The sequence below is a fragment of the Pectobacterium artocarpous genome (assembly GCF_046159765.1).
Lineage (GTDB): Bacteria > Pseudomonadota > Gammaproteobacteria > Enterobacterales > Enterobacteriaceae > Pectobacterium.
Genome location: NZ_JBJXVK010000003.1, coordinates 1 through 57,671, shown reverse-complemented (window position 1 = coordinate 57,671; position 57,671 = coordinate 1). Strand labels below are relative to the sequence as shown.

The following is a 57,671-nucleotide window of genomic DNA, read 5'->3' as shown; positions in this document are numbered from 1 at the left end:
ATCCGTGCATCTTAGCGAACTGCATTGTCCTGACTCCCCCGCTGATTTAACCGGGCGCGATAAACCTCTACGTGACCGATTATCTATTGTTGTCGTCACACATTAAGGATGCATTGACGCTTTCTTTTGCGGCGGTTGGCTCTCGTTTTGCTGAGTCGTTGACGCACCGGATTTGCCATCGGCAGGCATATACAGCGGACCTTTCAGGCCACAACCGAATAAACTCACTACTGCTAACACCAGAAAAAGCTGGCGAAATACGTTCTTCATCACGTTAAGACCTGTCATTCATACTCGTATGCTCTCTATAATCGCAGGTGGATCATGAAAATCAATAGGAATCGAAAATGAACGATAGCGAGTTCCACCAATTAGCCGACGAACTCATGCTTCAGTTGGAAGAAACGCTTGATCGGTTTGAGGGGGATGCCGACATTGATTACGAAACCAACGGTGGCGTGATGACGTTGAGTTTTGAGAACGGCAGCAAAATCGTGATTAATCGGCAGGAACCGCTGCACCAAATCTGGCTGGCAACCAAGGTTGGCGGTTACCACTTCAACCATCAGGAAACACGCTGGATATGCGATCGCAGCGGTGAGGATTTTATCACGCTGCTGTCATCAGCCTGTTCGGCTCAGGCCGGAGAAGCCGTTCGCTTCGAGTGACGACCACGTTTTCAATCGTATCACGGCACGCTGTACCTCAGCGTCGCCCTGATAATACCAGAGCCAGCACCAGCAACAACAGCATGCCGATACCCATCATATTCACCAGCGGCCAGCCGCTGGTCAGCGCCATCAGGCTCCCGGCAGATAGCGAGGTCAGCAGCGGGACAGACGTCATTGATACGCCAACCAGCGTAGAACACAGCGTCATCAGGGAAATAATGCTGCCGGTCAGCCCTTGCCCGAGCGCCAGCAGTATCAGATTTCGGCGTTGCAACGAATCCATCAATGCATCCTTTTCTGAATACGCTGAAAGCCGAGTATAGATAGAATGGTTATAAAATCTGTAGCCGCTGCTTCGTTGTCATCACCTTATCATCCAGCACGGGTGTAATACACAGATGAGAAAGTGCGCTGCTGCGGAACGGGATCACCTGCGTGCGGCCGTCCAACTGCACGATTTGGTAGAACTGCGGCAGGTTGAAATTGATAAAACTGGAACCATAAGTAAAGCGATCGTGCGACGACGAATAGAAGCGGCTGACATCGCGCACCAGTTCTTCTTTACTGCCTTCACAGTGGTGATAGACCTCAACGCGATTCGATTCATCCAGAATATAGATATTAAAACCCTGATTTTCAGTCAGATCTTCGAAGAAGAACTGGATGATCCCTTCGCTGGCGACGCCATCGACCACCGGCGGTAAATGGACATGGTTGGTTTCAACCTGAACCGTCTGACCTTGCAGTTTGTTGTTGGAAATGGCGCCATAAAACTCGACCGCATTTTCCAGCCTCTGCACCGACACGCTCAGCCGCTCAAAGAACAGCCCCCAGGTTTGACCCGCGACTTTCACCGCTTTGAAGCGACCCGGCTCCTGACGCGTACTGGACAAGCGCAGTTCAATGCACTCGGATACTAATTGCTGCACACGAGTACGAATCAACCCACGCAGGTGCTGGCTGTAGCAGAACACTTCCAGCGATTCCGGCAGCGCCGCATCCTGATGCATTTTGCCCAAAATGGTTTTCAGCGCTTCCAGCACCGCTTGCTCGCCGCTGAAATGCAGTGTACGCACTTCATTCCACGAGTTGCGATACAGTAGATCGATACTGCCAACCAGACACTGCTGCTGCTGGCCGAAGCTGAACACATCCAAATGGCGGAAATCGAAATGCACGACCTGATTGCGGAAAGCTGCGGTAGGGTCGTGTTCCAGATTGACGATAATCGCCAGATGGCGAATTTCACACGGGCTGTACAGCGCCTTCGGCGTTGGCGCAGGCAAGCGCAGCGGGAAGTGGCTGGACACATCGTCTACCAGCGCTTGCAGGCGCGTGATATCGCACAGCTCGTTGCCTTTAATGTACAGGCGCGTGCTCGGCGTCAGCAGGCCATTAAAATAGGCCCACGCCACTAGCTTGTTCAGATAGCGGTTATATTCCAGCGGCTGATGGCTGATGATCGCATCCATTGACGGTGCCTGATTGTACAGGTACCAGCCAGAGCGGTTCGCACGACCCGGCGGAACATAGATAAAGGTTAAATTCGGCTCCGACAAATCGGGCGAAATTTGTGGGTTCAGTAGCGTGACTTTGCCCGGCAGCGCTTCAAATGCTGCATACAGTTTACGGGTCAACACACCGATATCCTGCGGGCTGGCGCTGACGCTCAGATTATTACGGCGGGCGAAGCGGATCAGATTGCGATAGGTCTGCATCATCGCGTCCAGCAGTTCATTATGCGCTTCACGTACCTGTTCGATTTTCCAGTTAGCGCGGTTATCCAGCATGGCCAGATGTTCGTCGCTCCATCTCCATTCTTGCACCAGTTGGCTCAGAATCTGGCGACGCCAGCCAACGCAGGCTTTTTCTCTGGAGAGCTTTTCACAGACTTTTAAGTAGAAACATCGACGCGCCAGATCGAGACGTGTGGGATCGTTGATCGCCGTCAGGTAGTGCGTCACGCGATCCAGCATCATGCAGTAAGGATCAAGGCCGAACGAGACGATCTCACCATCATGCAAGCGTTTTTTAATTTCGGTCGACAGCAGGCTGGTATCTGGATATTCCCAGGAATAGGCTTCCAGCAGCAGCGTTTTCAATACGGCTTTATAAGGAGAATCGATACTTTTATAGAGCTGCCAGAGGCTCGCGCCGAAGTATTCTTCCGCCGATAGCGTACTTAAGCCGCCTAAATCCATCCACTCGTTAGGTGCCAGCGCGCCCTGTGAGTACAGCGACAGCACATATTCGTCGTAGTGAGATTCTTCTTCGACCGGCACCATGTTCCACAGAATGCGTTTGCCCGCCATACGCACAGCGGTACGGTAGAATTCGTCGAGTAACAAGATATGCTGCGTGGTGCCGCAGTCTTCACCGCTCAGGCTACCGCTTTCATTGTGGCGGAAGCGGCTTTCATCCATCAGGAAGAAACTGACCTCTGCGCCCTGCGCTGCGGCCCACTGCTCCAGCAGCGAACACTTCTTCTGTAGAAGCTGGCGCTCTTCGCTATCCAGCCAGGATTGGTGGCACACCCAGATATCGAGATCGGAGCTACAACTCTGCCCGATAGATGAGGTACTTCCCATGGAATAAATGCCCGTGATCGGCAGTTCGCCCTGCGGATGAGAAGCCTCAAACTGACCCCAACGCAGCGCAAGGCTATCAAGATACTGTTGTTGTTTTTCATCGGGCGTGTGAGTGCAGATACCGTGAGGCACCTTGCCTTCAAGGTAGCCGGGCATCAACGGGTGATGATGATGTAATAAAATGGGCAGAAGACTGTAAACCTGCTGAAAAGCGGGCCTCATTGCTCCCAGAGCACGGTCAACACGCAGTTGGTTGATCGCATCCAGTCTTTGCTTCAAAGTCTCGATGTAGAAGTACAAGACGTTTCGCCTGATTTATCCCAGTGCCTAGAAAAACCCCGTGTTCCAAATCCGCCATGATGAAATTAGAAGAATGTTTAGCGAATTATTGCTAGAAACGTGATCAATTTAACACCTTGCTGAATGGGCGTAAAGAAAGTAAAGAAAGTTAGACTTATCTATCTTGCCTTATTACGCATTTCTCTACCCAACTGCATCAGCACGGTCTTCTATCTCTATGTGCGGCACCCGAATTTCAGACCGTTTTAAAAGGCGCGCCGCTCATGCCCACAACCTGACACCAACGCACCATCAATGATACGATGGCGGAAAATGATAAAAACGGTATCAAGCATGTTAGCCAATATTATTAGAATTGCCACCCGACAAAGCCCACTAGCCCTGTGGCAAGCACGATATGTTCAGCAGAGTCTGAATCACCTCTACCCGGATTTACCCGTAGAACTGGTGCCAATGGTAACCCGCGGCGACATCATCCTGGATACGCCACTGGCTAAGGTCGGCGGTAAGGGATTGTTTGTTAAAGAGCTGGAATTGGCGCTGCTTGAAGGGCGCGCCGATATTGCCGTCCACTCCATGAAAGATGTGCCTGTCGAATTCCCTGATGGCCTCGGCCTGACCACGATTTGCGAACGCGACGACCCGCGTGACGCGTTTGTTTCCAACCACTACGATAGCCTCGAACAGTTACCGGAAGGCAGTTGCGTCGGCACTTCCAGCCTGCGCCGCCAGTGTCAACTGCGCGCCCGACGTCCCGATCTGGTGATTCGTGATTTACGCGGCAACGTCGGAACACGTCTGTCAAAACTGGATAGCGGCGACTATGACGCCATTATTCTTGCCGTCGCCGGCCTGAAACGCCTCGGCCTTGAAGCACGCATCCGCTGTGCGTTGAGCCCGGAAGAATCTTTGCCCGCCGTCGGACAAGGCGCGATAGGTATCGAATGCCGTTTAAATGACGAGCGTACTCGCCAACTCCTTGACCCACTCAATCACCCGGCTACCGCTGCCCGCGTCCTGGCTGAACGTGCCATGAATGTGCGCCTTGAAGGTGGCTGTCAGGTGCCGATTGGCAGCTATGCCGAACTGGAAGGCGATACGCTGTGGCTGCGAGCGCTGGTTGGCGCTCCGGACGGAAGCCACATGATCGTCGGTGAACGTAGAGGCAGCGTCTCCGACGCCGAAAAAATCGGTATTGCGCTGGCTGAAGATCTGCTCGCCAAAGGAGCCAGCGCTATCCTTCAGGCCGTTTATCACAAATCGAGCTCATCATGACGATTCTGGTTACCCGTCCGTCACCAACTGGCGAACAACTGGTGACCCGTTTAAGGAAGCTTGGCTATCACGCCTGGCACAGCCCGCTGATCGAATTTTCTCCTGGACGAGAACTCGCCCGCCTGCCAGCCTTGTTACAGGCACTGCGCGCCGACGACCTGGTGTTCGCACTCTCACAACACGCGATTCATTACGCCGATCCGATGCTGGCACGAGAGGGCATCAGTTGGCCCACCCATCTCGCTTATTATGCGATTGGCCGCACCACGGCGCTGGCGCTGCATAAAACCAGCGCCCACCCGGTAACTTATCCTCCTGAACGCGAAACCAGCGAAACACTCCTGCAACTGCCTGACCTGCAAAATGTTTCCGGCAAACGCGCGCTATTGCTGCGCGGCAACGGCGGCAGAGAACTGCTGAGAGAAACGCTAACCGAACGCGGCGCACAGGTGACCTACTGTGAATGTTATCAGCGCAGAGACGTTCATTATGATGGGCCAGAGCAAAGCCGCCACTGGCAACAAATAGGCATCGACAAACTGGTGATCACTAGCGGAGAAATGCTACAACGGATCTATACTTTAGTACCTGATTACTATCGGGCTTCATGGTTACTCGGCTGCCAGTTGATCGTCGTCAGCGAACGACTGGCAGAACAAGCCCGTCAGCTTGGCTGGCACGACATCCGGGTCGCCGATAACGCCGATAACGATGCGCTTGTGCGCGCACTACAATAAACCTGATCATGGGATGTACCATTATGACGGAACACAATACCCCCACAGCTCCATCCGACGAGGTTGCTGAACGGGTTGAACCCGCGCATCAGCAACAGGATCCCGCACCGCAACCCAAACGCAGTGGTGCCGTGCTGGGGGCAATCGCGATTGTCATTGCGCTGGCGATAGGCGCGGGGCTGTATTACCACGGCCACCAGCAGGCGCAGCGGGAAACCGCTACGCTTCAACGTCTGGAAGCACAGTTAAACGCCTTGCAGCAGCAACACAAGCAAGAGCAACAGCAGTGGCAGGACGCTCAGCAGCAGCAAAGCAAAGTGCAGGACTCGGCCGCACAGCGTCTTGAGGCGCTAACGCGTCAGTCAGATGAACTGCGCGATAAGCTGGCGGCACTTTCCAGCCATGACACTAATACCTGGCTGATCGCTCAGGCCGATTTTCTGGTGAAACTGGCAGGACGTAAGCTGTGGAGCGACAAAGACGTCACCACCGCAGGCGCGTTGCTGAAAAGCGCGGACGCGAGTCTGGCGGAAATGAACGATCCCAGCCTGATTGAAATCCGCCACGCACTGACCAGCGACATCGGCGCACTGGCAGGCGTGAGTCAGGTGGATTTCGACGGTATCATCCTGAAAGTGAACCAGCTCACCGACCAGTTAGACAACTTGCAGCTCGCCGATAACAACACCGATGAAGCGCCGATGGACGCCAACAGCACTGAGCTGTCGGCCTCCTTGAGCGAATGGCGACAAAATCTCAGCAAGAGCTGGCATAATTTCATGGCGGATTTTATCACCATTCGTCGCCGCGACAGTGCAGCCGAACCGCTGCTGGCACCGAATCAGGACGTGTACCTGCGCGAAAACATCCGTTCACGTCTGCTGGTTGCCGCCCAGGCCATTCCTCGTCACCAGAATGAAGTGTACAAACAGTCTCTGGAAACGGCCGCAACCTGGGTTCGCGCCTACTTCGATACCACCGATCCCACAACGCAGGCCTTTTTGGATCAGCTCGATGCCTTAAGCCAGCAGTCAGTTTCACTGGATGTGCCCACGGAGCTACAAAGTCAGCCGCTGTTGGAAAAACTGATGCAAACGCGCGTTCGTAACCTGCTGGCTCAGGCGCCAGCCATGCAGCAGGGGGAATGAACATGCTAAAAGTCTTATTGCTGTTCCTGATCCTGATCGCGGGCGTTGTCGTCGGCCCAATGATCGCAGGCCATCAGGGCTATGTCCTGATCCAAACGGATAACTATGATATTCAAACCAGTGTGACCGGTCTGGTCATCATGCTGGTGCTGTTTTTCCTCGCCTTTCTGGCGGTGGAATGGGTGCTCCGCCGGATCTTTCGTACCGGCGCCCGCACGCGTGGCTGGTTCCTCGGCCGCAAACGCACTCGCGCCAGAAAGCAAACCAAAGCCGCGCTTCTCAAGCTGGCCGAAGGGGATTATTTACAGGTAGAGAAGCTGCTGACTCGCAATGCCGATCATGCCGAGCAGCCCGTAGTGAACTATTTGTTGGCTGCCGAAGCCGCCCAACAGCGCGGTGACGAATTCCGTACCAAGCAATACCTGGAACGTGCAGCGGAGATTGCGGATACCGATCAGCTCCCGGTAGACATTACGCGCGTGCGCATTCAGCTCGCGCGTAATGAAGATCATGCCGCGCGGCACGGCGTGGACAAACTGCTGGAAGTTGCGCCCCGTCATCCAGAGGTGCTGCGTTTAGCGGAACAGGCTTTTCTGCGAACCCACGCCTATAGCGCACTGCTAGATATTCTGCCTGCGATGCGCAAGATCAATCTGTTTCCTGAAGCGCGTTGGCTGGATCTGCAACAACAGGCCTATATCGGCCTGATGAATCAGGCGATGGCAGATGGCGGCAGCGAAGGGCTGAAATCGTGGTGGAGTAATCAGAGCCGCAAAGTACGCCACGAGATCCCGCTTCAGGTCGCGATGGCTGAGCATTTGATCGAGTGTGACGATCATGATACCGCTCAGAAAATCATTCTCGACGGCCTTAAACGTCAATATGATGAGCGCTTGATCCTGTTGATGCCCCGCCTCAAAGCCGGAAATCCAGAGCAGTTGGAAAAAATGCTTCACCAGTACATCAAGCAGCAGGGAGCAACGCCGCTGTTGAACAGCACGTTAGGTCAATTGCTGATGAAACACGGTGAGTGGCAGCAGGCCAGCGATGCCTTCCGCACTGCACTGGAACTCCGCCCAGACGCTTATGATTATGCCTGGCGCGCCGACGCTCTCGATCGGTTGCGTCTGCCGGATGAAGCCGCGCAAATGCGGCGCGAAGGACTACTGCTCACGTTACAGCAACCTGTCGACTGATCGCTACGCCATCCCTTGCATAAGGCTCCTTTTTGGAGCCTTTCTCTTTTATGGATTGTTTTTTATAGACTGTTTCATCTAACCCGACGCAGACACGGCTACCGAACATTTCCATCAGACGAAAAAAAACGCTTACCGATAAACGGTAAGCGTTGAAAATATCAGGTCTGTCAGACAACAGAATGGTGCCTCACTCAACGTTATGTCCGGAAAGCCCGATGGAGATTTGCATCTTCATCTGGAGTTGGACGATAGGCACCTCAAATTGGCTCTGCGTCATTCCCAGGATTATGAAGCCGAAGCAAACATAGAAGGTGGAATGAGCATCTACACATATATTTAAGCACAAATTATGCCAATATACATAATTTTATTACCATCGCCCTATGAATTCATGATAACCCGCTAATAATAAATACTATTTTCATTTCCTCACTCGAAGAAAAGCAAACGTGTAATGGGCGATGAAAACGAGACCGGTCTCACAAAAAATGTCGCTATTCAGAGACGGATTTATCAAGAAAAATATTAACTATTATTAATCAATGGATTGAATGTCTCTCTTTTGCGACAGCAGATCCCCCCAAGTGTCGTGTTTTTCCGACAGTCCTATCAAAGCTGCTGATTTAACATGCTTAGTCGGGCACGATAGCCGTTACGAATATGCTGGCAAGCAGCCTCTTGTGCCGCGTTCTTATCACGCCGCACCAGCGCTTCCACAATGGCCTGATGTTCACGCCGCGCTTCTTCGGTACGTTCCGCCGATTCATAGGTGGTTCCGCGCAGTAGCGACAGATGAATACGCAGGTTTTCCAGCATCTCGTTCAAATACGGATTATGGGTCGCCCGATAAATCTGTCGATGAAAAAGCCGGTTATGATCGTGCAGTTGCCTGCTATCAGTGAGCGTCTTCTCCACATCAACCATATCCTGCAACAATTCCAGTTCTTCTGCCGAAGCAGAAGCTACAGCAAGCTCCATCGCCAGCCGTTCTAACCCTTCACGCACGGCGAAAAGCTGACGTAGCCGCTCATAGCTGATCTGCGCGATCATCAGTCCACGCTGTGGGCCCGGCTCCACCAGTCCCAACGCTTCAAGGCGGTGCAGCGCCTCACGAATCGGCGTGCGACTTAGTCCGAACTGCTTCGCCAGCCGCGTTTCCTGTAAACGTTCACCGGGCAGTAACTCACCTTTCTCGATCGCGTTAATCAGTATCTCGAACGGCGAGAGCGCCAGCGCTTTGTCGTTAAGTGTTAAATTCATAGTCCCTTGATATATCGTGTGACGGTCAGAATAAGGCCACGTGCAGACGGGCAAAACACCTCACCTTTCGTGGTGGTTCGCACATTCATGCTGCACTACGGATCGTCATGCATTGAGAAAAATTCAAGTTTGCCCGACGCCCTGCCTTTAGCAAGATATCGCATCGCATATTTTGTACTTAGCTTAGCGAAAAAGCGTCTTTGTCACTGAATGGGCGATTGCATATGCTTTTCACCACACACTGTATACAAATGCATTCAACAAGACAAAACGTGAATTCCAGAACCGTTCGGCTGTCCTGACAATATCATCGCGTTTTCGTTTAAGGAGCTCTTACGATGTCTGCCACCCCGACGTTTCCTCGCGGCGATGCGCTCACCCAGTTCATTCACACCGCGCCGACGATGGCGATTCCCGATGCCGTCTGGCACGAAGCCAAGCGAGCGCTCATTGACTATCTGGGCGTCGCCATTGGCGCAGTAGGCGATGACGCCGCCAGCGCGGTTCAACGCGTGGCACAACGCTGGCAGGCACGAGGCACTGCGCAAGTCATTCTCGGTGCGCAAACCACACCAGCGCTGGCCGCGCTGATCAACGGCACGCTTTCTCACGCGGCTGATTATGATGATACGCATCCGGCTGGCGCGGGGCACCCCAGCGGCCCTTGCTGGTCTACCGCACTGGCAATGGCACAGCACTATGGAGCGGACGAGCGCACAACGCTTATCGCGTTCATCACCGGATTTGAAGTCATGGCCCGGCTCGGAGGCGGCTGGGTGCCCGGCGTGGGACGCAGCCTGCAACGTCGGGGCTTTCATCCGACGTCAATTGTCGGGCGCGCGGGGGCGGCTGCCGTCGCTGCGTCTATCCTGCACCTGCAACCCAATGCCATTGCCAATGCGCTGGGCGCTGCCGCCACCATGATGGGAGGATTGCAGAAATCATCCGGTACGCACGGTAAGCCGTTTCATGCAGGCAAAGCGGCAATGGACGGCATCACAGCAGCAGAATTGGCTGACGAGGGCTTTATTGCCGCCCACCATTTTTATGAAACCGATGGCTGGGTGAAAACGTTCGTGCAGGACGGCAGCGCCGTTATCCCACCGCTCGATTTTGGCGATAGCTGGGAACTGCTGGGCAATGGCTACAAGCTGTATGCCAGTTGTCGGGGAACCCACGCGTCAATTGAAACCGCGCTTAAGCTCTATCCACAGTTAGAAGGCCGCGCAATCACCCGCATTCATGCCAAAGTCCACCCGATGGGCATGGTGAACGCGGGAATCGCCAACCCGCAAACCCCACTGGAGAGCAAATTCAGCATTCCACACTGTATTGCGTTGGCGCTGAGCGGCTACCGCCTCACCGATACAGACTTTACGCAGCAGACCGTTGACGATCCGGCACCACGCCAGCTGCTGTCGCACCTACAGCTTGACACTGTCGAGGGGCAACCAGCCAGCTCTGCGTTTATCGATATCGAACTGGAAGACGGCGAAATCTTGCATGCGGAAACCGAGGTTTATCGCGGCCACCCGCAAAACCCGCTGACCGACACAGAGCTGCGCGCCAAGTTTGACGCGCTAACCCTCCCCGTATTAGGGGAAGCCCGTAGCAATCGACTCTATCAGGCGGCTTTCCACTTTGAGCAGCCGGGTGCGCTCGCGACGCTCACTGAACTGCTGGCGGGCTAATACGTTGTCGTTAGACATAAGCAATTCGGCATAAATAACTCGACATAAAACAATGTGGCATAAAACATTTCACGATAACGACAGGATACTTTCATGACCATTGCCCGCCAGCTTGCCCATAATCTGCTGGAGTTCTCTCGCCAGACGTTTCCTGCCGACGTATTGGCACACGCCCGTACCGCCCTCATTGACACGCTGGGCGTCACGCTCGCAGGGGGAATTCAGGATGGGGCGCACAAACTCAGGGCGGTGATCGTTCCCTCCGCCGCCGTGGGAAAGAGCCGCATTTTCGGCACCGACCTCTCACTGAACGCGCTGGACGCAGCGTTATTAAACGGCACATCCGCGCATTTGCTCGACTTCGACGATTCCAACTCCTGGCTGCATGGGCATATTTCCGTTGCCGTGCTTCCCGCACTGCTGGCATTGGCCGACGAGCAGGAAGCTGATGGCGAAGCGATCCTACACGCCTACCTGTGCGGCTATGAAACGGCGGTACGCATGGGCAAAGCCGTCAGCCCTTTTCAATATCGTAACGGCTGGCACCCGACAACGTCCGTCGGCATTTTCGCGGGTGTCGCCGCCTGCGCAGTGCTGTTGAAGCTTAGTGAAGAAGAAACCGCCACGGCTTTTGCAATGACCGCATCGCTGGCCTCTGGCATAAAGTCCAACTTTGGCAGCCAGACGAAATCGCTGGCGGTCGGTCATGCTAACCGCAGTGCCGTCATGGCGGTATTATTAGCGCGTCAGGGATACAGCGCGGGGGACACCGCATTTGAACATCACCACGGCTATTTCAACGTCTATAATCGTGCCGCCGAAAACGTCGAGACTACGCCGTTAACCGAGCCTTGGTCCGCGTCGTCTCATATTCTGGATCCCATAAAAGGGAATAACTTTAAATATTTCCCCTGCTGCTACGCCATTCTGGCACCGTTGGACGGGCTACTGGCGCTGCGCGAGGAAACCGGGCTGTCTCCCGCGTCGCTGGAACGTATTCAGATTGCCATCCACCCCATCCGTTTCCCGCATATCAACATTCCCGCACCGGAGACACCGCTGGCAGGGAAATTCAGCCTGCATTACTGCATTGCCCGCGCCTGGGTGCAAGGGAAGCTGACGCTGGATGATTTTATTGACGATGCGGCGCTGCATGACCCGACCACACAGTCGCTGATGGCACGCGTTGAGCTGATCTGCCATGACGAAAGCACCACGCATACAGCACACGTCACGTTAGTGACCCGCGACGGCCACGCCTACCATCGTCGCGTAGCGGGTGCACGGGGTTCCAGCGCGGATAACCCGCTGCCTGATAACCTGATCGTGGAAAAATTTATCGACTGCGCCAGTCAGGCTTTGCCACGCACTGAGGCGCTGGCACTCTACCAACGTCTGCTACATGACAATTATCGTTAACCGCAGGAAGGATGCTTGATACGTTTCGATCGCATCAGGCATTATCATTTGTTCTACCACGCGATGGGTTCCACCATGCTAGATCTTGTTCCACCCGATATCTCACCGCTCTTTGCCGGTATCCTGATTTTTTGCAGTTTCCTGACATCGGCGCTAACGGCGGCGTTGGGTTTGGGCGGCGGCGTCACCTTGCTTGCCATCATGGGGCTGGGTATGCCGGTCAGTAGCCTGCTTCCTGTTCACGGTATCGTACAGCTTGGCTCCAACCTGAGCCGTAGCCTGATCCAGCGTCTCTATATCGTTTGGCCGCTGGCGCTGTGGTTTTTTATCGGTAGCGTTATTGGCATCGCCATGGGTGCGCCTGTTGCGGTGTGGATCCCGGACAATGTGGCAAAAATCGCGCTGGCTCTTTTCATTTTGTGGTCCGTTTTTCGTAAACGCACCGCGCCAAAACCAATTAACCGACTGTTCTTCATTCTGGGCGGCGCGCTCACCAGCCTCGGCACCATGATCGTCGGCGCAACAGGCCCAATGGTTGCTGGACTTATCAGCTCTCAGGGGATGACCAAACAGCCGCTTATCGCCACTCATGCATTCTGCATGGTGCTACAACACGGCCTGAAGATATTGGCATTCGGAATGATGGGGTTTGCCTATCACGACTGGCTGCCGATGCTGGCAGCGATGATTATCAGCGGCGTATTGGGCACCTGGTTGGGCACACGCCTGCTGGATAATCTGCCCGAAAAGCTCTTTCGTACCACCTTTCGCCTCACCATGTTGATTCTCAGCGCCCAGCTGATTTGGCAAGGCGTACAAGGCCTGCTCGCTCACTAATTCTTCCACTCTGTGCCTTGTCGACAGCGCAAGGCACGGCTCTCCTTTCCCTTCAAATCCTCCCCACGATAGCTATATCTACTATTCAGCTTTAGATAGAGAAATATGCTATTTGCCATTTGAAGGCAACACTGAGAACATTTGTATACAAAAGAACGCATCACAATAAAAACAATTAATTACAAGATGTTAAAACAACACCGATCATTCTGAGGATACTTATGCTGAGAAAACTACTCTCATTGACGACCGCCACAGCGCTGACTTTAGCGGGTCTTCTGCTGCCCGTCGCCCACGCCAATGCCGCTGATGCTGGAAATGGCGAAACGCTCAAAAAGATCAAAGCACGCGGTGAACTGGTTTGCGGCGTGCACCCGGCGCGCCACGGCTTTTCCGCGATTGATAGCAAAGGACAGTGGACTGGGCTGGACGTCGATTATTGCCGCGCAGTAGCCGCCGCTATTTTTGGCGATGCGAGCAAAGTGCGTTTTGCCGCTCTGTCTACCGCGCAACGTTTCCCGGCAATTCAGTCTGGTGAAGTAGACGTGCTGTCACGCAACATTACCGCTGATTTGTCGCGCGATACGTCGCTGGGGCTGAACTTCGCCCCGCCAACCTTCTATACCGGTACAGGCTTTATGGTGCGAGCCAGCGCCAATGTGAAGAAAGTGGAAGATCTGGATGGCGCGACCGTCTGCATCACACCGGGCAGCAGCACCGAGCGCAACGTCGCGCAGATTTTCGCGTCGCGCAACCTGCATTACACCCCAGTAGTTATTGAGAACAACAAAGAATATGTCGCGGCCTATCTGTCAGGGCGCTGCGACGTCATTGCCCGTGACAAAGTGGCGTTGCCCGGTGTGCGTACCTTTGATGCAGAAAAACCTGCTGATCACGTGATTCTGCCGGGGATTTATTCCAAAGAGCCGCTGGCGATGGCGGTTCGTCAGGGTGACGATCAGTGGTACGACATTGTGAAATGGGTGGTGTACGCCACGTTCAACGCGGAAGAGATGGACATTGGCCAAAAGAACGTGGACAGCAAACTCAAATCAACAGATCCGGATGAACAGGCGCTGCTTGGGGTCACCGGTGATTATGGTCAGAAACTGGGGCTGAATAATCAGTGGGCTTACAACCTGATTAAGCAGGTAGGGAATTACGGCGATATTTATAACCGTCATTTCGGGCCAGACACCCCGGCCCCGCTGGAGCGCGACCTGAATAATCTCTGGACGAAAGGCGGACTGCTCTACGGCTTGCCTATTCGTTAAGTCACCACGCTACTGGCGTCAGCGCGGAAATCGTCGGCTGACGCCATAACACCGCATTCACGCATCGCTGTCATCGGGGGCGTGTTCCACTCGGTAATGACCACAAGAAAAGACCGCCGGTAATGAAATCACCAAACAAGACGCTGTCGTCAGTCTCTGCACCGCTGTGGCCAGGAACGCTATCTTATTCGCGCCGTCTGTTGAACGCGTTTGACAGCAAAGCGCTACGCGCCTGGATTTATCAGTGCCTGCTCGGCCTCCTGATTGTCGCTTTCAGCTATTGGCTGTACGCCAATGTGGTCGAGAACCTGCGTTCGCAGAATATTGCGACAGGCTTTGGCTTCCTCGACCACGCAGCACAGTTTGAAATTGGTGAAAAGCGCATCGCGTTTACGCCACGCGACAGTTATCTGCGTGCGCTTGGTGTTGGTTTACTCAATACCCTGTACGTCACGCTATGTGGCATCGTGCTCGCCACACTGCTGGGTTTTTCCCTCGGCATCGCCCGCGTCTCCCGCAACTGGCTACTGGCACGGCTCGCCGGAGGCTACATCGAGCTAATGCGCAATATTCCGGTGATCTTGCAGGTGATTTTCTGGTCGGTGGTGATCCGTAACCTACCTTCGCCACGGGATGCTATCGAACTGGGCAACCTGGGCTTTCTGACCAATCGCGGCCTGTCTTTTGCCGTTCCTGCCGCACACCACGGCTGGCTGTGGACCGGAGTCGCCCTGCTTATCGCGGTACTGATTAGCCTGATCCTGAATCGCGTCGCACGCGATGTTCGGGAAAGTCGAGGACGCGTGCTGCCGACAGGTCGCCTGACGCTGGCTGCGCTCATCGGGTTACCGCTGCTGGTCTGGTGGCTTTCCGGCGCACCAGCGGAACTTGACCGCCCAATCCTACGCGGCTTTAACTTTCGCGGCGGTTTTACCGTCAGCCCTGAATTTACCGCCCTGCTGCTCGGCATTGCGCTCTATTCCTCTGCGTTTATTGCAGAAATCGTGCGTGCGGGGATTCAGTCTATCCCCAAAGGTCAACTGGAAGCGGCACGTGCGCTGTCCTTTTCGCCGTGGCACATGATGCGCCACATCATCATTCCACAGGCCATGCGCGTCATCGTTCCGCCGCTGACCAGTCAGTATGTCAGCCTGTCAAAAAACAGCTCGATCGCGGTCGTGGTGGGTTACCCAGAGCTGGCGAACATCAGTAACACGCTGATGAATCAGACCGGTCAGGCACTCGAAGTGATTGCCATCATGATGGTGGTTTACCTGACGGTCAGCATCGTGACATCGCTGTTGATGAACCTGTTTAACCGCATCGTCGCCATCAAAGAGCGCTGAGGAGCACCGTATGTTATTTCCGCCCCTGTCACTCTCCACCGTTCCCAGCCGCCTGCGTACGCCGCTGCTGTGGCTGCGCCGTCATCTGTTCAGCAGCGTGCCGCAAACCGCGCTCACCCTGCTACTGGCGGTGCTGATGTGGAATGTCGGCAATACGTTGCTGCACTGGGGGATTATTAATGCCGTGTGGTACACCGCTGACCCGGAAATCTGTCGTGCCGCCGCCAGCGCCTGCTGGGCGGTGATCGTGGAAAAACATCGGCCTATTCTGTTTGGCCTCTATCCTTACGATGAACACTGGCGTCTGGTGCTGGCGATGGGAATCTGGTTTCTGGCTCTCGGCCTGTCGCTGATGCCGCGCTTCTGGCATTCACGCATCCTCTTACCGCTGTGGATCGTCGCTATCGTCGGCATCGCCATCCTGATGTCCGGCGGCGTGTTGGGATTATCTTATGTACCTTCCAGCGAATGGGGCGGACTACCGCTGACGATTCTGCTGTTTAGCGGCACCGTCGTCATCGGGATGCCGGTTTCGGTTCTGCTGGCGCTGGGGCGGCGATCGCCGTTGCCCTTTCTGCGCGGCCTGTCGGTTATTTTTATCGAAAGCCTGCGCGGCGTGCCGCTCATCACGATTCTGTTTGTCGCCGTTAACGTTTTCCCGCTATTCCTGCCCGCTGGCATGGAAATCAACAAGCTACTGCGCATCATCATCGGTATCGCGCTGTTTTTCGCCTGTTATCAGGCCGAGGTGATTCGCGGTGGTTTACAGTCCGTTCCACGCGGGCAATACGAAGCGGCGATGGCGCTCAACCTCAGCTATTGGCACACGACAAGCAAAATCGTCCTACCGCAGGCGCTGCGCATCTGCCTGCCCGCCATGACCAACCATATTATCGCCGCCATGAAGAACACCTCGTTCGTCATCATTATCGGGCTGTTCGACATCCTCACCGCCACCAGTTCAGTGATGCAGGATCCGCTATGGCGGCGCTATTACATTGAAACGTACCTTTTCATCTCGGCTATCTACCTGCTGTTTGGCTTCTTGCTCTCACGCTACGCGCTGTGGGTGGAAAAACGCATTGATGCCAGCCGTAACCCAGAAACGTATCACGGTTAAGCGATAGCCGTTGATGAAAACACCGACAGGAGCTTTGTTATCATGAGCTTAGCTGCAGACACTATAGCTACAAATAATGTAGCTACAAATAATGTAGTTACAGACAATGCAATTACAAACAGTATCGTTACAAACAACGACGTCATTATTGAGATCGACGCCGTCAGCAAATGGTACGGTGCGTTTCAGGCGCTGAATAACGTGACGCTGAACGTGGAGAAAGGCGAGCGTGTAGTGATTTGCGGCCCTTCCGGCTCCGGCAAATCCACGCTCATCCGCTGCATTAATCGACTGGAAGAACACCACGACGGACACATCCGCGTGAAGGGTATTGAGGTCAATGACAACATCAAGAACATCAATCGCGTGCGCGCCGGCATCGGTATGCTGTTCCAGCAGTTCAACCTGTTTCCCCACCTGAGCGTACTGGATAACCTGACGATTGGCCCGACGTTGGTCAAACAGCGTAAGAAGCAGGAAGCCATTGATTTAGCGATGTACTATCTGGAAAAGGTGCATATTGCCAATCAGGCGCATAAATTCCCGCTCCAGCTCTCTGGCGGCCAGCAGCAGCGCGTGGCCATTGCCCGGGCGCTGTGTATGCAGCCGGAAATCATGCTGTTCGACGAGCCCACTTCTGCACTGGATCCAGAGATGATTAAAGAGGTGCTGGATGTGATGCTCGATTTGGCTGAATCGGGTATGACGATGATCGTCGTCACCCATGAGATGGGGTTTGCCAAGACGGTCGCGGACAAGGTGATTCTGATGGCAGACGGCAGCATCGTTGAGTCCGCCCCGCCGCAGGCGTTCTTCAACACGCCATCACATCCGCGCACGCGCCAGTTTTTGGATCAGATCCTGAGCCATTAAGAGGCAAAAAATATCCGCGCCGGAAAACCGACGCGGATACATTAACAAAATCAGGAGATCTTAGCGGGAGGAGAGCTGTTCAAGACTTTGCTTCGCCATCTGATACAGATAGTGCGCGGTCGGGAACAGCGCGCGATCGTCAACGCGGAATTTCGGGTGGTGCAGCGCATACGGTCCGCCGGAGCCGACCATCATGAACGTACCCGGCAGTTTCTGCTGATAGAACGCAAAATCTTCACCAATCGGGCTGGCTTCCACGCGGCGAGCTTCAAACCCTTCGTCACTCGCCACATTCAGCGCAAACTCGACCCACTCCGGCGTATTGACCACCGACGGCGGCCCTGCGTGCCACAGGAACTCGATTTCCGCGCCAAAGGTGCTGGCGATACCCGCCACGATCTGACGGAAACGCTGTTCAATCAAATCACGCGCGTCCTGATTGAACGTTCTGACCGTGCCTTCAACGTAGGCAGTATCCGGGATAACGTTCCAGGTGCTGCCGCTATGGACCTGAGTAATCGACACCACCGCGTTGTTGTCAGAAGACACCGTGCGGCTAATGATGGTCTGTACGGCAGATATCAACTGACCCAGAATGATAATCGGATCGTTGCCTTCATGCGGCTTCGCAGCGTGACAGCCTTTCGCCGCAATTTTGATCTCAAAGCGGTCAACACCCGCCGTCAACGCGCCATCTTTCCCACCGATGACGCCAACAGGCAGCGTCGGATCGTTGTGGATACCGAAAATCGCTACCGCATTGTCCAACGCACCGACCGCAATGACTTCCGGCGCGCCCAGCCCAGTTTCTTCGGCAGCCTGGAATAAAATTCGCACCGTGCCTTTCAGCTCCGGCTCGATTTTCTTCAGCAGAATCGCCGCGCCCAGCGCCGCTGAGGAGTGAAAATCATGGCCGCAGGCGTGCATCACGCCTTTATTAAGCGAGGTGAATTCTACGCCAGACTCTTCTTCAATCGGCAGGGCGTCGATGTCAGAACGCACCACGACCAGTGGACCATCCTGAAGGCCGCCCACTTCCGCAACCAGACCGGTTTTCAGCGGCAGATCGAGGATACGAATCCCCTCTTTTTCCAATACCGCCCGAATCTTCTTCGTGGTCTCGAACTCCTGATTCGACAGTTCAGGATTGCGGTGTAAATCGTGGCGAAACGCCTGAATAAACTGAGCCAACGGCTCGTGCTGAGGTGCTGTTCTCATGAATACTTGCTCCACATTATCGTGCCTTGTCTCACAGAGCTGCCTTGTTCAGGCGTGCAGGTGTATCTACGTATGCGTTAAATATCGTACTCAAGCGGCTCAGGCAGCTTGGTCAACTGACGCAGGAAGCGCTGAGTTTGCGGGTTGTCCGAAAAACTAATGACCTGCTCCGCCGGGCCTTCTTCAACGATGTGGCCGTCCGCCATGAAGATTACACGGTCAGCCACTTCTTTCGCAAACTGCATTTCATGGGTAACGATCACCATCGTGGTGTCGTTCTTCGCCAGCTTCTGAATCACCTGAAGCACTTCGTGTACCCTTTCCGGGTCCAGCGCCGAGGTCGGTTCATCAAACAAAATCGCCTTAGGATCCACTGCCAGCGCACGCGCAATACTCACGCGCTGCTGCTGCCCGCCGGATAACGTCACCGGATACTGCGCCGCCTGCGGCAGCAGACCGACTTGCTCCAGCAGCGCCAGACCAATTTCATCCGCCTGCTTCTTCGGCATTTTTTTCACGACAATCAGCGCTTCCGTTACATTCTCCAGCGCCGTCTTGTTCTTAAACAGGTTATAGCTCTGGAACACCATCGCCGTCTGGCGGCGCAGCGCGTAGGCTTCTTTAGAGGTGAAACGACGCGTATCCAGCGTTTGGTCGCCAATTTGAATTGTGCCCGACTCTGGCGTTTCCAGCAGATTCAGACAGCGCAACAGCGTGGATTTACCCGAACCGGATGGACCGATAATCGCGACCACTTCGCCTTTCGCGATATCCAAACTGATGTTGTCCAACACCACCTGATCGCCAAAGCGTTTAGAAAGATTCTTTACACTGATCATGTCAGCCCCTTATCGCTGTAGCGAGTGATTCAGTTTCTTCTCCAACTGCTTTTGCAGCCAGGAGTAAACAATAATCACCAACCAGTAAATCAGACCCACAACCAGGAAGGTCTCAAAGAAACGCAGAGATTCGGCGGCAATCATTTTGCCTTCCGCGAACAGTTCGGAGACACCCAGCGCAAAAGCCACCGAGGTATCTTTAATCAGGGAAATGAACGTGTTCCCCGTCGCTGGCAACGCGTTCAGCATGGCCTGAGGCAATACGATGCGGCGATAGACCTGCGCTTTACTCATGCCAATAGATAGACCCGCTTCCGTCTGACCGAAATCCACGGAGGCCAGACCCGCACGGAAAATTTCTGCCATATAGGCGGACGTTTTCAGGCTAAAGCCGATAATCGCCGCCGTCATGGCATCCAGATTGGATAAGCCAGGGAACAGCTGCGGCAGGCCGAAGTAGATGATAAACAGTTGAACCAGTGACGGAATGCCGCGGAACAGCGAGATATACAGTTCGACGATTTTTACGACCACGACGATCTTGCTTTCACGGACTAACGCGAGGATAAGGCCGAGAACCATAGCAAAAAACATCGAAACCACGGCAAGAAACAGCGTGGTCGGCAAATACATTAATACCTGGGGAAAGACCTTTAACAGGTAGGCAAGATCGATATTCATGAGTAATACCATTAATGCTTCCACCGGCCATATTGCGCCGGTGGAACAGGGTTATGACTAGGCTATATAACGAATCATCTGGCTGGCTACATCACGAATCATCAGTCTACGTAACGACTCGGCCAGAATAACGGCGTGAGGTTATTTAGCCGGTGATACCGTGATGTCTTCACCAAAATATTTTTCGGAGATCGCTTTCAGGCGTCCATCTTCACGCATTTTCGTTAACTCTGCATCGAACTGCTTACGCAACGCATCGCCTTTCTCGTCCTTGTGGAACGGGAAGCTCACTTCTTCAATCACCAGCGGTTCACCAACCAGTTTGAACGGCAGGTTACGCTTATTGATTTCCGCCAGCAGGATAGGACGTGAATTCACATAGCCTTCAACACGTTTAGATAACGCGTCGTTCATTGCACCATCGCGCGTTTCATAAGTACGAATATTCACGCTGCCATCGGCAAACGCTTTTTTCAGGTTGTTGACGTGGTTAGAACCCAGCACACCAGCCACCGTCTTCCCTTTCAGGTCAGCCAGCGTATTAATGTCCGTGTTATCTTTGTGCGTCACAATCTGGCTGCCGTAGAAGCTGTACGGCTGGGCGAAATTGTATTTTTCCTGACGCGCAGGCGTAATTGCCACCACATTCGCCACGGTATCCAGTTTTTTCGCTTCCAGTTGCCCCATCAGGCCGCTGAAATCGGCGGTAACCCACTCAACTTTGTAGTTCAGATCTTTCGCAATGGCTTCCGTCACTTCAACGTCAAAGCCGACCAGCTTATTATCTTGCTTGAAGCCGCTTGGATAGCTTTGGCCGGTTGAACCCACTTTCAGAACTTTTTCCTGCTCAGCGCTGTTTTTCCCAGAATCACAGCCGGCAACAAGAAAGGCGGTCGTCAGCGCCAGAACAGACAACGTTACTTTTTTCATCATTTTACTGCCTCTCTTTTTGAGTTTTTATCTTTCCACTGCTCATACAATTGGTTATCAAGGATTTTCTCCATCCAGATTGTCAGGTGTCCTTTTCCCAGATTCGTCTGCCCGACTTCCCTGAAACCATAATTTCTATACATCTCAATCAGCCACGGGTGGTTTTGCGCCGTGCCAAGCGACACCGCAGGCGCTTTAAGCTGATTAATCAGAATGTCTTCTTCCAGCCAGCCCATCATTTGCTTACCCAGCCCCTGTTTTTTATAGCCAGGGTGCGTTGCAAACCAGCCCAAATGGGGTAAACCGAACGGGCCCGGCTCCGGCCCCCACGGATAGCGGATGGTAAATGACGACACCATCTCACCGTCTTTCTCCATCACATAAACGCCGTGTGAGGCAATATGCGTGCGCACCATGTCGATATCCGCATGGGCAGCAGAGAAGTTAATACCTAACTGACGAATCGGCTCAAACGCCGCCAGCGCCAGCGCCAAAAAAGTTTCATCATCCGCAAGCGTAGCCTGACGAAATACGATACCCATGGTGTCACCTTATGCTGGCAGCAGGCCGGAGTCGTCCGCATAACGAATCACGTCATCCACTTTCTGCGGCGCACTACCAACATAGTTAGCCGGATTCAGCCATTCGTCCAGATCGGCGGCGGTCACCTGCTCAGAAAGCACCGGGTGGGTCAAGAGCACCGATTTAAACGATTGATTCTGCTCGAATGCCTGCATAGAGCATTCGTAAACCAGATGGTGAGCGGTCTGCTTGCCGAGACGTTTACCAATTTCAAACATCACTTTTTCAGACAGCAGCAGGCCATTTTGCAGATCGAGGTTCGCCAGCATTTGCTTCTCGTTGACGGACATCCCACGCAGGATGCCAAGCGCATTCTGAAGCTGAGCGGACAGATAGATATTGATTTCTGGCAGCGCGATCCATTCTGCACGCCAGCTCATCGCATCACGCTCGTGCTCAACTTTCATGGATTCATGAATCAGCGCGGCGCTCTTGAACAGTGGAGCAGTCAAGCTCGCCAGCCCTTCCAGTGCGGCAGGGTTACGTTTATGCGGCATGGTGGTAGAACCGATTTTCCCTTCAGAGAACGGCTCTTCGATTTCGTTAATCTCGGTACGCATCAGGTTGTACAGCTCGTTGCCGATTTTACCCAGCGTACCGCTGATCAGCACCGCAACAGAGGCGTATTCGGAGAAACGATCGCGGGCAGACTGCCAGCCGATATTCGGCGTATTCAGCCCCAGTTTATCCAGCGTCAGACGCTCGATTTCCGGCCCCTGTTCGCCAAAAGAAGCGTAAGTACAAATGGCACCATTGATGTTGCCGACCAGAACACGTTCTTTGATTTCACTCAAGCGTTCAAGGTGGCGGATAAATTCATCCAGCCACACAGCCAGTTTGAAGCCAAACGTGGTAGGTAGCGCCTGCATACCGTGGGTACGGCCAGCCATCAGCGTGTATTGATATTGCTTCGCCAGACGTTTCAGCTCAACGGCCAGCAATTGTGTATCTCTGACGACAATATCAAAAGATTGTTTCAGTTGTAACACGGTTGCGGTATCAACAATGTCCTGCGTGGTCACGCCGTAGTGAATAAACTCACCTGCCGCGCCGCATTGTTTCTGAATCGCGGCAATCGTCGGCATCAAGGAGTGCTTCATGCGCGCTGCATCTTTTGCAATCTCTTCAACGTTAAGCGCGCTTGCGTCAGCGTTTTCTGCAATGGTTTTTGCCGCATCCAGCGGAATGACACCCAGTTCACCCTCAGCAAGCGCTAGGGCAACTTCAACTTCAACCTGTTTAGTCAGGCGATTATGCTCGGACCAGACGCCGCGCATTTCAGGCGTGCCAAAATTATTCCCTATAAGAAGAAAATCAATAAGATGTGATGCCATAATTAACTCGTTAGTGTTGGATTTATCAGGCGGGATTTATGTCGTCTTTTTAATTTTTAAAAATATAACATGCGGAAATTATGCGATTTATACCTTTGGGATCTATCTTAGATCAAAAAGTTTGATTGCAAACTATGCATGCAGAAATGTTCGCTAACACTCTCTTCCAGGCAGAAAAGCGCATTTGTCACTTTCCTCTTCCTATAAGGAAATTCCTTATCCGTATGACTACTGACGAGGGATTATCATGCTTTCCCACACGACATTACGCATTCCACGCCCCCTATTGATTATCATGATCATTATTTCCTTCATTCTCTACTCAGGCTCAGGAGCGCTACCAGTTGGAAAAGTCAGTCGTCATGGCGTACGCCCTCCGACAGAATCCAACACGACGGCGTTAGAGTCCGGCACGGCACGAGAGTGGCCGCAGTGGGTCACACGCGAGGGTGAATTAACTGGCCACGGCTATGCCGCCACCGTGCTAAAAAGACACTATGAGGGCGAGTATTATCGTCAACAGCATCTGTTCGCTGACACTGTTGAGCGATCAAAAGCCGTTATTGAAAGAGGAATTGAACTCTCAGAGCTGCCAGCATACGGAAAAAGGCGCGCTGTGCCCTTTCGATACCACAATGAAACCCATGCGAAAAAATATCGATAGCAGCGCACTGGCACCAGTGCACTATACGCCGTAACGCGCTATCCCATAGAGAAGCAACCTCTTGTCGGGTTGACGAATCCGACAAGACCATCTAAGTCATCGCTTAGCGTATTTTCTCCACAGCCAGAATGGCCTTTTCTATCGCCTCAGGAGAGAGGGAAAACGGTAATAGAGCGGCACTGGTAGCAGGAAATTTAAAACTCGTAGCGATGTCTTTCACCACTTCACGATATTGCCCACCCAGCACCGCGAGTGAAAGAGGCATATCATACTGACGTAGTTGCGCTAACAACGCCTCATCTGGATCCGTTCCTTGCTGCGCCAGAAGCGATTGGACGATTAACCCAAATCCCACTTTTTCGCCATGAAGCCAGTCGTGCAGAGCAGGAATATGTGTCAGGCGGTTATGAATAGCATGGGCCACGCCTGGTGACGGATCTTCATCACGCATGCTGTTCGCCAGACCCGCTCCAGCAATCGCAGCATCAATCACTTTTTGCAACGCGGGTGTCACCTCATGGTTTTTGTTATCGCGTATTGCCTGTACCCCCCAACGAGCAAAGGTCTCTCGGGCAAAAGCCGCAGCCTGAATTTTAAGACTTAATGCCAGACTCGCTCCATTCTTTTCTTCATAGGGCTGAAACTCGTACCATTTCGCTAACGCATCGACAATACCCGCTTTCAGATAACGTACATCACTGTTAGCGATCACAGTGCTATCTACCATCACCATAACGGGCATATTCTTTAAGACTAATGTCCCCTGATGTGCACCGTGTTCATCATAGAGAATACTAATGGGTGACCAGGCTGCACAGGTTGCAGCAATCGTCGGTAACGTAGCCACCTGACCATCACTCAACCCATCCGCAACCGCTTTCGCACAATCTAATACCCGTCCCCCACCAATCCCTAAAACGAATTGTATCTTATGCTGAGCGATTTTCTCTTGGTGGTATGCTACAGCTTCTCGTGTGCACTCGCCGCTCAAAAAATGGACATGAAAATCAATCCCACTGTTATTTAAGCTCTCTATCACCGCAGCCTCTACCGCTTTCCAGGCCCGCCGACTCGTTAAGATCGCAATATTCCGGGAAAAAGGCGTAATGAAATCACCGACACGACGGCACAAGTTAATCTGGTGGTAATAGGTGAGCGGGGATTTTATTGATAACACGAAGGTATTCCTTTTTTATGAGAGTCTCTATTACGTCGTCGTGGTCTAAATCATCTGAGCCGATTAACACTAGTGTATGGACTCGGCTAAATCTTGTAACAGAAACAAAGGAAATAAATTATAACCCAATGATATAAAAATCATTTTTTACGCAATGTTATAGTATCCCACTGTATTCTGATATCTATGTATATCAATCGCCTTATGTTCATTAAAACGGCCTTATTGCCAGATAAATCAGGGATTCTGTCATGCTAAAAATATCGTTTACTGGACTAAAACCACTCTTACTTCTTGCGGGCGTCACGATGACTATCGCAGGGTGTGACAACCACTCGTCAGCAGAACAACAGCTTACTTTACGCCTTGGAACCACTGGCCAAAGTTTTCCTGGGTCCTACAAGGAAAATGGGAAATTAGTTGGATATGACGTTGAAGTAGCAGAAAAAATAGCACAAAAGTTAGGGTATAAAATCGAGTGGACAACCTCTGATTTCAGCGGATTGTTAGGCCAACTCGAAGCTGGGAAGTTGTACACCGTTGCGAATAACTTCGTTAAAACAACAGAACGAGCCAAAAAGTATAACTTTTCCAATACTTATCTAACTTATTCCTCACAGATTGTGACCAGCATAAAAAATACGAATATTGAAACGCTGGCGGATTTACACGGCAAGGTTGTTGCTGGCGTGCTTGGTTCAACCCACGTAACCAACCTGCGTAATGCTTTTCCTGAAAACAGCATTACCATCCGAACTTATGAAACCCGAGATGGTGCAGTCAATGACGTGACCACTGGCCGAGTGCAGGGCTATGTCAATTCACGGCCTATTCTGTTAGCTGAAATCAATAAACATCAGTTGCCACTTAAATTGGTTGGAGAACCGTTGTCACGCGAAACCGTTAACTTTCCTTTTGCAAAAAACCCTGCTGGGGATGCTCTCCTCGTTAGTTTCAACCAAAAACTAGACGAATTACGCAAGGATGGGCAATTAAACGCGTTAGCTGAAAAATACTTTGGCAGTGCGGATGTTGCAGGACAAGATATCAAATAAATAATTGAGCACTATAACGCGGGTACCACTGACGACTCACCGTGTGATCCCCCTCATTTCATTACCCTCTTTCCCAAGAGATGGAATGAATTATCAATAATATTTGCAAAATATTAGACGAAAAAAAAGCACATCTTTCGATGTGCTTTTTTTTTGTAATTGGTCGGCGAGAGAGGATTCGAACCTCCGACCCACTGGTCCCAAACCAGTTGCGCTACCAAGCTGCGCTACTCGCCGAATGTATTGCTTTGTGAACATCACTGATGTTCTCAGTTTGTGTGGTGCGAAGAGAGGGACTTGAACCCTCACGTCCGTAAGAACACTAACACCTGAAGCTAGCGCGTCTACCAATTCCGCCACCTTCGCATAACTCACAAACGATTTTATTAACGAAAGAACGTTAATCAACAACTCATCAACTACAAAATCTGGGGTGGCTAATGGGACTCGAACCCACGACAACTGGAATCACAATCCAGGGCTCTACCAACTGAGCTATAGCCACCATAACCACACTTTACATCAATGACTTATTACGCGGTACTTCCTTTTTACGGGATACTTTCTTTACGAAAAAAAGTGTACCACCGCAGCTCTTGCACACAACATACTTCATAAAAATATAATGGTGCGCCCGACAGGATTCGAACCTGAGACCTCTGCCTCCGGAGGGCAGCGCTCTATCCAGCTGAGCTACGGGCGCTTAGCGCCGTTGCGGGGCGGGATATTACGGGCTTAGTGACTGGCTGTCTAGTGCTTTTTTATCGAAATGATGCGTTTGATTATGATTTGTTCATTCCAAGCTAAATAGCATACAGTTACGCCCTTCCCGCCCCCAAATGCTATGGACAACTCACTACGACAGATATTTTTTCATTCAATTACAATCCGGAATACACGCGTAGAAGAGATTAAAAATGCCATTTCGCACACTAACGACGCTCCGATGCTCATGTTTATGCCTATATTCATCCACATACATAGAGAAAAAGCCCTCGCCAGATAAAACCTACAGACGACCTCTGTAGTGATAGGCCACATATTTCAACAGTCTGAGCTGCCGAAAAATACGGCTCGGCTGGGACAGCAAGCGATACAGCCATTCCAGCCCTAAATTTTGCCACACGAGCGGGGCTCGCTTCACATGCTCGGTAAAGACGTCATACGTTCCACCGACGCCCATATACAACGCATCAGGATAGTGGTGGCGACAATCGCGCATCAGAATCTCTTGCCGTGGCGACCCCATCGCAACGGTAACAATCTGTGCACCACTAGCCCGAATGCGCTCAAACAACGCATCGCGCTGCTCTGGCGCAAAATAGCCATCCTGGCTACCAACAATATTCACGTTCCACTGCGCCCGCAGTTTCGCTTCCGTCTGCACCAGCACATCAGGTTTCCCACCCACCAGAAAAATCGGCGTTCCTTCTTTGCCTGCTCGTTCCATTAGCGCTTCCCACAGGTCTGCCCCCGCAATCCGCGTGACGTCAGCCTGCGGGTACTTGCGCCGAATGGAGCGCACGATGCTAATGCCATCCGCGTACTTATACTCTGCGCGATCGAGCAGCGTACGCAACACCACATCTTTCTCTGCCGTTAGCACTTTCTCAGCGTTAATCGCAATAAGTGTCCCCGTTTCAACACGCTCCCTTGCAAACAGGTAATCAACGAACTGCGACATATTGCGGAAACCGTGAATGGGCAAATCACGAATGGTATACAGAGGGATTGTCTCTCTGGTTTTTAACGCTGTCATGCCTGCTCCTTGATCTCTGGATTCTGTACGGTGCTGGGTGTTGGTGCCAGTGGCGTCGCACGCATACGCATCAGGCGTTGCCGGATTAACCCGGCGCTTTCCAGCAACCAGTAAAGCAACTTGGCAACAAGCAGGCACAGGCCAAATACCAGGCAGAAAAATACTACGCGTGACACAAAAGAGTCGACGCCTTCACGCGTCAGCACAATGATATTGAACACCGCGCCAAAGCAGAATGCCTGAAAAATAGCGGCCTTATAACGATTGCTGTCGTGTTTCCCTAACTCATACACCCAGTCGAACCACTTGATAATCAATCCGACCGCAATCGCCCCGAGCGGGATAAACAGCACGCCCCCCATCACCACCAGTGAGCCCAACAGCGTGGGAGATATCGCCAGCCCAGAGTGATTATTCAACACTTCCCAGGTGAAATAGTTCGCACTGTTTAACACCAAATTCGGACGGTCCGGCCATAGCCAAGAGGGAATAAAGACGTAGAAATCACGGGCGATCGGTGCCAACCCTTGGAATTCAATCTTGTCGTAGTTCTGCCACAGCAGCGCCAGGTTTTCCCAAGGCGAGAAGGTGTCACGGGTTAAATAGAGGAATGTATAAAAGGCGTAATCACCGCTGACGTCCAGCCCATAGCGCTTCAGCGCCAGCCAGAACATCCCGACAATCCCGAACGCACCAGCCGCAACCAGCATCCAAAGGGTAATCCAACCACGCACAATGCCAATAAACAGAAACAGAGCGAAGGCGATGATCAGATTCGCACGCGTTCCGCCGACAATCACGTAGGTCAGCATCCCAAATGCAACCGTACTAATGAGGAACATCAGCCACGCACGCTGCGTCTGACGCAGGAAATACACCACCAGCATCGCCGGAATGAAGAAGTAGAAGAAGCGTTTCAACGCCACGCCGGACACATCGCTGGAGAATATCTGGCTGTAGGACCGCAGCTTAAATAGCAAGAAACCATTGTTGAGAAAAAAAATACCGACGGTGGCGACCGCGATCAACGCCAGCAACAACCAGGTCAGATTGGCTTCAACCCGATTCACCGTCAGGAGTGGCGCACGCGGCACGGAGGCTTCTTTCTGGCGCAGTCGCGTCTTATAGCTGACGTAATAGATCGTATAGAACGCCGTCGCGGACAGCATCGCCTGAAGCAGATACTGCACGGGAACGATTTCAACGCCGAACCGGAACACCAGTACGCAGGTAAACGGAAAACCGAAATAGAACGTCAATAAATAGAGCAGGGAAAACAGCACGTTAAAGTTAAAACGCACCCGCCGAAACTCCATCCAGGTCAGGCTCAGGATGAAGACGACTGAAATCAGGTAGACGACAAGCAGCCCACCAAATTGTCCCAGCGTCATGTTGGTTCTCCCGTCGCCAACGCCAGCGCCTCTCGCCAGCCTTGCAGATAATTGGGATTAAAGAACGCGATCTGGTGCTTATCTACCGATGCCAGTTGGCGCTGCGCCTCACGTACCATCGCTTCATCCAACTCGTCACCGTAAAACAGCACAGGCAGCCCCTGTTCAGTCAAATCCTGCCAGAACGGATTTTGCCGACTGATCACGAACGGCACACCAAACTGAATCAGCAGGCATAACGTCCCGATTCCCTGCTGGCGATCGAAAATAAAATAGCCCAAATCGCAGGTGCGTAGCATGTTGAGGTAGTCATCAAACGCCAGTTGATCCTTTAGCAGTTGGAAATTTTTCACGCCAAACAGCGCCAAACCGTCCTTTTCCACCTGCGCGATGTAGGATTGGTTGTTCACGGGGTAGCCCATTGGCACAATCACCCGCACATTTTTCCCAAACTGGTTGTGAATCGCCCGCAGCGCTTCCTGATGGCGATTCGTGCGATCGCCAGAATTGCCGACCAGAATCGTCATCGGTCCTGCCAGCGGTTTATCCACCTGTATGCCTGTTAACGCCGGATCCATTCGTGTCGGGAAGTACAGCAATGACGTTGGCACGCGAGGCGCACGCGGCGTATACCACGCCAGATCGCCACGCGTGGCAAACACGTATCCAACACGCTTTTGCGCCAAGCGCCGAAGCCAATAAAACAGGCGATATTTCAGGCTATTCGCTTCTTCATACAAATCCGCGCCCCACACGTGCCAGTAAACCTGTTCAGATTTGATTTTCCCGCTCAGTAGCGCCAGCCACAGCATAGGGTTAAATTGCCCATGCAGGAAAAAGCGCATCTTACGGTTCGCTTTCGCTCTGGCGATGACAGCCTCAGCCAGCGTTTTCTTATCCACGCAGGTTTCAATACGCAGCGCAGGAAAGTCAGCCGATGAAATGCCCTCGCGGGACGCCACGATGAAATGCCGAATCTGTTGTTCGGGAAGTTCCGTCGCCAGCACGTCGTTAAAAAAACGTAAAACGGTCTGGTTATGATGCGGGATGTCAGATCCCAATACATGAATCAGTGTCGTCATACTCGCCTACGGTAAATAATGAATACGCAACAACAAAGCAAAAAATAGACCAGATAGGTTGCCATATAGGCCTGTGCCGCCCCCTGTGCACCATAAAGCGGAATCAGCCAGTGGGAAAAACCGGTCAACAGGAAGAACTGGCTGACTTCCGTGAGCAGATAAAAGCGCAGTGCCGCTTTCGCGATGACCAGATAGCCAAAGACGTAAGCGCCCACTTTCATTACATCCCCCACCAGTTGCCAAACGAAGAGATCTCTCATTGCCGTGAACTGGCTGGAGAACAATAGCCAGATGGCAAAATCTCGCAGCAGCCACACGCAAAAGCTGACGCCCGCCACGACAGGCAGCACAAATTTCAGCGAGCGCACAATCTCCTGCGATAGAGCAGCCTTGTCCGTCAGGCGCGAAAGTGTCGGCAACAGATAAACGGTAAAAGAGGCGGTAATGAATTGCAGGTAAGCATCGGAAATACTGCTGACACCCTGCCAAATGCCCACTTCATCCCAGCTGTAATGTGCCGCCAGCAGGTTACGCATCGTGATATACGCGACAGGTAGCGTCACCGCGGTCATCAACGCCATCAGCGTGAACTTGCCCAACTGACACGCAATGGCGCGATCCCACGCCGGTTTTAGCAAGGACAGCGACAGCGGCGTACGTCGCAATAGCATGATGCTCGCTGGAATCACCAGCAGCGCGGGAACCAGCGCCAGCCCCGCCAAAGCGCCAACGTAGCCACCCAGTTGCAGACAGAGCCAAAAAGCCGCCAGCCCGATCAGACTGCCGCCGATCACAGCCAGCGCATTGCCTATCGCATCCCGATAACCTTTGAGGATCGCCAGAAACAGGTTGGCGTAGGCGATGCCCATTTGAATAAATGCCAACGCACGCACCACGTCGCGATAGTCGTCGTGCCCAAACAGCAGATTGGCGATAGATGTTGCAGCGGTCAGAAAGAGTATCGCCAGCAGCGTGGAAAACCCCAGCACCAGCGTGACAGACGTAGCGAGCAGCGGCCTCAGCCGTTCCGGCTGTTGCTGATACTCCGCCACGTATTTGGTAACCCCGTTGAAGATCCCTGCGCCGGCTAACACGCCCAGCACCGTAATAAGCTGGCGGAAATTCCCTGCCATTCCCACACCGCTGGGGCCAAACGTGACTGCCAGCAGTTTGACGATAACCAGCCCCACGCCGATTTTTATCAGCGTAGAGCCAGCCGTCCATATCGATGCTTTCGCCAACGACATACTCAGGAGAAGAAGCTCAGAATGGTATTGATGACCGTCCGCTGATTAACGTCCGACAAGTTGTAGAACAGCGGTAAACGCACCAGCCGTTCGCTTTCCTGCGTGGTGTAGCGATTTTCACCGGAAAAATGCCCGAAGTTCAGACCCGCAGGACAGCTATGTAGCGGAATATAATGAAAGACCGTCATGATTTCGGCTTCTTTCATGTAATTGATAAACGCACTGCGATCGTCCTGATCGCGCAGTTTGATATAAAACATGTGTGCGTTGTGGATGCCATTAGCCGGTACGGTCGGCAGCGTAATGCGCCCGGCATCGGCCAGCGATTTGAATGCCGCATAATAGTTCTGCCATAGCTTCAGGCGCCGCTCGTTGATCGGTCGCACCGCTTCCAGTTGCGCCCAGAGGTAGGCCGCCTGAATATCCGCCATCAGGTAGCTGGAACCGATATCACGCCAGGTGTATTTGTCCACCTGACCGCGGAAAAACTGGCTACGGTTAGTGCCCTTTTCACGGATGATTTCCGCGCGCTCCACCAGTCTGGCGTCATTAATCAGCGTAGCGCCGCCCTCGCCACCCGAGGTGTAGTTCTTGGTCTCATGAAAGCTGAAGCAGCCGATGTGACCAATGGAACCCAGAACGCGGCCTTTGTAGCTGGACATCACGCCCTGCGCGGCATCTTCCACGACATACAAATCGTATTTCTTCGCCAGTGCCATAATCGCGTCCATCTCGCAGGCCACACCCGCGTAGTGAACCGGCACGATAATGCGCGTCTTTTCCGTAATTGCCGCTTCGATTTTCGTCTCGTCAATGTTCATGGTATCCGGGCGGATATCGACAAACACGATCTTCGCACCGCGCAGCACAAAGGCGTTGGCGGTGGAAACGAAGGTATAGCTCGGCATGATCACTTCATCGCCGAGCTTAACGTCCAGCAGGATAGCAGCCATCTCCAACGAAGCGGTGCAGGAAGGCGTGAGCAGGACTTTTTTACTGCCGGAATAATGTTCCAGCCACTGCTGACAGCGGCGGGTAAACCCACCATCGCCGCACAATTTACCGCTGCTCATGGCTGCCTGCATATAATCCAGTTCCGTACCGACAACCGGTGGCGCATTAAATGGAATCATGTGATCACCTGTATAACCAATACGCCGTACTCTCAATCGTGGCACCACGGCGAAGATAAAGACGAAGCGCCGCCACGTTGCCAACCTGCGTCGCGACCTGAAGACGAATCAATCCTTGTTGTCGGCACCACGTTTCCGCTAGCGCCATCAGCTGTGAACCGATGCCCCGTACCATCACACCCGGCCAAACACCCAGCAGCCCGATACGTGCATCCGTGTCATCCACTCTGCGTAGCGTGACCCATCCTTGTGGATTGCCAGTAGCATCTTCCGCCAGTAAACAACAGTGGTCGAACGTACCGCGCACGGCGTTTTCAATCCACCGCGCATAGAAACGCCCGCTATCTTCCGGCTGGTACCACGGAGAACGAAAACGGCTCAGTGCAAAAACACGCGATGCCGCCGTCCTCAGTGCCGGGATATCGTCGGGTGCTGCTTCGCGCCAGCGCGGTAGCGGCGTCACTACGGTAGCCCGTTCCAGCGAAAGACTGAGATCGACTTCACCTTCCACCAATCGGAAACCAAGATCGGCAAGCGCATCCGCCAACACCAGATTGTCCGCCGCAATTTTGGCCTGCGTCAGCGTCAATGCGCTCAGCGCATCAAGCGTCAACGCGGGCGCAAAAGGCGAAAAATTCAGCTTACCGCTGTCAATCTGGAAGAATTCGCTCTCCCAGCCCAGCGGTTCAACCGTGGCGCGAATCTCCCCCTGTCCTGCTGATACCGGATGGGTCATCGTTTCGCTCCTTCTTTTCCGCCACTGGCCACAGGTTTAATCGTTCAGTCCTAAACGTTCGCCGGCATAAGAACCATCTTGCACGCTGCGCCACCATTTTTCGTTATTCAGATACCAGTTGACGGTTTTTCTCATGCCAGTCTCAAACGTTTCTTCCGGACGCCAGCCCAATTCACGTTCAATTTTCCCGGCATCGATCGCGTAGCGCATATCATGGCCCGGGCGATCTTTTACGTAGGTGATGAGATCGCGGTAATGTTCCACACCAGCGGGTTTATTCGGTGCCAACTCTTCCAGCAGCGCGCAAATGGTCTGAACGACTTCAATATTTTTGCGCTCGTTATGACCACCTATGTTGTAGGTTTCGCCGATTTTGCCCTCTGTCACCACTTTGTACAGTGCGCGGGCGTGATCTTCGACAAAGAGCCAATCGCGGATTTGCGCACCGTCACCATAAACCGGTAACGGTTTACCCGCGACCGCATTCAGGATTACCAGCGGAATCAGTTTCTCTGGGAAATGGTAAGGGCCATAGTTATTCGAGCAGTTGGTGATAATCGCCGGGAACCCGTAGGTACGCAACCAGGCGCGAACAAGATGATCGCTGGATGCCTTCGATGCAGAATAAGGGCTGCTCGGCGCATAGGACGTTGTTTCTGTGAACAGATCGTCTGTCCCATGCAGATCGCCAAACACTTCATCGGTAGAGATATGGTGAAAACGGAACGCGCGCTTGTCCGCATCAGCCAAACTCTGCCAGTAGTGACGTGCCGCTTCCAGCATGGTGTAGGTGCCAACAATATTGGTTTCGATAAACGCCGCTGGGCCATCGATAGAGCGATCGACGTGGCTTTCCGCCGCCAAATGCATCACCAGCGCGGGCTGATAGGCCTTGAAGACGCGATCCAGCCCAGCACGATCGCAGATGTCCACCTGCTCGAACGCAAAACGTTCGCTATCAGCAGCGGGAGCTAAAGAAGACAGGTTACCTGCGTAAGTCAGTTTATCGACAATGACGACGCTGTCCTGCGTTTCCGTCAGAATGTATCTGACCAACGCGGAACCAATAAACCCTGCACCACCGGTAATTAAAATACGTTTCAACGCCATACTCCTTTAGTATCAATAACCCACCGTTGTTTCACATCTTCTGGGTTAATCGTTTTAAACTGACGATGGTCGACTAACATCACCAACACATCGGCTTCTTTTAATGCACGACTGGTATCGACCAGCGTCACCTGCCCGGCCAACACGGACGGCAGGTGTTTAACATTGGGTTCGACGGCTAACGTCACGCCGGTGTTCCACTGTGCAATCATGGACGTAATCCCGACTGAGGGGCTTTCACGCAGATCGTCAATGTCGGGCTTGAACGCCAGCCCAAAGCAGGCCACCGTAACCTCGCTGGCGCGCTTATCCGTTTGTGCCAGATAATCCGCTACGGCCGCTTTGACGCGATCCACAACCCAAAGTAGCTTACCATCGTTCACCAGTCTGGCAGTATGAATCAACCGAGCCTGCTGAGGGTTCTGTGCCACAATAAACCAGGGATCGACCGCAATGCAGTGCCCACCGACGCCAGGGCCGGGTTGCAGAATATTGACGCGGGGATGGCGGTTTGCCAATCGGATAAGTTCCCATACGTTAATGTTTTGTTCGGCGCAAATCAGCGAGAGCTCATTGGCGAAAGCAATGTTGACATCGCGGAAGCTGTTTTCCGTCAACTTGCACATTTCGGCGGTGCGGGAGTTAGTAACTACACACTCACCTTCAAGAAAAATTTTGTATAACTCACTGGCGCGCGTAGAGCACACCGAGGTCATGCCGCCTATGACACGATCGTTTTTAATCAGCTCAACCACAACCTGGCCGGGAAGCACGCGTTCAGGGCAATAGGCGATATTGATATCCGCCGTTTCCCCAACCTGTTGCGGAAACGTTAAATCCGTACGAGCATCAGCCAGCCATTCGGCCATTTGCTCAGTTGCCCCTACGGGGGATGTCGATTCAAGAATCACCAGATCGCCTTTTTTCAGGACAGGTGCGATGGACGCGGCAGCAGCCTGAACGTAGGCCAAATCGGGTTCGTGATCGCCTTTGAAAGGGGTAGGAACAGCGATCAGGAAAGCATCGGCTGGCACGGGCTTGGTCATGGCTTGAAGATAGCCATTTTCCACGGCCACTTTGACCAGTGAATCCAGATCGGGCTCGACAATATGGATTTCGCCGCGATTAATGGTTTCGACCGCCAGTTTGTTCACATCAATACCGATGACTTTTTTCTGACGCGATGCAAAGGCTGCAGCGGTGGGTAAACCGATGTAGCCTAAACCGATTACGGAAATGGTAGTAAAACTCATAGTGCCACCTGATAATTTTTTGTCGGGTCGTCGAAAGCGACGTTTAAAATCGCTCCTGGCGATTTTTTATCCCAGGCTATCCCTGCCCGGTTCCCTTCGGGCCGTCGCATGGCGACGTTTAAAATCGCTCCTGGCGATTTTTTAATGCATCAACAATGCGTTGGCAGGCCTGACCATCACCATAGGGATTATGAGCGCGGCTCATTGCCTGATACGCCTCTTCATCTGTCAACAGCATAGAGACCGCATCAACAATGCTGGTCACTTCTGTCCCCACCAGCTTGACCGTGCCCGCTTCAACGGCCTCCGGTCGCTCTGTCATATCACGCATCACCAATACTGGCTTACCTAATGACGGTGCTTCTTCCTGAATACCGCCAGAGTCAGTCAAAATCATGTAAGAACGATTCATCAAATACACGAAAGGCAGATAGTCCTGAGGCGCAATTAACATCACATTATCAATGCCGCTCAGGATACGATTCACGGGTTCGCTAACGTTAGGATTCAGGTGAACCGGATACACAATTTGTACTTTGGGGTGTCGACGGGCGATGTCCGCCAGCGCGCTACAAATGCGCTCAAAGCCGCCGCCAAAACTCTCGCGCCGATGTCCGGTAACCAGAATCAGTTTTTTGTCATCGTCCAAAAAAGCATATTTTTCATCGAGACTGCGGCGCAGCGCGGCATCTCCGAGGATACGGTCACGCACCCAGAATAGCGCATCAATCACCGTATTACCGGTCACAAAAATATGCCGGTCAGACAAGTGCTCACGCAGCAAATTCTGACGCGAGTTTTCCGTCGGGGCGAAATGGTACATCGCCAGATGCCCGGTCAGCTTGCGGTTGGCCTCTTCCGGCCAGGGCGAATACAGATTGCCGGTACGCAATCCAGCTTCTACGTGGCCGACGGGGATGCGCTGATAAAAGGCCGCCAGACTGGTTGCCAGCGTCGTGGTAGTATCACCATGTACCAACACCAAATCCGGTTTGAACTCTGCCATGACAGGTTCAAGCCCCGATAAAATCCGGCAGGATATCTCACTGAGTCCCTGCCCCGGCCGCATGATATCCAGATCGTAGTCCGGCGTAATATCGAACAAACGCAGCACCTGATCCAGCATCTCCCGATGCTGGGCTGTTACGCAAATTCTCGATTCAAAAGCTCCATCCTGAGCCAGGGCATGAACCAGCGGCGCCATTTTAATGGCTTCCGGCCGGGTGCCGAAAACAGTCAACACTTTCACATTGAATCTCTTTAATCAGGTTAGACGCAGACGCTCGCTGAGCATCAAACACGAATCAGCAAGCTGGTTAGCGCGCACGGCGAGCCAAGGCAATACCGGCTCCAACGAGCGCGCCAATCGCCCCCCACATCACCATCAGGAATGCCCGACGCGGGCTGTCGCGTTTCACCGGTTCTTCCGGTGTACGTAAATAACGATACGTCTGGAAACTGGCCTCAAGCGTTGGGCCAACGTTCAGCGTCGCCAACATCGCGCGATTTTGATCATAATCCAGTTCGTAGTGTGGGCCGCTGGTTTGCAACGTCTCCAGTCGAGCTTGGAGCATCGGTCTGCCAAGCAGGAACATTTCCGATGCGGGAATTTCGTCTGCCGGCGTATCTGTCTGGCTACGGCTAATACCTTGCTGCTGGGCGATTTTCAGCGCGAGTTCAACGCTGCGGACTTTACGATCGTAAATCGCTTTCGCTACCGCTTCCTGACGTTTGATCTGCGACTTCATGAAAATGGTTCTGGCAGCCCAGGCACCCTTGATCTCTTCATTCAGATGGTTGGCAGCCCGCTGGCTGGCAAAAGCCACATACTGACGAAGCAAGGTGTTGGAATCCGCAGAGGTTTCCGTCACCAGCTTCACGGAATCATTGGTTTTTTTCCCCTCGTCGCGCGGCGTAAACTGAATGTTGTTGACCATTTCATCGAGCAGAGCGGCATCCGCTTTTTCATCGCCTTCCAGGCGCTGCTTGTAATAGTCAGTCTGCAACCAGAAATCCCGACGGGTATCGTAAGCCGCTAACTGCATGATGAATTCATCATAGGCATCTGCCGAAATAGACGGCTGCTCTGGCTGAGGCGAAGAAAAAGATTGGGCGTCGAGGTTACGCAGGAATTGCTGCTGCGAATAATACCCTCCCAGCATATTGACCGTCGGCTTGTCGGTAATCGCTGTCGCGCTCCACTCCTGTTTAACAAGATAGGAATAGCCTAATGCTACAACGGCAAAAAGCAGGCCGATTGCTATCGGCCACACCTTTCCCCGCCACAGCATGCAGAATAAACCACGGATATCCAGTTCGTTATCAATCAACGCATTCCCGGTAGACAAGTTCTCTGATTTCATTACTTCCCCAAAATTATTTGGTCAGGATGACTGCTTTTGCTCATCGGAATGCCGCATACGGCGTTTGATTCGCTTGATAAAACGGGCGACCCGCCATGCTCGTTTCAGGCAGTAGCCATACAGCAGAAACACCAGCAAGAATAATGCCAACATCAACCATTCGGGTATAAAAAAGAAATATTCTCCCGACACACCGACCGCAGCCAGCAAGGCGGCGGCGAGCGTAATCAGCACAAATGCCTGTCGGGAAGAAAAGCCCGCTCGCATCATTAAATGATGAATATGCTGTCGATCAGGCGAGAACGGGCTCATCCCTTTGCGTAAGCGACGATACATAATCGCGATCATATCAATCAGCGGGATAGCGATGATCCACAATGCCGTCACCGGATTAATAGGATGCTGCGGGCCTTGCGTCGTTTGGATCAGAAGCCAGATCGCCGTGAAGCCAATCATCGTGCTTCCCGCATCGCCCATGAAGACTTTGTAGCGCCGCCCAAACACTCCCAGATTCAGCAAAATGTAAGGCAGCGTCGCGGCAATCATGGCGAAGCACCACAATGCCAGATTCGTATGGCCACTCAAATACAGCAAAATCCCCATCGCCCCAAATGAGACACTGGACAATCCGCCGAGCAATCCATCGATTCCGTCCACCATATTGAACGCATTAATCGCCGCCCAAACGGCAAACAGCGTGACCAGATAACCAAACGGTCCCAGCGCCATCTGCCATGGGCCAAAGATGTGTCCCAAATTGTGTAGCGTCAAGCCGGCAAAGGCCATCATCACTCCCGCGACAAACGCTTGCACAACGGCACGAATTTTCACGTTGATATCAAAACGATCGTCCAGCATGCCGACAAACACCAGCACGCCCGCGCACAGCAGGTAAAGACGGAAGTTGGGAATATATTGGTCGGTAATAAAGTAGCTAAAGCAGATACCCGCATACACAGAGATGCCGCCAACCAAAGGCACAAGACCCCGATGACGTTTACGGTAGTTGGGACGATCGACAAGCCCTATTTTACCCGCAATACTGCGAGTAAAAAAAATAAATCCCAGAGAAAACAAGAAAATAAATAGTAATTCGGTACTCATAGTGAGTAAGTTCACCGTTAACAGCCGCGCTGTAGCTGTTCAGTATAGACTCGGTTTACGCCTTATATCCTATCGCCCACGTTGATCGCCAGTAAAAATTGAGTGATAACCGCGACTTCCTAGTAGAAAGCCCCTTCACTGCGATCACTGAGGGGATAAAAAAACGCCACGACCCAGCGTGGCGCTCCCCAAGTTATCCGTAATGTACCCGTCATACTTCAAGCCGTATGTGCGTTGGCAATACTCGGCTCATCTCTGAGCCTCGCCCTGAGGAGCCACCGCAAGCGGCGTTCAAATTGGCTAAGCCAATTTGTCCTTACTCACCCCAGTGACTTACCTACGGTAAGCTCCTGGGGATTCGCGCGCTTGCCGCCTTCACGCCACTCGAATTATTTAGGGTATATAGATGAACGCTCGGATTTATGAACGTTTCATCATATCGAAGAATTCATCGTTGGTTTTTGTCATCGCCAACTTGTTGATCAGGAATTCCATCGCATCGATCTCGCCCATTGGGTGAATGATCTTGCGTAGAATCCACATCTTCTGCAATTCTTCAGAGGTGGTAAGCAATTCTTCTTTACGCGTACCAGAGCGGTTGTAATCAATCGCCGGGAAGACACGTTTTTCTGCGATTTTACGCGCCAGGTGCAGCTCCATATTACCTGTACCTTTAAACTCTTCGTAAATCACTTCGTCCATCTTGGAACCAGTATCCACCAGTGCGGTGGCGATGATGGTCAGGCTACCGCCTTCCTCAACGTTACGTGCCGCACCGAAGAAACGCTTCGGACGATGTAGGGCGTTAGCATCCACACCACCGGTCAACACTTTGCCCGAAGCAGGGACAACAGTGTTGTAGGCACGCGCCAGGCGCGTAATGGAGTCCAGCAGAATGATAACGTCTTTCTTATGCTCAACCAGACGCTTCGCTTTTTCGATCACCATTTCAGCAACCTGAACGTGACGGGAAGCCGGTTCGTCAAACGTTGACGCAACCACTTCACCTTTCACCAGACGCTGCATCTCGGTCACTTCTTCCGGACGTTCGTCAATCAGCAGTACCATCAGCACACAGTCAGGATGGTTGTAAGCGATGCTCTGCGCGATGTTCTGCAGCAGCATGGTTTTACCTGCTTTAGGCGGTGCAACGATCAGACCACGTTGACCACGGCCAATCGGCGCAGCCAGATCCAGTACACGCGCCGTCAGATCTTCTGTCGATCCGTTACCGCGTTCCATACGCAGACGAGAGTTTGCATGCAGTGGCGTGAGGTTTTCGAACAGGATCTTGTTGCGGGCGTTTTCAGGTTTGTCGTAGTTGACTTCGTTAACTTTCAGCAGCGCAAAGTAGCGTTCACCTTCTTTCGGCGGACGAATCTTGCCAGAAATGGTGTCACCAGTACGGAGGTTAAAACGGCGGATTTGGCTGGGAGAAACGTAGATATCATCGGGGCCTGCGAGGTAGGAGCTGTCTGCGGAACGGAGAAAGCCGAAGCCGTCCTGCAATATCTCCAGCACACCGTCGCCGAAAATATCCTCGCCGCTTTTGGCATGCTGTTTCAGAATAGCGAAGATAATATCCTGTTTACGCATGCGGGCCTGGTTTTCCAAGCCCATATTTTCGCCAAGAGCAATTAACTCAGAAACTGGCGTATTCTTTAATTCGGTAAGATTCATAGTGGTGGGTTCTTTAACTCGGGGTAAATCTCGAACTATTAACGTGAATGGTATGGCAGGGTCATCCGTGCCTCTATAACAGCCTTCAATCACCGGATTCCTGTCTGGTTTCACACCTGAAGCGCATTACATCCGCGCAAAACAACATCCGCATAAACGATATCCGTATAAATCAACGGCAGGAGATCGAAGACACATAAAACCAAGTGTTATAAAACTAGTAGACTGCCAAAATCGGATCACAAACGTATTGTAAAACAATTATTTTTCAAAAAAGACTTTGTAAAACAACGATTTTTCGATTTCGACACAGAATAATGCTTTAGACTCTAACTTTCAGGCTTAAGCCTAAGGGCTTAAACATAGGCAAGTACGATATGCAGTGATGAAGAATCTAACACGCTTCCCGACGAGCGGCAAGCGGTCAATATGAGAATTGCATATCGCCCGATTGCGCCCGCCGGCAATACCCTTTTAAGGGGTATTAAAGCTAATTACAGATTCGCCGTCAGGAACTCTTTCAGTTGCCCTTTGGACAGTGCGCCGACTTTGGTCGCGGCGACTTCACCGTTTTTAAACAGCAGAAGAGTAGGAATACCACGGATACCGTATTTCGGCGCAGTGGCCGGATTTTCATCAATGTTCAATTTGGTAACCGTCAGTTTACCTTCAAACTCTTCGGCGATTTCATCCAGAATAGGAGCGATCATTTTGCAAGGACCACACCACTCAGCCCAGAAATCAACCAAGATAGCGCCCTCAGCTTGCAGTACTTTCGTGCCGAAGCTGTCATCAGTCAGGTGAATTATTTTATCGCTCATATTTTACTCCGCAGGATTATTTCTACCTTGTTGGTGTAGCATTAACCAACAACGGCTTGACTTTATTTCACCGGATACGCTTTCGTAAAGCAATAGTTAGCTGATATTCTACCACACTATGAGCAAAACACACTTAACTGAACAGAAGTTTTCCGACTTCGCCCTGCACCCGCAGGTTATTGAAGCTCTTGAAAGCAAAGGGTTTCATAACTGTACGCCTATTCAGGCGTTAGCTCTGCCATTGGCTCTGTCAGGGCGTGATGTTGCAGGTCAGGCGCAAACCGGTACTGGCAAGACGCTGGCTTTTCTCGCGTCTACTTTCCATTATTTGCTTTCACACCCTGCAAATGCAGAGCGTCAGACCAATCAACCACGTGCCTTAATTATGGCACCAACCCGTGAACTGGCTGTCCAGATTCACTCTGATGCAGAAGCGCTGTCTCACCTTACCGGGTTAAAACTGGGTTTAGCCTACGGTGGAGACGGCTACGACAAGCAGCTTAAGGTGCTGGAAAACGGCGTTGATATTCTGATCGGCACCACGGGTCGCCTGATCGATTACGCTAAACAGAATCACATCAATCTGGGCGCGATTCAGGTCGTCGTGCTGGACGAAGCGGACCGTATGTACGATCTCGGCTTCATCAAAGATATTCGCTGGTTGTTCCGCCGCATGCCACCAGCGACACAGCGTCTGAACATGCTCTTTTCCGCAACGCTCTCCTACCGGGTGCGTGAACTCGCGTTTGAACAGATGAATAACGCAGAGTATGTGGAAGTTGAACCGGAACAGAAAACCGGCCATCGCATTAAAGAAGAACTGTTTTATCCATCCAACGAAGAAAAAATGCGCCTGCTCCAGACACTGCTGGAAGAAGAGTGGCCGGATCGCTGCATTATTTTCGCGAATACCAAGCATCGCTGCGAAGACATTTGGGGTCATCTGGCTGCCGACGGTCATCGCGTTGGGCTGCTGACAGGCGACGTCGCGCAGAAAAAACGCCTGCGCATTCTGGAAGCATTTACCCAGGGTAATCTGGATATTCTGGTGGCAACGGACGTTGCAGCACGCGGTTTGCACATTCCTTCCGTGACTCACGTTTTCAACTACGACCTGCCGGATGATTGCGAAGACTACGTTCATCGTATTGGCCGTACTGGCCGTGCGGGACAAAGCGGAAATTCTATCAGTCTGGCTTGTGAAGAGTACGCGCTGAACCTTCCAGCTATCGAGACCTATATCGGTCACAGCATCCCGGTCAGCAAATACAACAGCGACGCGCTGATGAATGATCTACCCGCACCGAAGCGTTTAACGCGCCCACCGCGTTCCAATAATGGCCCGCGCCGACACAACAATGCGCCGCGCCGCAGTGGAGCGCCCCGTAATAACCGTAAACGAGCGGATTAACCGTCGATGCTGAGCTCTTCTTCACTTTACGCTGCCATCGATCTCGGCTCGAACAGCTTCCATATGCTGGTCGCCCGGGAAACCGCAGGCAGCATTCAGACGCTGGCGAAAATAAAGCGTAAAGTCCGCCTTGCGGCAGGGCTGGATAAACAGAATCGGCTCTCGCAGGACGCGATGCAGCGCGGCTGGCAGTGTCTGCAACTGTTCTCCGAACGGTTGCAGGACATCCCGCAGGAGCAGGTGCGCATTGTCGCAACCGCAACCCTGCGGTTGGCAACGAATGCTGACGAGTTTCTGCAACGAGCTCAGGACATACTGGGCTTGCCGATTCAGGTTATTAGCGGTGAAGAAGAAGCCCGCCTGATTTATCAAGGCGTAGCACATACGACGGGCGGCCCGGATGCTCGCTTGGTCGTGGATATCGGCGGCGGCAGTACCGAACTGGCGACCGGGGTTGGTGCAAAAACGACCCAGCTAATCAGCCTCCCGATGGGATGCGTAACGTGGCTGGATCGCTATTTCAGCGACCGCAATCTAGAAGTCGGTAATTTTGAACACGCGGAACATGCGGCGCGTGAAATGCTGCGTCCCGTTGCCGCCTCGCTGCGCGAGCAGGGTTGGCAAATCTGCGTCGGTGCTTCCGGCACAGTACAAGCACTACAAGAAATCATGGTCGCGCAGGGAATGGATGAGTACATTACCCTGCCAAAACTGAGACAGCTTAAAGAACATGCGATTCAGTGCGATAAGCTGGAAGAGCTGGAAATTGAAGGCCTGACGTTGGAACGCGCGCTGGTTTTTCCCAGTGGATTAGCCATCCTACTAGCGATCTTCCAGGAGCTCGACATCAAAACGATGACGCTGGCGGGCGGAGCACTGCGTGAAGGGCTGGTCTATGGCATGTTGCATCTGCCCATCGATCAGGATATCCGTCACCGCACGCTGGCAACGCTGCAACGCCGCTATCTGCTGGATGCCGAACAGGCTAAGCGCGTCAGCACACTGGCAGACAACTTTCTGCAACAGGTTGCCCGTGACTGGCAGTTAGATAACCGATGTCGCGAGTTACTGCGCAGCGCCTGTCTGGTGCATGAAATCGGTTTAAGCATCGATTTTCGCCAGGCGCCCCAGCATGCAGCCTATTTGATTCGCCATAGCGACCTCCCTGGCTTTACGCCCGCTCAGAAGAAACTGTTAGCCACACTTCTGCAAAACCAGATTAACCCTGTCGATTTAATGCCGCTGAGTCAGCAGAATGCGCTGCCAGTCAATCAGGCGCAGCGCCTGTGTCGCCTGTTGCGTTTGGCGATTATTTTTGCCAGCCGCCGCCGCGATGACACGCTGCCAGCCGTACGATTACGCGTAGAAGGCGAAACACTGCGTTTGATTCTGCCTGATGGCTGGCTGGCGCAGCATCCATTACGGGCAGAAATGCTGGAACAGGAAAGTCGCTGGCAGAGTTACGTACACTGGCCGCTGATGCTGGAAGAAACCCCCGCTTAACAAGCATATATATACCCTAAATAATTCGAGTTGCAGGACAAAACGTTAACGTTTTGAACAACGCGAAGCGTTAGCGCTTTAGGGCGATGCTCAGTAATGAGCATCGTAACGCGGCAAGCGCACGAATCCCCAGGAGCTTACATCAGTAAGTGACTGGGGTGAGTAAGGACAAATTGGCTTAGCCAATTTGAACGCCGCTTGCGGTGGCTCCTCAGGGCGAGGCTCAGAGATGAACCGAGTATTGCCAACGCACATGCAGCTTGAAGTATGACGGGTATACTACTCCCCTTTTGCTTTTGCTAACATCGCCCGAATATTGGCAACGTTTGCCTGACCTTTCTGCATACGCTCTTGTGCGCTGACCACTTTCCGTTCCGTTTCCCACACGACATCATCCTGCGGCAATTCCAGCAGGAAACGACTCGGCTCAGGGTAAACCAATTCACCATACTGGCGGCGCTCTTTACACAACGTGAAGATCAATTCACGCTGCGCGCGTGTAATCCCCACGTACGCCAGACGGCGTTCTTCATCAACGTTGTCTTCATCAATGCTACTTTGGTGCGGTAGTAGTCCCTCTTCCATCCCAACCAAAAAGACGTACGGAAATTCCAGACCTTTGGACGCATGCAGCGTCATCAGTTGTACCTGATCCAGTTCCTCTTCACTTTCTCCACGTTCCATCATGTCTCGTAGGGTGAAGCGCGTCACCACCTGCGTCAATGTCATGGGCTCATCCAATTCGGAGCCTTCCAGCATTTCCGTCATCCAGCTAAATAACTGGTTGACGTTCTTCATCCGCATTTCTGCGGCTTTTGGGCTGGCCGAGGTTTCATAGAGCCAGCTTTCGTAGTCCAATCCATGAATCAGGTCGCGCACGGCGGCTACCGGCTCACGCTCTGCCAGACGGGCGATGTCCGACATCCATTGCGTAAACCGTTGCAGGGACTCCAATCCGCGCCCGGTCAGCGACTGACTCAGCCCCAAATCAAAACTCGCGCTGAACAGGCCTTTGTTGCGTTGTCCCGCCCACTCACCCAGCTTTTTCATCGTCGCCGGGCCAATCTCACGTTTGGGTGTGTTCACGATGCGCAAGAACGCACTGTCATCATCCGGGTTAGTCAGGACGCGCAGATAAGCCAGCAGATCCTTAATTTCAGGTCGGGAGAAAAAGGACGTGCCGCCAGAAATGCGATACGGAATACGGTTCTGCATCAGCATCTTTTCAAACAGACGTGACTGATGGTTACCACGATACAAAATGGCATAGTCGCCATACTGGGTCTTTTTTACAAAGTGATGGGCGATCAACTCACCAACGACCCGCTCCGCTTCGTGATCTTCGTTGTTAGCGGTAATCACTTTGAGTTCATCACCATAGCCCAGCTCCGAGAACAGCCGTTTTTCAAAGACATGCGGGTTATTGGCGATGAGAATATTCGCCGCTTTTAGAATTCGCCCAGATGAGCGATAGTTTTGTTCCAGTTTGATTACGTCCAGCGTGGGGAAATCCTGTTGTAGCAGCACCAGGTTCTGTGGACGCGCCCCGCGCCAGGAGTAAATAGACTGATCGTCATCTCCTACGACGGTGAAACGCGCACGGGTGCCGACCAGCAGTTTTACCAGCTCATACTGGCTGGTATTGGTGTCCTGATATTCATCCACCAGCAGGTAGCGTAAGCGGTTCTGCCAACGTTCGCGTACTTCAACGTTCTGCTTCAGCAACAGCGTGGGCAGCAAAATCAGATCGTCGAAGTCCAGCACGTTACAGGCGCGCAAATGTTCATGATAGAGCGAGTAGCAGTGCACAAACAGCTTGTCGCGTTCGGAACGCGCCGTCGCGGCTGCACCAGCAGGATCGATCAGATCGTTTTTCCAGTTTGAGATCGTCGAGATCAGCTGTTGCAACAGAACCTTATCATTTTCCAGCCACTTCTCCGTCAGCTCTTTCAGCAGCGCCATCTGATCCTGATCGTCGAACAGGGAGAAGTTGGATTTCATCCCCAATGCGGCGTATTCGCGTTTAATGATCTCCAACCCCAGCGTATGGAAGGTCGCAATCATCAACCCACGCGTTTCTTTGCGCCCCAGCGTTTGCGCCACGCGCTCCTTCATCTCCCGCGCCGCTTTGTTGGTAAACGTCACGGCAGCAATGTGCCGAGCCTGATAGCCACACTGGCGGATAAGGTGCGCGATTTTGTTGGTGATCACGCGGGTCTTGCCTGAACCTGCGCCCGCCAGAACCAGACAAGGTCCGGTGACGAATTCGACGGCGTGTTGTTGGCTGGGGTTTAAGCGCATAACGATCTTGCTCACTCATAAAACGGAAGGCGATTGTAGCAGAAAGCCGTATCGATCTTGACAAGGGATTTGTTATTAAGGAAAGCACGCCGCAGTCCACATCTTGCCTTACAAATGTTACATTGCGCGCCGGAATCTCTTTTGCAAAAAAGGTAACAACATGGCAAATACGGCAGCAGCGTTGCACATCCTGGTGGACACTGAACAGCAGGCTAACGACATTCTTGCTCAACTGGAAAAAGGCGCAGACTTCCAGAAACTGGCGCAAAAACACTCGACCTGCCCGTCAAAGCGCAATGGCGGTGATTTAGGTGAATTTCGTAAAGGCGACATGGTGCCTGCGTTTGATAAGGCCGTGTTTTCCTGCGAATTGCTGAAACCGTTTGGCCCAGTGAAAACCCAGTTTGGTTACCATGTGATCAAGGTGCTGTACCGCAATTAAGTCGTTAGGCCAACGTAAACAAACATAAAAAGCACGCCGACCTTCTGGTTTGGCGCGCTTTTCCTATTTTTAAACGCCTGACTACCCTATCGTCATCAGGCTAGCGTTGCCGCCCGCAGCGGCTGTATTGACACTCAGAGAACGTTCAGTCAGTAGACGCTCCAACTGAACGTAGGTATCACCCTGCGCATAACCCAGAGGCTGGATAATCGGGCCATCGCGCTCTGCAAGCGTTTTACTCAACTGCCGCAACCGATCGGCATCTCCATGGTAAATGACGCCATGAAAAGATACGTCGTGCCGCTGCCAGTCCGGCGTGAATTGAATATGCGACTGTACCTCGGCGGGTAAATACTCATAGAGCGTTTTCTCCTGCTCACCCTCCAGCCATAGCAGCTTCCCGCCCGTTGCCAGCACCGCAGCCGTCTGAATCAGGCGGTCTTCCTCATTCTCCGCCAGACACAGAATCCGCTCACGCGGCAGCAGCGTGTAGGAATTACGTTCCCCTGTCGGGCCGGGCAGCAATAGCGTTGTCCCGCTCACGCTATATTCTCTGTAGCGCTGGCATAACGCCGCCAGCCCGTGACGCTCCCCGGCAATCGCCCAGTCCTCTAGCGCCTGTAGCCCCGTCAGCAGCGACGATCGAGCAGACACATCCAGCGCCTGCTCACGGTTCTGCTGTGCGAATTCTGCCGCAAGCGCATCGTCCGGCCGATGTGTCAGCAAGCGGTACAGATAAAGCGGCCCGCCAGCCTTTGGCCCGGTTCCCGATAGGCCTTCACCACCAAACGGCTGAACCCCAACAACGGCACCGACCATATTGCGGTTCACATATTGGTTGCCCACCCTCGCCTCACCCGTCACATGCTGGATGGTTTCATCAATGCGGGTATGCACACCCAGCGTCAGGCCATATCCCGCCGCGTTGATCTGCTCAATCACGGAACCCAACTGCTGGCTTTGATAGCGAACAACGTGTAAAACTGGACCAAAAACTTCTTTTTTCAGTTCGTCTATCTTGCCCAGTTCGATCAGGGTCGGCTTCACAAACGTCCCCTGCCGCCACGTCTCCTCATCCTGCGGATACGCTGCCTGAAATACCGTATGGCCTTTCGCCCGCATCGTCTGGATATGCAGTTCCACGTTCTCTTTCGCCTCGGCGTCAATCAGCGGGCCGATATCGGTCGATAGCCGCTCAGGATTCCCCATTCGACACTCCGCCATCGCGCCACGCAGCATAGCCAGAGTGCGATCCGCGATATCCTCTTGCAGGCACAGCAGGCGCAGCGCCGAGCAACGCTGTCCGGCGCTGTCGAATGCAGAGGCAATAACATCATTTACCACCTGTTCCGTCAGCGCAGATGAATCGACAATCATCGCATTCAGACCACCCGTTTCGGCAATCAGCGGCGTCAAACGCCCCTGTGGATCGAGCCTGCCCGCGATACCGCGTTGCAGGGTTTTGGCAACGGTCGTCGATCCGGTAAACACCACGCCGCGTACCCTTTCATCGTTGACCAACGCTGCGCCAATCGTTTCTCCCTGACCAGGCAGTAATTGCAGAACACCCTGAGGGACGCCCGCTTCATGTAAAATACGTACTGCCTGTGCCGCAATCAGCGGTGTCTGTTCAGCGGGTTTCGCCAATACGCTGTTTCCTGCCGCCAGTGCGGCAGAAATTTGTCCGGTGAAGATCGCCAGCGGGAAATTCCACGGGCTGATACAAACCACCGGCCCTAGCGGACGATGGGTATCATTGGTGAATGAATCCCGCATCTGAGCCGCGTAATAGCGTAAAAAGTCCACCGCTTCGCGCACTTCCGCAATCGCGTTACTGAAGGATTTCCCCGCTTCCCGCACCAGCAGCCCCAGCAGGCTTTGCAACTGCCCTTCCATCAGCGACGCGGCCTGACTCAGTATCGCGGCCCGTTCTACGGGCGGCGTCGCAAACCAGATAGTACCGGCATGCACAGCCGTTTCTATCGCCCGTTCAACATCCCCCACAGAGGCATCGCGAACATAGCCAACCACATCGTGCACATCGGCGGGATTCAGCACGGGCTTTTCTTCGATCGCCTCACTTTCTCCCTCAATCATCGGTGCGGCATACCACGGCTGAAGCGCGTGACTCAGCAACGTGCTGGAGAGCGAGGCCAACCGATGCTCGTTCGAGAGATCCAGCCCGCTCGAGTTTTGCCGCTCCCGACCATACAACTGTCGCGGCAGAGGAATACGGGGATGCTGGGCTCCCATGCTCAATTCGACTTTTGCCAGTGCCTCTACGCCGTGAATGGGGTCGGCAATCAGCGTTTCTATCGCCATTGAGGTATCCGCAATACGGTTAACAAAAGAAGTATTCGCGCCGTTTTCCAGCAGACGCCGAACCAGATAAGCCAGCAACGTTTCATGGGTTCCGACCGGCGCATAAATACGACACGGACGATTCAGTTTACCGTCCGCAACCGTCCCCACCACCTGATCATAGAGCGGTTCCCCCATACCGTGCAGGCACTGAAACTCATACTGACCGGGATAGTAATTGTTGCCCGCCATGTGGTAGATCGCGCTTAGTGTCTGCGCGTTGTGCGTGGCGAACTGCGGGTAAATCAGATTCGGTACGGCCAGCAGCTTGCGGGCACACGCCAGATACGACACATCGGTATAGATCTTACGCGTGTAGGCAGGGTAGCCTTCCAGCCCGTCAACCTGTGCCCGCTTGATTTCGCTATCCCAGTACGCGCCTTTCACCAGACGAATCATCAGACGTCGACGGCTGCGCTGTGCCAGCTCAATCAGCGCATCGATGACATACGGGCAGCGTTTCTGATAAGCCTGAATGACAAATCCGATACCGTTCCACCCCGCCAGCTGCGGCTCCATGCAGAGTTTTTCCAGCAGATCGAGCGAGATCTCCAGTCGGTCGGCTTCCTCTGCATCGATATTGATCCCGATATCGTACTGGCGCGCCAACAGCGTCAGCGTCAACAAACGCGGGTAGAGTTCTTCCATTACACGGTCGTACTGCGACCGGCTATAGCGTGGATGCAGCGCCGATAGCTTGATGGAGATACCCGGCCCTTCGTAAATCCCGCGCCCGTTAGAAGCTTTGCCGATAGCATGAATCGCCTGCTGATAGGCAGTCAGATACGCGGCAGCATCCTGCTCTGTCAGCGCCGCTTCACCTAGCATATCGTAAGAGTAACGGAAGCCTTTCTCTTCTCGCTCACGGGCATTCGCTAGCGCTTCGCCGATCGTTTCGCCCGTAACAAACTGCTCCCCCATCAGCCGCATGGCCATATCAACGCCTTTGCGGATAAGCGGTTCACCGCTTTTCCCGATCATGCGGTTCAGCGAAGTCGACAGGTGGGCTTCATTGTGTGTCGCCACCAACTTTCCGGTAAACAGCAACCCCCAGGTAGCGGCATTCACGAAGAGCGACGAACTATGACCTAGATGCGCCTGCCAGTTTCCCCGACTGATCTTGTCGCGAATCAGCGCATCACGCGTGGATTTATCAGGAATACGCAGCAGCGCTTCAGCTAAACACATCAACGCCACCCCTTCCTGAGAAGAAAGTGAGAATTCCTGTAGCAATCCTTGCACAATGCCCGCGCGCCCATTTCCGGCTTTCTGACCGCGTAATTTTTCTGCCAGTTGATAAGCCAATTTCTGCGTTAACTGCGACATTTCATCGGTAAGTCTTGCCTGTTCAAGCAAGATAGGCACCAGTTCACTTTCGGGACGGCGGTAAGCAGACGTAATGGCAGCGCGGATAACGGACTGAGGAAGAACATGCTCAGCAAAATCAAGAAAGGGTAGGTGGGTTTCTTCTTCCTGAGATTGCGGCATAATCTCGTCCGCTTCAATGTGGCTGACGTTCGCCCATTGCGGTATTTCAGGAGTGTCGAGGCCACTTTCGAGGCGTTCGAGGTAATGGAAAATAGCCTGTTTGATCAGCCAGTGCGGTGTGCGATCAATACGCTGTGCTGCCGCCTTGATGCGTTCGCGCGTTTCCTCATCGAGTTTGACACCCATCGTGGTAGAGCCCATAGAGTCCACTCCTGTATAAGAAGATGCACATCGGGATAACGCCAATATCAACCATGTTGCAACTTTGTGCAACCTTGTTAACAAATGGAGCGGTTGCAACCCCTTATCACCTCCAGACCTCGTTCCGGCCTGAGTGATGACGATAAAACACAGCGTCGCCGCGACAGCGGCACGAAAAATAATGTGGAGAGTTGAATGACAATTAGCACACCCATGCTGGTGACGTTTCTGGTGTATATTTTCGGGATGGTCCTCATCGGCCTGTTTGCCTACCGCGCCACCAATAACTTTGGCGATTACATTCTGGGCGGACGTCGGATGGGAAGCGTGGTCACTGCCCTGTCGGCTGGCGCTTCTGATATGAGCGGCTGGCTGCTGATGGGGTTACCGGGTGCCATTTTCATTTCCGGTATTTCTGAAAGCTGGATCGCTATCGGCCTGACGTTAGGCGCATACCTGAACTGGAAATGGGTCGCCGGACGCCTGCGCGTACACACCGAAATCAACCACAACGCGCTCACCCTTCCTGACTATTTCACCCACCGCTTTGAAGATAACAGCAAATTACTGCGCGTGATTTCCGCATTAGTGATCCTGATTTTCTTCACCATTTATTGTGCATCCGGCGTAGTAGCCGGAGCTCGCCTGTTTGAAAGCACTTTCGGTATGAGTTACGGCACCGCATTATGGGCCGGAGCCGCAGCCACCATCGCCTATACCTTTATTGGCGGCTTTCTGGCTGTGAGCTGGACGGATACGGTGCAGGCCAGCCTGATGATTTTCGCCCTGATTCTGACGCCGGTGATGGTCATTTTATCGCTGGGAGGAATAGACACCTCGCTAATGGTGATCGAAGCGAAAAACCCGACCAATCTGGATATGTTTAAGGAGCTGAATTTCGTCGCTATCCTCTCGCTGATGGGCTGGGGTCTGGGCTATTTCGGCCAGCCGCACATTCTGGCGCGTTTTATGGCCGCCGATTCACACCACACGATCCACAGCGCACGCCGCATTAGTATGACCTGGATGATTCTGTGTCTGGCCGGAGCCGTGACGGTGGGCTTCTTTGGCATCGCTTACTTCAACAATAACCCGGATCAAGCAGGTAACGTGGCGCAAAACAGCGAGCGCGTCTTTATCGAACTGTCCATGCTGTTGTTTAATCCATGGATTGCCGGCGTGCTGCTGTCGGCCATTCTGGCTGCGGTGATGAGCACACTAAGTTGCCAGTTACTGGTGTGTTCCAGCGCTATTACCGAAGATTTATACAAACCCTTCCTGCGCAAAAATGCCAGCCAGAAAGAGCTAGTGTGGGTCGGTCGTGCCATGGTGCTGTTAGTGGCGATGATTGCTATCGCGCTGTCGCTGAATCCTGAAAACCGCGTGCTGGGCTTGGTGAGCTATGCCTGGGCTGGGTTCGGTGCCGCATTCGGGCCGGTGATTTTGATTTCTCTGCTGTGGCCGCGCATGACGCGCAATGGTGCGCTGCTCGGTATGATCGTGGGTGCAGCAACCGTGCTGATCTGGAAACAGTACGCCTGGCTGGGTCTGTATGAAATTATCCCTGGTTTCATCTTCAACAGCCTGACCATTTTTATCGTCAGCCTGCTGGGTAAAGCGCCATCAAAAGCAATTACCGACCGCTTCAATCAGGCGGAAGCGGAATATAAGTCTGTTTGATCAAACACGTTTGATTGCGACAAAAGTCCGGCGATAAAAAAGCTCAAAAAAAGAGGGCACAGCTAATGCTGTGCCCTCTTCTATTTCTTCTATTTCGATCACCGACAGGAATTAACCCGCAACGGCGATACGTTTCATATCCGTCATGTAGCCACGCAGCGTGCGGCCTACCGTTTCGATTGGGTGGTTACGGATTGCTTCGTTAACATCACGCAGTTGCGCATTGTCGACTTCAGTAGTACCCGCTACCGCTTTGCCCAGATCGCCCGGTTGCAGAGAAGCCATGAACGCATCTTTCAGCAACGGAACGGCAGCGTTAGCAAACAGGTAATTACCGTATTCTGCGGTATCAGAGATAACCACGTTCATTTCATACAGACGCTTACGCGCAATGGTGTTGGCGATCAGCGGCAGTTCATGCAGTGATTCGTAGTAAGCGGATTCTTCGATGATGCCGGAGCTCACCATGGTTTCAAACGCCAGTTCAACGCCCGCTTTCACCATCGCTACCATCAGCACACCGTTATCAAAGTATTCTTGCTCAGCGATTTTACCGTCGAACTGCGGTGCGTTTTCGAATGCCGTCTTACCTGTCTCTTCACGCCAGGTCAGCAATTTCACGTCATCGTTCGCCCAGTCGGCCATCATGCCGCTGGAGAATTCGCCGGAGATGATGTCATCCATGTGTTTCTGGAACAGAGGCGCCATGATGCCTTTCAACTGCTCAGACAGCGCGTAAGCACGCAGTTTTGCCGGGTTGGACAGGCGATCCATCATCAGTGTAATCCCGCCCTGCTTCAGCGCTTCGGTGATGGTTTCCCAACCGAACTGAATCAGTTTTTCGGCATAAGCCGGATCGGTGCCTTCAGCAACCAATTTGTCGAAGCTCAGCAAAGAACCCGCCTGCAACATACCGCACAGAATGGTCTGCTCGCCCATCAGGTCAGATTTCACTTCCGCAACGAAAGAGGATTGCAGAACGCCAGCACGGTGACCACCGGTTGCCGCAGCCCAGGCTTTGGCAATAGCCATGCCTTCGCCTTTCGGATCGTTTTCCGGGTGAACCGCGATCAACGTCGGTACGCCGAAACCACGTTTGTATTCTTCACGTACTTCTGTACCTGGGCACTTCGGCGCCACCATCACAACGGTGATGTCTTTACGGATTTGTTCGCCCACTTCAACGATGTTGAAACCGTGAGAGTAGCCCAGCGCAGCGCCCTGCTTCATCAACGGCTGTACTGCCTGAACCACGGCGGAGTGCTGTTTGTCCGGCGTCAGGTTAACCACCAGATCAGCCTGTGGGATCAGATCTTCGTAGGTGCCAACGGTGAAGCCGTTTTCGGTCGCTTTGCGCCATGATGCACGTTTTTCTGCAATGGCTTCAGCACGCAGGGCATAAGCGATATCCAGACCGGAATCACGCATGTTCAGACCCTGATTCAGGCCCTGAGCGCCACAGCCGACGATCACCACTTTTTTCCCTTTCAGGTAGCTCGCCTCATCGGCAAATTCATCACGCCCCATAAAGCGGCATTTGCCCAATTGATCCAGCTGCTGACGCAGGTTTAATGTGTTGAAATAGTTAGCCATGTCGTGCTCCGTATACGGTTTTGTTTGTCTGTTATTCGAGAGAAAGGATTCCCACCAGGTGGGAATTTACTATGACCCATCATATGACAGGAATTGCATTGCTTAAATTGATATATTAGCAACGTCATATTGCACTATTTGCAAGATAAAAAGCGGTTGCAAGATAAAAAACGGGGCCTGCGTCGCATGGATTTACGTGATCTCAAATTATTCCTGCACCTCGCAGAAAGTCGGCACTTTGGCCGTACTGCCAAAGCGATGCACATCAGTCCGTCCACGCTGTCGCGGCAAATTCAGCGGCTGGAGGAGGATTTAGGGCAGACGCTGTTTCTGCGTGATAACCGTACCGTACAGCTCACCGATGCCGGAGAGCATCTGAAGCTGTTCGCCCAGCAAACGCTGCTGCAATACCAGCAGCTACGCCACACGATAGACCAGCACGGGCCGTCATTAAGCGGCGAGTTGCGGATCTTCTGTTCCGTCACCGCCGCCTACAGCCACCTGCCGCCGATTCTGGATCGCTTTCGGGCGCTGCACCCGCTGGTAGAAATTAAGCTGACAACCGGCGATGCCGCCGATGCCGTTGAGAAAATTCAGTCGAATGATGGGGATTTGGGGATTGCAGGGCGCCCAGAGGCGCTCCCGGCCAGCGTGGATTTCATGCCGCTCGATAAGCTGCCTCTGGCGTTGATTATCCCAGCCCTTCCCTGCCCTGTTCAGTCGCTGGTGCGGCAAGCAGACCCTGACTGGTCGCAGATTCCGTTCATCCTGCCGGAGCATGGTCCGGTGCGTAAGCGCATCGATCTGTGGTTCCGACGCAACCACATCACCAATCCGCAAATTTACGCCACCATCTCCGGGCATGAAGCGATGGTATCGATGGTCGCGCTGGGCTGCGGCATCGCACTGATTCCAAATGTCGTGTTGGAGAACAGCCCAGAACCGGTACGTAACCGCGTTTCTGTCTTTGTCGAACAGGTAATGGAGCCGCTTGAGCTGGGCGTTTGCGTACAGAAAAAACGGCTTGGCGAACCGCTGATTGCCGCCTTTTGGGACATATTACAGGACACGCCATGAAGATAGCCTTCACTGCCATCATCACCGTCGGGGTGACGCTGCTTTCCCTCAGCCACAGCGCCCAGGCCGCCAGTTTCCCCTGCGACAAAGCTACCTCGACGCAGGAAAAACTGATTTGCGCCAACCCATTGCTCGGACAGTTGGATGAAGAACTGGCGCAGGCCTGGAAGACCTCCCGCTCGTTCCTGACGGCCTATGGCAAGAGCGCACCGTGGGAAAAAACGCTCAACCAGTTTCAGCGCAGTTGGCTAACCACCCGTGACCAGTGCAAAGACGAAGACTGTCTACGCCAGCGCTATCAGCAGCAGTTAAATCGGCTGCGTTATCTGAATGACATCGCGCAGCACGCCCTCCCTTCGCCGATTACGCCCGTGAAAAACACCACCTGCTTCCATGGCTCATTCAGCTATGAGTATGTAATGTCAGGGCTTTCCGCCGAGGAGTACCGCGATCTGGGGGATTATTTTCGGGAAATGTACGATCAGAAAGCGCCCTACCACGCCGTCAGCCTGACCATGACCAACCAGCGCGGCAAGATTGAGGGCGGCGCATCCATTGCCTTCCGCTACGGTAACAAGCTGGATGATGCTGCCTTTACGGCTCGTCAGATGAGCGATGTAGAGGCGATTGGCAAAGGCGAAAGCAGCTTCGGCCAGCAGGTGAAATTACTGCTCACCTGCATTGACGACGATCATCTGCAAATCGTCGCCTTCGGCAACAATCAGGAAGAAGGCTACCTGTTTAACTATTTGTTGGAACGCGATAAAAACCCACGGGCACAGCAGAAAACGCCGTAGCGTTGGCTATCTCTTACTCTAACGTTCAAACCACTTATCCGCCGAAAAAGCCCGCGTATCTGACTCCACTTCCTGCGCGGCTTTCTTCATGGTTTCAATATTCATCAGGTAATGATAAAGCGGCTCAAGCTGGGTAAAACCCTGTGACAGAACCGTCACCAGATCACCGGAAAACAGCGCGTCCATATCCTGCCGGGTACATATCGCGGCAAATGATTTACGGTTATACCAGTCAGCCAGTTCCGGCTCCTGATCTTTAATCAGCGGACGTTTATAGCTTTCCCCTTCCAGTGCGAAGGTACTTCCCAGACAGTTCGCCACCTCAAGAAACTGTGATGGATTACCACGCAGCGTCTGGCGGAACAGATCCATCGTATTGCGCGTCGCGCTGTAATAACCTAGTCCATAGCGCCAGGTATCCGGCGTGATTTCAAAGAAATACACCGGTGCATCGGTCCAGTCTTTGCGCGTCCGTTTGAACGTGAGCCACATATGGCTGCGATAGCGTGATTTATCGTGAGAAAAACGCGTATCGCGGTGAATACGGGAGAGGGTCTTGCCGATGGCAGGACGCGTTTCAAAATGGTCGTCAATCTGCAACATGGTCAGACTGAGCTCATCCACCAGCATGCGGAATGGCGCAACCAGTTGCTCATCGTAAACGGCACGATGCTCATCAAACCACGCTTTATCGTTGTACTGACGAACCTGCTGAAGAAACGTTAACCCCGCTTGAGAAAAACCGGTGAATTGCGTTGCCATAAAGAAATGCCATCCCTGTTGCTATCAGATGACATAAAGATAACGCCACCAACGGCGAAACACCATCGGCGGCGTGACACACTTATCCAAAGGATGAGTATTAAGGAGACTGTAATTTAAATTGTGTAATTGCCTGTTTTTGATATGTTCACTCCAAC

At 52.9% G+C, this 57,671-nt stretch carries 49 protein-coding genes and 4 tRNA genes (1 of these 53 running past the window's edge); 20 read left to right on the top strand and 33 right to left on the bottom strand.

What is annotated here, in order from left to right; all coding sequences use genetic code 11:
* Positions 1-25: the beginning of a diaminopimelate epimerase gene (dapF, locus tag ACKQAD_RS02375; RefSeq protein WP_409158667.1), read on the bottom strand. 800 nt of this gene lie to the left of the window's left edge; only the first 25 of its 825 coding nucleotides appear in the window; the start codon lies at positions 23-25; its stop codon lies off the left edge, out of view.
* Between the two features lie 77 nt (positions 26-102).
* Entirely contained in the window at positions 103-288 is a 186-nt protein-coding gene (lptM, locus tag ACKQAD_RS02370; protein ID WP_409158666.1) for an LPS translocon maturation chaperone LptM, read from the bottom strand.
* A gap of 59 nt (positions 289-347) precedes the next feature.
* Here lptM and cyaY point away from each other — a divergent pair, with 59 nt between their 5' ends.
* On the top strand, positions 348-668 hold the full coding sequence (gene cyaY, locus ACKQAD_RS02365; RefSeq protein ID WP_409158665.1) for an iron donor protein CyaY: 321 nt from the start codon (positions 348-350) through the stop codon (positions 666-668).
* A gap of 37 nt (positions 669-705) precedes the next feature.
* On the opposite strand, the gene ACKQAD_RS02360 is transcribed toward cyaY, so the two are convergent.
* Positions 706-954, bottom strand: coding sequence for a hypothetical protein (locus tag ACKQAD_RS02360; RefSeq protein ID WP_409158664.1), 249 nt, complete (start codon positions 952-954; stop codon positions 706-708).
* 49 nt (positions 955-1,003) lie between these two features.
* Positions 1,004-3,559 carry a class I adenylate cyclase gene (locus ACKQAD_RS02355; protein ID WP_409158663.1) on the bottom strand — a complete coding sequence of 852 codons (2,556 nt, stop codon included), beginning with the start codon at positions 3,557-3,559 and terminating at the stop codon, positions 1,004-1,006.
* Between the two features lie 333 nt (positions 3,560-3,892).
* Between ACKQAD_RS02355 and hemC the strand changes: the two genes are divergently transcribed.
* The 4 genes from hemC to hemY are packed head-to-tail and all read left to right on the top strand — an operon-like array spanning position 3,893 to position 7,915.
* Positions 3,893-4,834, top strand: a complete 942-nt coding sequence (hemC, locus tag ACKQAD_RS02350) for a hydroxymethylbilane synthase (protein ID WP_409158662.1) — start codon at positions 3,893-3,895, stop codon at positions 4,832-4,834.
* Positions 4,831-5,571, top strand: coding sequence for a uroporphyrinogen-III synthase (gene hemD, locus ACKQAD_RS02345; protein ID WP_409158661.1), 741 nt, complete (start codon positions 4,831-4,833; stop codon positions 5,569-5,571). The genes hemC and hemD overlap by 4 nt, the downstream gene beginning before the upstream one ends.
* Positions 5,572-5,594: 23 nt before the next feature.
* A complete protein-coding gene (hemX, locus tag ACKQAD_RS02340; RefSeq protein ID WP_409158660.1) occupies positions 5,595-6,719 on the top strand; it encodes a uroporphyrinogen-III C-methyltransferase in 1,125 nt (374 codons plus the stop codon).
* Positions 6,720-6,721: 2 nt separating this feature from the next.
* A complete protein-coding gene (gene hemY / locus ACKQAD_RS02335; protein ID WP_409158659.1) occupies positions 6,722-7,915 on the top strand; it encodes a protoheme IX biogenesis protein HemY in 1,194 nt (397 codons plus the stop codon).
* 612 nt (positions 7,916-8,527) lie between these two features.
* On the opposite strand, the gene ACKQAD_RS02330 is transcribed toward hemY, so the two are convergent.
* A complete protein-coding gene (locus tag ACKQAD_RS02330; protein ID WP_409158658.1) occupies positions 8,528-9,178 on the bottom strand; it encodes a GntR family transcriptional regulator in 651 nt (216 codons plus the stop codon).
* A gap of 338 nt (positions 9,179-9,516) precedes the next feature.
* On the opposite strand from ACKQAD_RS02330, the gene ACKQAD_RS02325 reads away from it, so the two are divergent.
* From ACKQAD_RS02325 to ACKQAD_RS02295, 7 genes are all read left to right on the top strand, one after another.
* Positions 9,517-10,869, top strand: coding sequence for an MmgE/PrpD family protein (locus ACKQAD_RS02325; RefSeq protein WP_409158657.1), 1,353 nt, complete (start codon positions 9,517-9,519; stop codon positions 10,867-10,869).
* A gap of 93 nt (positions 10,870-10,962) precedes the next feature.
* Positions 10,963-12,288 (top strand): MmgE/PrpD family protein, encoded by a 1,326-nt coding sequence (locus ACKQAD_RS02320; RefSeq protein WP_409158656.1) that lies wholly within the window; start codon positions 10,963-10,965, stop codon positions 12,286-12,288.
* A gap of 75 nt (positions 12,289-12,363) precedes the next feature.
* The gene (locus tag ACKQAD_RS02315; protein WP_409158655.1) at positions 12,364-13,125 is read left to right on the top strand and encodes a sulfite exporter TauE/SafE family protein; all 762 of its coding nucleotides are present in this window, start codon (positions 12,364-12,366) and stop codon (positions 13,123-13,125) included.
* Positions 13,126-13,346: 221 nt separating this feature from the next.
* Positions 13,347-14,399 (top strand): amino acid ABC transporter substrate-binding protein, encoded by a 1,053-nt coding sequence (locus ACKQAD_RS02310; RefSeq protein ID WP_409158654.1) that lies wholly within the window; start codon positions 13,347-13,349, stop codon positions 14,397-14,399.
* Between the two features lie 122 nt (positions 14,400-14,521).
* Positions 14,522-15,745: an amino acid ABC transporter permease gene (locus ACKQAD_RS02305; protein ID WP_409158653.1), complete on the top strand. Its 1,224-nt coding sequence runs from the start codon at positions 14,522-14,524 to the stop codon at positions 15,743-15,745.
* Positions 15,746-15,755: 10 nt separating this feature from the next.
* Complete coding sequence (locus ACKQAD_RS02300; RefSeq protein ID WP_409158652.1) at positions 15,756-16,865, top strand: amino acid ABC transporter permease; 1,110 nt, start codon at positions 15,756-15,758, stop codon at positions 16,863-16,865.
* 111 nt (positions 16,866-16,976) lie between these two features.
* On the top strand, positions 16,977-17,738 hold the full coding sequence (locus ACKQAD_RS02295; RefSeq protein ID WP_409158801.1) for an amino acid ABC transporter ATP-binding protein: 762 nt from the start codon (positions 16,977-16,979) through the stop codon (positions 17,736-17,738).
* A 60-nt stretch (positions 17,739-17,798) separates the two neighbouring features.
* Here the strand turns inward: ACKQAD_RS02295 and ACKQAD_RS02290 are convergent, their stop codons facing one another.
* From ACKQAD_RS02290 to purB, 6 genes are all read right to left on the bottom strand, one after another.
* Positions 17,799-18,956, bottom strand: a complete 1,158-nt coding sequence (locus ACKQAD_RS02290; RefSeq protein WP_409158651.1) for a M20 peptidase aminoacylase family protein — start codon at positions 18,954-18,956, stop codon at positions 17,799-17,801.
* 77 nt (positions 18,957-19,033) lie between these two features.
* Complete coding sequence (locus ACKQAD_RS02285; protein WP_409158650.1) at positions 19,034-19,795, bottom strand: amino acid ABC transporter ATP-binding protein; 762 nt, start codon at positions 19,793-19,795, stop codon at positions 19,034-19,036.
* 9 nt (positions 19,796-19,804) lie between these two features.
* Entirely contained in the window at positions 19,805-20,476 is a 672-nt protein-coding gene (locus tag ACKQAD_RS02280; protein ID WP_010284942.1) for an amino acid ABC transporter permease, read from the bottom strand.
* Positions 20,477-20,617: 141 nt separating this feature from the next.
* On the bottom strand, positions 20,618-21,409 hold the full coding sequence (locus tag ACKQAD_RS02275) for an amino acid ABC transporter substrate-binding protein (protein WP_409158649.1): 792 nt from the start codon (positions 21,407-21,409) through the stop codon (positions 20,618-20,620).
* On the bottom strand, positions 21,406-21,948 hold the full coding sequence (locus tag ACKQAD_RS02270; RefSeq protein WP_409158648.1) for a GNAT family N-acetyltransferase: 543 nt from the start codon (positions 21,946-21,948) through the stop codon (positions 21,406-21,408). Before ACKQAD_RS02270 ends, ACKQAD_RS02275 begins: the two co-directional genes overlap by 4 nt.
* Positions 21,949-21,957: 9 nt before the next feature.
* The gene (gene purB, locus ACKQAD_RS02265) at positions 21,958-23,322 is read right to left on the bottom strand and encodes an adenylosuccinate lyase (RefSeq protein WP_409158647.1); all 1,365 of its coding nucleotides are present in this window, start codon (positions 23,320-23,322) and stop codon (positions 21,958-21,960) included.
* Between the two features lie 497 nt (positions 23,323-23,819).
* On the opposite strand from purB, the gene ACKQAD_RS02260 reads away from it, so the two are divergent.
* A complete protein-coding gene (locus tag ACKQAD_RS02260) occupies positions 23,820-24,020 on the top strand; it encodes a hypothetical protein (RefSeq protein ID WP_409158646.1) in 201 nt (66 codons plus the stop codon).
* A gap of 69 nt (positions 24,021-24,089) precedes the next feature.
* Here ACKQAD_RS02260 and ACKQAD_RS02255 read toward each other — a convergent pair whose 3' ends face one another.
* Complete coding sequence (locus tag ACKQAD_RS02255; RefSeq protein WP_409158645.1) at positions 24,090-25,163, bottom strand: iron-containing alcohol dehydrogenase family protein; 1,074 nt, start codon at positions 25,161-25,163, stop codon at positions 24,090-24,092.
* Between the two features lie 308 nt (positions 25,164-25,471).
* Between ACKQAD_RS02255 and ACKQAD_RS02250 the strand changes: the two genes are divergently transcribed.
* The gene (locus tag ACKQAD_RS02250; protein WP_409158800.1) at positions 25,472-26,218 is read left to right on the top strand and encodes a transporter substrate-binding domain-containing protein; all 747 of its coding nucleotides are present in this window, start codon (positions 25,472-25,474) and stop codon (positions 26,216-26,218) included.
* Positions 26,219-26,378: 160 nt separating this feature from the next.
* Here the strand turns inward: ACKQAD_RS02250 and ACKQAD_RS02245 are convergent.
* From ACKQAD_RS02245 to trxA, 17 genes are all read right to left on the bottom strand, one after another.
* Positions 26,379-26,455 (bottom strand) — tRNA-Pro (locus ACKQAD_RS02245).
* 42 nt (positions 26,456-26,497) lie between these two features.
* Positions 26,498-26,584: transfer RNA gene (locus ACKQAD_RS02240), tRNA-Leu, on the bottom strand.
* A 63-nt stretch (positions 26,585-26,647) separates the two neighbouring features.
* A tRNA-His gene (locus tag ACKQAD_RS02235) sits at positions 26,648-26,723 on the bottom strand.
* 121 nt (positions 26,724-26,844) lie between these two features.
* Positions 26,845-26,921, bottom strand: a tRNA-Arg gene (locus ACKQAD_RS02230).
* Between the two features lie 306 nt (positions 26,922-27,227).
* Positions 27,228-27,977 (bottom strand): lipopolysaccharide N-acetylmannosaminouronosyltransferase, encoded by a 750-nt coding sequence (wecG, locus tag ACKQAD_RS02225; RefSeq protein WP_409158644.1) that lies wholly within the window; start codon positions 27,975-27,977, stop codon positions 27,228-27,230.
* Complete coding sequence (wzyE, locus tag ACKQAD_RS02220; protein ID WP_409158643.1) at positions 27,974-29,368, bottom strand: ECA oligosaccharide polymerase; 1,395 nt, start codon at positions 29,366-29,368, stop codon at positions 27,974-27,976. The genes wecG and wzyE overlap by 4 nt, the downstream gene beginning before the upstream one ends.
* The gene (locus tag ACKQAD_RS02215; protein WP_409158642.1) at positions 29,365-30,450 is read right to left on the bottom strand and encodes a TDP-N-acetylfucosamine:lipid II N-acetylfucosaminyltransferase; all 1,086 of its coding nucleotides are present in this window, start codon (positions 30,448-30,450) and stop codon (positions 29,365-29,367) included. The genes wzyE and ACKQAD_RS02215 overlap by 4 nt, the downstream gene beginning before the upstream one ends.
* Positions 30,447-31,697 (bottom strand): lipid III flippase WzxE, encoded by a 1,251-nt coding sequence (wzxE, locus tag ACKQAD_RS02210; protein ID WP_409158641.1) that lies wholly within the window; start codon positions 31,695-31,697, stop codon positions 30,447-30,449. The genes ACKQAD_RS02215 and wzxE overlap by 4 nt, the downstream gene beginning before the upstream one ends.
* 2 nt (positions 31,698-31,699) lie before the next feature.
* Entirely contained in the window at positions 31,700-32,830 is a 1,131-nt protein-coding gene (rffA, locus tag ACKQAD_RS02205; RefSeq protein WP_409158640.1) for a dTDP-4-amino-4,6-dideoxygalactose transaminase, read from the bottom strand.
* A 4-nt stretch (positions 32,831-32,834) separates the two neighbouring features.
* Complete coding sequence (wecD, locus tag ACKQAD_RS02200) at positions 32,835-33,566, bottom strand: dTDP-4-amino-4,6-dideoxy-D-galactose acyltransferase (protein WP_409158639.1); 732 nt, start codon at positions 33,564-33,566, stop codon at positions 32,835-32,837.
* 36 nt (positions 33,567-33,602) lie between these two features.
* The gene (rffG, locus tag ACKQAD_RS02195) at positions 33,603-34,676 is read right to left on the bottom strand and encodes a dTDP-glucose 4,6-dehydratase (protein ID WP_409158638.1); all 1,074 of its coding nucleotides are present in this window, start codon (positions 34,674-34,676) and stop codon (positions 33,603-33,605) included.
* On the bottom strand, positions 34,667-35,929 hold the full coding sequence (wecC, locus tag ACKQAD_RS02190; protein ID WP_409158637.1) for a UDP-N-acetyl-D-mannosamine dehydrogenase: 1,263 nt from the start codon (positions 35,927-35,929) through the stop codon (positions 34,667-34,669). Before wecC ends, rffG begins: the two co-directional genes overlap by 10 nt.
* 118 nt (positions 35,930-36,047) lie before the next feature.
* Complete coding sequence (gene wecB, locus ACKQAD_RS02185; protein WP_409158636.1) at positions 36,048-37,178, bottom strand: non-hydrolyzing UDP-N-acetylglucosamine 2-epimerase; 1,131 nt, start codon at positions 37,176-37,178, stop codon at positions 36,048-36,050.
* Between the two features lie 67 nt (positions 37,179-37,245).
* Positions 37,246-38,292: an ECA polysaccharide chain length modulation protein gene (wzzE, locus tag ACKQAD_RS02180; protein WP_409158635.1), complete on the bottom strand. Its 1,047-nt coding sequence runs from the start codon at positions 38,290-38,292 to the stop codon at positions 37,246-37,248.
* Between the two features lie 21 nt (positions 38,293-38,313).
* Positions 38,314-39,411 (bottom strand): UDP-N-acetylglucosamine--undecaprenyl-phosphate N-acetylglucosaminephosphotransferase, encoded by a 1,098-nt coding sequence (gene wecA / locus ACKQAD_RS02175; RefSeq protein WP_409158634.1) that lies wholly within the window; start codon positions 39,409-39,411, stop codon positions 38,314-38,316.
* A 405-nt stretch (positions 39,412-39,816) separates the two neighbouring features.
* A complete protein-coding gene (rho, locus tag ACKQAD_RS02170; protein ID WP_096617845.1) occupies positions 39,817-41,076 on the bottom strand; it encodes a transcription termination factor Rho in 1,260 nt (419 codons plus the stop codon).
* Between the two features lie 494 nt (positions 41,077-41,570).
* A complete protein-coding gene (gene trxA / locus ACKQAD_RS02165) occupies positions 41,571-41,897 on the bottom strand; it encodes a thioredoxin TrxA (RefSeq protein ID WP_010283883.1) in 327 nt (108 codons plus the stop codon).
* A gap of 118 nt (positions 41,898-42,015) precedes the next feature.
* Between trxA and rhlB the strand changes: the two genes are divergently transcribed.
* On the top strand, positions 42,016-43,308 hold the full coding sequence (gene rhlB, locus ACKQAD_RS02160; protein ID WP_409158633.1) for an ATP-dependent RNA helicase RhlB: 1,293 nt from the start codon (positions 42,016-42,018) through the stop codon (positions 43,306-43,308).
* A gap of 6 nt (positions 43,309-43,314) precedes the next feature.
* The gene (gene ppx, locus ACKQAD_RS02155) at positions 43,315-44,811 is read left to right on the top strand and encodes an exopolyphosphatase (protein WP_409158632.1); all 1,497 of its coding nucleotides are present in this window, start codon (positions 43,315-43,317) and stop codon (positions 44,809-44,811) included.
* 279 nt (positions 44,812-45,090) lie between these two features.
* Here ppx and rep read toward each other — a convergent pair whose 3' ends face one another.
* Positions 45,091-47,112 (bottom strand): DNA helicase Rep, encoded by a 2,022-nt coding sequence (gene rep, locus ACKQAD_RS02150; protein ID WP_409158631.1) that lies wholly within the window; start codon positions 47,110-47,112, stop codon positions 45,091-45,093.
* A 160-nt stretch (positions 47,113-47,272) separates the two neighbouring features.
* Here rep and ppiC point away from each other — a divergent pair, with 160 nt between their 5' ends.
* A complete protein-coding gene (gene ppiC, locus ACKQAD_RS02145; RefSeq protein WP_015842110.1) occupies positions 47,273-47,554 on the top strand; it encodes a peptidylprolyl isomerase PpiC in 282 nt (93 codons plus the stop codon).
* A gap of 81 nt (positions 47,555-47,635) precedes the next feature.
* Here ppiC and putA read toward each other — a convergent pair whose 3' ends face one another.
* On the bottom strand, positions 47,636-51,604 hold the full coding sequence (gene putA / locus ACKQAD_RS02140) for a trifunctional transcriptional regulator/proline dehydrogenase/L-glutamate gamma-semialdehyde dehydrogenase (RefSeq protein WP_409158629.1): 3,969 nt from the start codon (positions 51,602-51,604) through the stop codon (positions 47,636-47,638).
* A 195-nt stretch (positions 51,605-51,799) separates the two neighbouring features.
* On the opposite strand from putA, the gene putP reads away from it, so the two are divergent.
* On the top strand, positions 51,800-53,284 hold the full coding sequence (gene putP, locus ACKQAD_RS02135) for a sodium/proline symporter PutP (RefSeq protein ID WP_409158628.1): 1,485 nt from the start codon (positions 51,800-51,802) through the stop codon (positions 53,282-53,284).
* Positions 53,285-53,395: 111 nt separating this feature from the next.
* Here putP and ilvC read toward each other — a convergent pair whose 3' ends face one another.
* Entirely contained in the window at positions 53,396-54,877 is a 1,482-nt protein-coding gene (ilvC, locus tag ACKQAD_RS02130) for a ketol-acid reductoisomerase (protein ID WP_409158627.1), read from the bottom strand.
* A gap of 186 nt (positions 54,878-55,063) precedes the next feature.
* On the opposite strand from ilvC, the gene ilvY reads away from it, so the two are divergent.
* Together ilvY and ACKQAD_RS02120 are read left to right on the top strand one after the other, a co-directional pair.
* On the top strand, positions 55,064-55,954 hold the full coding sequence (ilvY, locus tag ACKQAD_RS02125; RefSeq protein WP_119889096.1) for an HTH-type transcriptional activator IlvY: 891 nt from the start codon (positions 55,064-55,066) through the stop codon (positions 55,952-55,954).
* A complete protein-coding gene (locus tag ACKQAD_RS02120; RefSeq protein ID WP_409158626.1) occupies positions 55,951-56,751 on the top strand; it encodes a lysozyme inhibitor LprI family protein in 801 nt (266 codons plus the stop codon). The genes ilvY and ACKQAD_RS02120 overlap by 4 nt, the downstream gene beginning before the upstream one ends.
* 18 nt (positions 56,752-56,769) lie before the next feature.
* Here the strand turns inward: ACKQAD_RS02120 and ACKQAD_RS02115 are convergent, their stop codons facing one another.
* Positions 56,770-57,513: a DUF2461 domain-containing protein gene (locus ACKQAD_RS02115; protein ID WP_409158625.1), complete on the bottom strand. Its 744-nt coding sequence runs from the start codon at positions 57,511-57,513 to the stop codon at positions 56,770-56,772.
* Positions 57,514-57,671 lie beyond the last annotated feature (158 nt).

Coding starts and splice junctions, on each gene's coding strand:
- wzzE (WP_409158635.1), bottom strand. CDS start 38,292: ATGAAATCAGAGAACTTGTCTACCGGGAATGCGTTGATTGATAACGAA.
- ACKQAD_RS02320 (WP_409158656.1), top strand. CDS start 10,963: ATGACCATTGCCCGCCAGCTTGCCCATAATCTGCTGGAGTTCTCTCGC.
- rffG (WP_409158638.1), bottom strand. CDS start 34,676: ATGGCGTTGAAACGTATTTTAATTACCGGTGGTGCAGGGTTTATTGGT.
- ACKQAD_RS02260 (WP_409158646.1), top strand. CDS start 23,820: ATGAGGGCGAGTATTATCGTCAACAGCATCTGTTCGCTGACACTGTTG.
- ACKQAD_RS02275 (WP_409158649.1), bottom strand. CDS start 21,409: ATGATGAAAAAAGTAACGTTGTCTGTTCTGGCGCTGACGACCGCCTTT.
- hemD (WP_409158661.1), top strand. CDS start 4,831: ATGACGATTCTGGTTACCCGTCCGTCACCAACTGGCGAACAACTGGTG.
- purB (WP_409158647.1), bottom strand. CDS start 23,322: ATGGCATCACATCTTATTGATTTTCTTCTTATAGGGAATAATTTTGGC.
- ACKQAD_RS02215 (WP_409158642.1), bottom strand. CDS start 30,450: ATGACGACACTGATTCATGTATTGGGATCTGACATCCCGCATCATAAC.
- ACKQAD_RS02325 (WP_409158657.1), top strand. CDS start 9,517: ATGTCTGCCACCCCGACGTTTCCTCGCGGCGATGCGCTCACCCAGTTC.
- ACKQAD_RS02290 (WP_409158651.1), bottom strand. CDS start 18,956: ATGAGAACAGCACCTCAGCACGAGCCGTTGGCTCAGTTTATTCAGGCG.
- rho (WP_096617845.1), bottom strand. CDS start 41,076: ATGAATCTTACCGAATTAAAGAATACGCCAGTTTCTGAGTTAATTGCT.
- ACKQAD_RS02300 (WP_409158652.1), top strand. CDS start 15,756: ATGTTATTTCCGCCCCTGTCACTCTCCACCGTTCCCAGCCGCCTGCGT.
- ACKQAD_RS02280 (WP_010284942.1), bottom strand. CDS start 20,476: ATGAATATCGATCTTGCCTACCTGTTAAAGGTCTTTCCCCAGGTATTA.
- wecG (WP_409158644.1), bottom strand. CDS start 27,977: ATGACAGCGTTAAAAACCAGAGAGACAATCCCTCTGTATACCATTCGT.
- ACKQAD_RS02360 (WP_409158664.1), bottom strand. CDS start 954: ATGGATTCGTTGCAACGCCGAAATCTGATACTGCTGGCGCTCGGGCAA.
- hemC (WP_409158662.1), top strand. CDS start 3,893: ATGTTAGCCAATATTATTAGAATTGCCACCCGACAAAGCCCACTAGCC.
- ACKQAD_RS02270 (WP_409158648.1), bottom strand. CDS start 21,948: ATGGGTATCGTATTTCGTCAGGCTACGCTTGCGGATGATGAAACTTTT.
- ilvY (WP_119889096.1), top strand. CDS start 55,064: ATGGATTTACGTGATCTCAAATTATTCCTGCACCTCGCAGAAAGTCGG.
- wecD (WP_409158639.1), bottom strand. CDS start 33,566: ATGACCCATCCGGTATCAGCAGGACAGGGGGAGATTCGCGCCACGGTT.
- ACKQAD_RS02250 (WP_409158800.1), top strand. CDS start 25,472: ATGACTATCGCAGGGTGTGACAACCACTCGTCAGCAGAACAACAGCTT.
- wecC (WP_409158637.1), bottom strand. CDS start 35,929: ATGAGTTTTACTACCATTTCCGTAATCGGTTTAGGCTACATCGGTTTA.
- lptM (WP_409158666.1), bottom strand. CDS start 288: ATGACAGGTCTTAACGTGATGAAGAACGTATTTCGCCAGCTTTTTCTG.
- rhlB (WP_409158633.1), top strand. CDS start 42,016: ATGAGCAAAACACACTTAACTGAACAGAAGTTTTCCGACTTCGCCCTG.
- ACKQAD_RS02285 (WP_409158650.1), bottom strand. CDS start 19,795: ATGATCAGTGTAAAGAATCTTTCTAAACGCTTTGGCGATCAGGTGGTG.
- hemX (WP_409158660.1), top strand. CDS start 5,595: ATGACGGAACACAATACCCCCACAGCTCCATCCGACGAGGTTGCTGAA.
- putA (WP_409158629.1), bottom strand. CDS start 51,604: ATGGGCTCTACCACGATGGGTGTCAAACTCGATGAGGAAACGCGCGAA.
- ACKQAD_RS02115 (WP_409158625.1), bottom strand. CDS start 57,513: ATGGCAACGCAATTCACCGGTTTTTCTCAAGCGGGGTTAACGTTTCTT.
- cyaY (WP_409158665.1), top strand. CDS start 348: ATGAACGATAGCGAGTTCCACCAATTAGCCGACGAACTCATGCTTCAG.
- rffA (WP_409158640.1), bottom strand. CDS start 32,830: ATGATTCCATTTAATGCGCCACCGGTTGTCGGTACGGAACTGGATTAT.
- putP (WP_409158628.1), top strand. CDS start 51,800: ATGACAATTAGCACACCCATGCTGGTGACGTTTCTGGTGTATATTTTC.
- wzxE (WP_409158641.1), bottom strand. CDS start 31,697: ATGTCGTTGGCGAAAGCATCGATATGGACGGCTGGCTCTACGCTGATA.
- ACKQAD_RS02315 (WP_409158655.1), top strand. CDS start 12,364: ATGCTAGATCTTGTTCCACCCGATATCTCACCGCTCTTTGCCGGTATC.
- ACKQAD_RS02330 (WP_409158658.1), bottom strand. CDS start 9,178: ATGAATTTAACACTTAACGACAAAGCGCTGGCGCTCTCGCCGTTCGAG.
- ppx (WP_409158632.1), top strand. CDS start 43,315: ATGCTGAGCTCTTCTTCACTTTACGCTGCCATCGATCTCGGCTCGAAC.
- trxA (WP_010283883.1), bottom strand. CDS start 41,897: ATGAGCGATAAAATAATTCACCTGACTGATGACAGCTTCGGCACGAAA.
- ACKQAD_RS02120 (WP_409158626.1), top strand. CDS start 55,951: ATGAAGATAGCCTTCACTGCCATCATCACCGTCGGGGTGACGCTGCTT.
- ACKQAD_RS02305 (WP_409158653.1), top strand. CDS start 14,522: ATGAAATCACCAAACAAGACGCTGTCGTCAGTCTCTGCACCGCTGTGG.
- ACKQAD_RS02310 (WP_409158654.1), top strand. CDS start 13,347: ATGCTGAGAAAACTACTCTCATTGACGACCGCCACAGCGCTGACTTTA.
- rep (WP_409158631.1), bottom strand. CDS start 47,112: ATGCGCTTAAACCCCAGCCAACAACACGCCGTCGAATTCGTCACCGGA.
- ilvC (WP_409158627.1), bottom strand. CDS start 54,877: ATGGCTAACTATTTCAACACATTAAACCTGCGTCAGCAGCTGGATCAA.
- wzyE (WP_409158643.1), bottom strand. CDS start 29,368: ATGACGCTGGGACAATTTGGTGGGCTGCTTGTCGTCTACCTGATTTCA.
- ppiC (WP_015842110.1), top strand. CDS start 47,273: ATGGCAAATACGGCAGCAGCGTTGCACATCCTGGTGGACACTGAACAG.
- hemY (WP_409158659.1), top strand. CDS start 6,722: ATGCTAAAAGTCTTATTGCTGTTCCTGATCCTGATCGCGGGCGTTGTC.